This window comes from Streptomyces sp. NPDC046915, from assembly GCF_040644935.1.
Classification (GTDB): domain Bacteria; phylum Actinomycetota; class Actinomycetes; order Streptomycetales; family Streptomycetaceae; genus Streptomyces.
In genome coordinates, this window is the sequence record NZ_JBEYXB010000038.1 from 1 (window position 1) to 57,671 (window position 57,671).

At 70.9% G+C, this 57,671-nt stretch carries 49 protein-coding genes and 1 pseudogene (1 of these 50 running past the window's edge); 33 read left to right on the forward strand and 17 right to left on the reverse strand.

Features of this window, described 5'->3' with window-relative positions:
• The 10 genes and pseudogenes from ABZ915_RS46330 to ABZ915_RS46375 all read left to right on the forward strand — a co-directional run.
• Window positions 1–196: pseudogene (locus ABZ915_RS46330) on the forward strand (4-hydroxy-3-methylbut-2-en-1-yl diphosphate synthase); the annotation flags it as partial.
• Between the two features lie 378 nt (window positions 197–574).
• Window positions 575–1,423, forward strand: a complete 849-nt coding sequence (locus ABZ915_RS46335; protein WP_361816771.1) for a GNAT family N-acetyltransferase — start codon at window positions 575–577, stop codon at window positions 1,421–1,423.
• Between the two features lie 115 nt (window positions 1,424–1,538).
• Window positions 1,539–2,711, forward strand: a complete 1,173-nt coding sequence (locus tag ABZ915_RS46340; RefSeq protein WP_361816774.1) for a serine hydrolase domain-containing protein — start codon at window positions 1,539–1,541, stop codon at window positions 2,709–2,711.
• 37 nt (window positions 2,712–2,748) lie between these two features.
• Window positions 2,749–3,279 carry a GNAT family N-acetyltransferase gene (locus ABZ915_RS46345; RefSeq protein ID WP_361816777.1) on the forward strand — a complete coding sequence of 177 codons (531 nt, stop codon included), beginning with the start codon at window positions 2,749–2,751 and terminating at the stop codon, window positions 3,277–3,279.
• A 72-nt stretch (window positions 3,280–3,351) separates the two neighbouring features.
• Window positions 3,352–5,058 (forward strand): proline--tRNA ligase, encoded by a 1,707-nt coding sequence (locus ABZ915_RS46350; RefSeq protein WP_361816780.1) that lies wholly within the window; start codon window positions 3,352–3,354, stop codon window positions 5,056–5,058.
• 116 nt (window positions 5,059–5,174) lie between these two features.
• Window positions 5,175–5,507, forward strand: a complete 333-nt coding sequence (locus tag ABZ915_RS46355; RefSeq protein ID WP_361816783.1) for a hypothetical protein — start codon at window positions 5,175–5,177, stop codon at window positions 5,505–5,507.
• Entirely contained in the window at window positions 5,504–6,463 is a 960-nt protein-coding gene (locus ABZ915_RS46360; protein WP_361816786.1) for an FAD:protein FMN transferase, read from the forward strand. The genes ABZ915_RS46355 and ABZ915_RS46360 overlap by 4 nt, the downstream gene beginning before the upstream one ends.
• Entirely contained in the window at window positions 6,460–7,041 is a 582-nt protein-coding gene (locus tag ABZ915_RS46365; protein WP_361816789.1) for a ferric reductase-like transmembrane domain-containing protein, read from the forward strand. The genes ABZ915_RS46360 and ABZ915_RS46365 overlap by 4 nt, the downstream gene beginning before the upstream one ends.
• Entirely contained in the window at window positions 7,038–8,261 is a 1,224-nt protein-coding gene (locus ABZ915_RS46370; protein WP_361816792.1) for an NADH-ubiquinone oxidoreductase-F iron-sulfur binding region domain-containing protein, read from the forward strand. The genes ABZ915_RS46365 and ABZ915_RS46370 overlap by 4 nt, the downstream gene beginning before the upstream one ends.
• Before the next feature lies 1 nt (window position 8,262).
• On the forward strand, window positions 8,263–8,511 hold the full coding sequence (locus ABZ915_RS46375; RefSeq protein ID WP_361816795.1) for a ferredoxin: 249 nt from the start codon (window positions 8,263–8,265) through the stop codon (window positions 8,509–8,511).
• On the opposite strand, the gene ABZ915_RS46380 is transcribed toward ABZ915_RS46375, so the two are convergent.
• The 3 genes from ABZ915_RS46380 to ABZ915_RS46390 are packed head-to-tail and all read right to left on the reverse strand — an operon-like array spanning window position 8,508 to window position 10,492.
• Window positions 8,508–9,407, reverse strand: coding sequence for an aminoglycoside phosphotransferase family protein (locus tag ABZ915_RS46380; RefSeq protein WP_361816797.1), 900 nt, complete (start codon window positions 9,405–9,407; stop codon window positions 8,508–8,510). The two genes, ABZ915_RS46375 and ABZ915_RS46380, sit on opposite strands and share 4 nt — an antisense overlap.
• 45 nt (window positions 9,408–9,452) lie before the next feature.
• The gene (locus ABZ915_RS46385; RefSeq protein ID WP_361816800.1) at window positions 9,453–9,950 is read right to left on the reverse strand and encodes a ferritin-like domain-containing protein; all 498 of its coding nucleotides are present in this window, start codon (window positions 9,948–9,950) and stop codon (window positions 9,453–9,455) included.
• Complete coding sequence (locus tag ABZ915_RS46390; protein WP_361816803.1) at window positions 9,947–10,492, reverse strand: hypothetical protein; 546 nt, start codon at window positions 10,490–10,492, stop codon at window positions 9,947–9,949. Before ABZ915_RS46390 ends, ABZ915_RS46385 begins: the two co-directional genes overlap by 4 nt.
• A gap of 261 nt (window positions 10,493–10,753) precedes the next feature.
• On the opposite strand from ABZ915_RS46390, the gene rimP reads away from it, so the two are divergent.
• The 9 genes from rimP (at window position 10,754) to ABZ915_RS46435 (ending at window position 22,839) form a co-directional block, all read left to right on the forward strand.
• Window positions 10,754–11,251, forward strand: coding sequence for a ribosome maturation factor RimP (gene rimP / locus ABZ915_RS46395; protein ID WP_361816805.1), 498 nt, complete (start codon window positions 10,754–10,756; stop codon window positions 11,249–11,251).
• A 2-nt stretch (window positions 11,252–11,253) separates the two neighbouring features.
• Window positions 11,254–12,240: a transcription termination factor NusA gene (gene nusA, locus ABZ915_RS46400; RefSeq protein WP_030958814.1), complete on the forward strand. Its 987-nt coding sequence runs from the start codon at window positions 11,254–11,256 to the stop codon at window positions 12,238–12,240.
• A gap of 102 nt (window positions 12,241–12,342) precedes the next feature.
• Window positions 12,343–12,639 carry a YlxR family protein gene (locus ABZ915_RS46405; protein ID WP_361816808.1) on the forward strand — a complete coding sequence of 99 codons (297 nt, stop codon included), beginning with the start codon at window positions 12,343–12,345 and terminating at the stop codon, window positions 12,637–12,639.
• A gap of 147 nt (window positions 12,640–12,786) precedes the next feature.
• Window positions 12,787–15,897, forward strand: coding sequence for a translation initiation factor IF-2 (infB, locus tag ABZ915_RS46410; RefSeq protein WP_361816811.1), 3,111 nt, complete (start codon window positions 12,787–12,789; stop codon window positions 15,895–15,897).
• A 154-nt stretch (window positions 15,898–16,051) separates the two neighbouring features.
• The gene (locus ABZ915_RS46415) at window positions 16,052–16,345 is read left to right on the forward strand and encodes a DUF503 domain-containing protein (RefSeq protein ID WP_361816814.1); all 294 of its coding nucleotides are present in this window, start codon (window positions 16,052–16,054) and stop codon (window positions 16,343–16,345) included.
• A gap of 36 nt (window positions 16,346–16,381) precedes the next feature.
• Window positions 16,382–16,834 carry a 30S ribosome-binding factor RbfA gene (rbfA, locus tag ABZ915_RS46420; RefSeq protein WP_361816817.1) on the forward strand — a complete coding sequence of 151 codons (453 nt, stop codon included), beginning with the start codon at window positions 16,382–16,384 and terminating at the stop codon, window positions 16,832–16,834.
• Complete coding sequence (truB, locus tag ABZ915_RS46425; RefSeq protein ID WP_361816820.1) at window positions 16,831–17,736, forward strand: tRNA pseudouridine(55) synthase TruB; 906 nt, start codon at window positions 16,831–16,833, stop codon at window positions 17,734–17,736. Before rbfA ends, truB begins: the two co-directional genes overlap by 4 nt.
• 255 nt (window positions 17,737–17,991) lie before the next feature.
• Complete coding sequence (locus tag ABZ915_RS46430; protein WP_361816823.1) at window positions 17,992–21,771, forward strand: trypsin-like peptidase domain-containing protein; 3,780 nt, start codon at window positions 17,992–17,994, stop codon at window positions 21,769–21,771.
• Window positions 21,772–21,891: 120 nt separating this feature from the next.
• Window positions 21,892–22,839: a bifunctional riboflavin kinase/FAD synthetase gene (locus tag ABZ915_RS46435; RefSeq protein WP_361816826.1), complete on the forward strand. Its 948-nt coding sequence runs from the start codon at window positions 21,892–21,894 to the stop codon at window positions 22,837–22,839.
• A 95-nt stretch (window positions 22,840–22,934) separates the two neighbouring features.
• Here the strand turns inward: ABZ915_RS46435 and ABZ915_RS46440 are convergent, their stop codons facing one another.
• From ABZ915_RS46440 to eccE, 3 genes are all read right to left on the reverse strand, one after another.
• Window positions 22,935–26,333 (reverse strand): SCO5717 family growth-regulating ATPase, encoded by a 3,399-nt coding sequence (locus ABZ915_RS46440; RefSeq protein ID WP_361816829.1) that lies wholly within the window; start codon window positions 26,331–26,333, stop codon window positions 22,935–22,937.
• Window positions 26,334–26,649: 316 nt separating this feature from the next.
• Window positions 26,650–27,438, reverse strand: a complete 789-nt coding sequence (locus ABZ915_RS46445) for a hypothetical protein (protein ID WP_361816832.1) — start codon at window positions 27,436–27,438, stop codon at window positions 26,650–26,652.
• Window positions 27,435–28,772: a type VII secretion protein EccE gene (eccE, locus tag ABZ915_RS46450; RefSeq protein ID WP_361816835.1), complete on the reverse strand. Its 1,338-nt coding sequence runs from the start codon at window positions 28,770–28,772 to the stop codon at window positions 27,435–27,437. The genes ABZ915_RS46445 and eccE overlap by 4 nt, the downstream gene beginning before the upstream one ends.
• A 185-nt stretch (window positions 28,773–28,957) precedes the next feature.
• On the opposite strand from eccE, the gene eccB reads away from it, so the two are divergent.
• Genes eccB through ABZ915_RS46465 form a run of 3 tightly spaced genes read left to right on the forward strand, consistent with a single transcriptional unit; the run spans window position 28,958 to window position 33,238 of the window.
• A complete protein-coding gene (eccB, locus tag ABZ915_RS46455; RefSeq protein WP_361816838.1) occupies window positions 28,958–30,481 on the forward strand; it encodes a type VII secretion protein EccB in 1,524 nt (507 codons plus the stop codon).
• A gap of 43 nt (window positions 30,482–30,524) precedes the next feature.
• Window positions 30,525–31,736, forward strand: a complete 1,212-nt coding sequence (mycP, locus tag ABZ915_RS46460) for a type VII secretion-associated serine protease mycosin (protein ID WP_361816841.1) — start codon at window positions 30,525–30,527, stop codon at window positions 31,734–31,736.
• On the forward strand, window positions 31,733–33,238 hold the full coding sequence (locus tag ABZ915_RS46465) for a PQQ-binding-like beta-propeller repeat protein (protein WP_361816844.1): 1,506 nt from the start codon (window positions 31,733–31,735) through the stop codon (window positions 33,236–33,238). The genes mycP (ABZ915_RS46460) and ABZ915_RS46465 overlap by 4 nt, the downstream gene beginning before the upstream one ends.
• An 81-nt stretch (window positions 33,239–33,319) precedes the next feature.
• On the opposite strand, the gene ABZ915_RS46470 is transcribed toward ABZ915_RS46465, so the two are convergent.
• The gene (locus tag ABZ915_RS46470; protein ID WP_361816846.1) at window positions 33,320–33,613 is read right to left on the reverse strand and encodes a DUF397 domain-containing protein; all 294 of its coding nucleotides are present in this window, start codon (window positions 33,611–33,613) and stop codon (window positions 33,320–33,322) included.
• 285 nt (window positions 33,614–33,898) lie between these two features.
• Between ABZ915_RS46470 and ABZ915_RS46475 the strand changes: the two genes are divergently transcribed.
• Together ABZ915_RS46475 and ABZ915_RS46480 are read left to right on the forward strand one after the other, a co-directional pair.
• Window positions 33,899–34,237, forward strand: coding sequence for a WXG100 family type VII secretion target (locus ABZ915_RS46475; RefSeq protein WP_361816849.1), 339 nt, complete (start codon window positions 33,899–33,901; stop codon window positions 34,235–34,237).
• Window positions 34,238–34,271: 34 nt separating this feature from the next.
• Window positions 34,272–34,583, forward strand: coding sequence for a WXG100 family type VII secretion target (locus ABZ915_RS46480; RefSeq protein WP_361816852.1), 312 nt, complete (start codon window positions 34,272–34,274; stop codon window positions 34,581–34,583).
• Between the two features lie 233 nt (window positions 34,584–34,816).
• Here ABZ915_RS46480 and ABZ915_RS46485 read toward each other — a convergent pair whose 3' ends face one another.
• The 8 genes from ABZ915_RS46485 to eccCa form a co-directional block, all read right to left on the reverse strand.
• Window positions 34,817–35,035 (reverse strand): hypothetical protein, encoded by a 219-nt coding sequence (locus ABZ915_RS46485; RefSeq protein WP_361816855.1) that lies wholly within the window; start codon window positions 35,033–35,035, stop codon window positions 34,817–34,819.
• A 525-nt stretch (window positions 35,036–35,560) separates the two neighbouring features.
• Window positions 35,561–36,223, reverse strand: coding sequence for a hypothetical protein (locus tag ABZ915_RS46490; protein ID WP_361816857.1), 663 nt, complete (start codon window positions 36,221–36,223; stop codon window positions 35,561–35,563).
• 14 nt (window positions 36,224–36,237) lie between these two features.
• Window positions 36,238–38,499: a hypothetical protein gene (locus ABZ915_RS46495; protein WP_361816860.1), complete on the reverse strand. Its 2,262-nt coding sequence runs from the start codon at window positions 38,497–38,499 to the stop codon at window positions 36,238–36,240.
• A gap of 10 nt (window positions 38,500–38,509) precedes the next feature.
• Window positions 38,510–38,938 carry a hypothetical protein gene (locus ABZ915_RS46500; RefSeq protein WP_361816863.1) on the reverse strand — a complete coding sequence of 143 codons (429 nt, stop codon included), beginning with the start codon at window positions 38,936–38,938 and terminating at the stop codon, window positions 38,510–38,512.
• A 51-nt stretch (window positions 38,939–38,989) separates the two neighbouring features.
• Window positions 38,990–40,396: a type VII secretion-associated serine protease mycosin gene (gene mycP / locus ABZ915_RS46505; protein ID WP_361816866.1), complete on the reverse strand. Its 1,407-nt coding sequence runs from the start codon at window positions 40,394–40,396 to the stop codon at window positions 38,990–38,992.
• Between the two features lie 28 nt (window positions 40,397–40,424).
• The gene (locus ABZ915_RS46510; protein ID WP_361816869.1) at window positions 40,425–41,918 is read right to left on the reverse strand and encodes a hypothetical protein; all 1,494 of its coding nucleotides are present in this window, start codon (window positions 41,916–41,918) and stop codon (window positions 40,425–40,427) included.
• Between the two features lie 56 nt (window positions 41,919–41,974).
• Window positions 41,975–42,490 carry a hypothetical protein gene (locus ABZ915_RS46515; RefSeq protein WP_361816871.1) on the reverse strand — a complete coding sequence of 172 codons (516 nt, stop codon included), beginning with the start codon at window positions 42,488–42,490 and terminating at the stop codon, window positions 41,975–41,977.
• A 77-nt stretch (window positions 42,491–42,567) separates the two neighbouring features.
• Window positions 42,568–46,524, reverse strand: a complete 3,957-nt coding sequence (eccCa, locus tag ABZ915_RS46520; RefSeq protein ID WP_361816873.1) for a type VII secretion protein EccCa — start codon at window positions 46,522–46,524, stop codon at window positions 42,568–42,570.
• Window positions 46,525–46,685: 161 nt separating this feature from the next.
• Between eccCa and eccD the strand changes: the two genes are divergently transcribed.
• From eccD to ABZ915_RS46550, 6 genes are all read left to right on the forward strand, one after another.
• Complete coding sequence (gene eccD / locus ABZ915_RS46525) at window positions 46,686–48,155, forward strand: type VII secretion integral membrane protein EccD (RefSeq protein ID WP_361816876.1); 1,470 nt, start codon at window positions 46,686–46,688, stop codon at window positions 48,153–48,155.
• A gap of 195 nt (window positions 48,156–48,350) precedes the next feature.
• Window positions 48,351–48,638, forward strand: a complete 288-nt coding sequence (gene rpsO, locus ABZ915_RS46530) for a 30S ribosomal protein S15 (RefSeq protein WP_067301615.1) — start codon at window positions 48,351–48,353, stop codon at window positions 48,636–48,638.
• Between the two features lie 319 nt (window positions 48,639–48,957).
• Entirely contained in the window at window positions 48,958–51,180 is a 2,223-nt protein-coding gene (locus ABZ915_RS46535; protein WP_361816879.1) for a polyribonucleotide nucleotidyltransferase, read from the forward strand.
• Entirely contained in the window at window positions 51,177–52,556 is a 1,380-nt protein-coding gene (locus tag ABZ915_RS46540) for a pitrilysin family protein (RefSeq protein ID WP_361816882.1), read from the forward strand. Before ABZ915_RS46535 ends, ABZ915_RS46540 begins: the two co-directional genes overlap by 4 nt.
• A 27-nt stretch (window positions 52,557–52,583) precedes the next feature.
• On the forward strand, window positions 52,584–53,336 hold the full coding sequence (gene dapB, locus ABZ915_RS46545; RefSeq protein ID WP_361816884.1) for a 4-hydroxy-tetrahydrodipicolinate reductase: 753 nt from the start codon (window positions 52,584–52,586) through the stop codon (window positions 53,334–53,336).
• A gap of 16 nt (window positions 53,337–53,352) precedes the next feature.
• On the forward strand, window positions 53,353–53,805 hold the full coding sequence (locus ABZ915_RS46550) for a tetratricopeptide repeat protein (RefSeq protein WP_361816886.1): 453 nt from the start codon (window positions 53,353–53,355) through the stop codon (window positions 53,803–53,805).
• A gap of 82 nt (window positions 53,806–53,887) precedes the next feature.
• Here ABZ915_RS46550 and ABZ915_RS46555 read toward each other — a convergent pair whose 3' ends face one another.
• Both ABZ915_RS46555 and ABZ915_RS46560 read right to left on the reverse strand, forming a co-directional pair.
• Window positions 53,888–54,442: a hypothetical protein gene (locus tag ABZ915_RS46555; protein ID WP_361816888.1), complete on the reverse strand. Its 555-nt coding sequence runs from the start codon at window positions 54,440–54,442 to the stop codon at window positions 53,888–53,890.
• A 90-nt stretch (window positions 54,443–54,532) separates the two neighbouring features.
• The gene (locus ABZ915_RS46560) at window positions 54,533–54,769 is read right to left on the reverse strand and encodes a hypothetical protein (RefSeq protein WP_361816891.1); all 237 of its coding nucleotides are present in this window, start codon (window positions 54,767–54,769) and stop codon (window positions 54,533–54,535) included.
• A 200-nt stretch (window positions 54,770–54,969) separates the two neighbouring features.
• Here ABZ915_RS46560 and thyX point away from each other — a divergent pair, with 200 nt between their 5' ends.
• From thyX to ABZ915_RS46575, 3 genes are all read left to right on the forward strand, one after another.
• The gene (gene thyX / locus ABZ915_RS46565) at window positions 54,970–55,710 is read left to right on the forward strand and encodes an FAD-dependent thymidylate synthase (RefSeq protein WP_361816894.1); all 741 of its coding nucleotides are present in this window, start codon (window positions 54,970–54,972) and stop codon (window positions 55,708–55,710) included.
• Window positions 55,711–55,902: 192 nt separating this feature from the next.
• The gene (gene dapA / locus ABZ915_RS46570; protein WP_361816896.1) at window positions 55,903–56,802 is read left to right on the forward strand and encodes a 4-hydroxy-tetrahydrodipicolinate synthase; all 900 of its coding nucleotides are present in this window, start codon (window positions 55,903–55,905) and stop codon (window positions 56,800–56,802) included.
• A gap of 166 nt (window positions 56,803–56,968) precedes the next feature.
• Window positions 56,969–57,671, forward strand: the 5' portion of a protein-coding gene (locus tag ABZ915_RS46575; protein WP_361816899.1) for a ribonuclease J. It continues 983 nt past the right edge of the window; the window shows 703 of its 1,686 coding nt (coding positions 1–703); its start codon is at window positions 56,969–56,971; its stop codon lies off the right edge, out of view.

Below are 57,671 nucleotides of genomic sequence, written 5' to 3' on the forward strand. Positions count from 1 at the left end.
CGAGGCCCGCGAGGCCGACCTCGGCGTCGCCTCCGGCAACGGCAAGGGCCAGATCTTCGTCAAGGGCGAGGTCATCAAGACCGTCCCCGAGTCCAAGATCGTGGAAACCCTCATCGAGGAAGCCATGAAGCTCGCCGAGCAGATGGAGGCCGCCGGCGTGACCTCCGGCGAGCCGTCGGTGTCGGTGGCGGAGTGACGGAACGTCCCTGTACGGAGTGACGGAACGTCCCTGTACGGGACTGACTCCAGCGCCGGCCGGGCAAACTCAGCCTGTCCGGCGTTTGGGGACGAGGCCCGTTCGGGGCCGTGGCGGGGGCTTGGGGCGGCTGCCCCGAGGGGCGGGGGGCGGATTGGCGGGACTTGCAGCGTCGATCGGGCAGATCCAGCCTGTCCGGCGTTTGGGGACGAGGCCCGTTCGGGGCCGAAGCGGGGGTCCGGGGGCGGCAGCCCCCAGCGACGGGACGCAAACGGACGGCCACTTCCGAACGAGCGCCAATCGAACACCGGTCGGCACGGCAAAGCTTCCGCAGGTACAGTGCGGAGATCAGCAGACCCTCAGCGTGAGGCCCCGCACGTGTTGACCCAGACCACCTCTCGGGTGCTCGAACCGAGCGACCTGGACGCCGCGCTCGCCGTCCTCGACCGCGAGCCCGTCACCAACGCCTTCGTGACCTCCCGCGTCCAGATCGCGGGCCTCGACCCATGGCGGCTCGGCGGCGAGATGTGGGGCTGGTACGAGGACGGCATGCTGACCTCCCTGTGCTACGCGGGCGCCAACCTCGTCCCGATCTGCGCCACCCCGCGCGCCGTACGCGCCTTCGCCGACCGCGCCCGCAGGGCCGGGCGCCGCTGCTCCTCCATCGTCGGCCCCGCCGAATCCACCGCCGAGCTGTGGCGCCTGCTCGAACCGCACTGGGGCCCCGCCCGCGAGATCCGCACCCGTCAGCCCCTCATGGTCACCGACCGCATGCCCGCCGACATCGCCCCCGACGGCTACGTCCGCCGCATCCGCAAGGACGAGATCGACACGATCATGCCGGCGTGCGTGGCGATGTTCACCGAAGAGGTCGGCGTCTCCCCGCTGGCCGGCGACGGCGGCCTCCTCTACCAGGCCCGCGTCGCCGAACTCGTCGGCTCCGGCCGCTCGTTCGCCCGCGTCGACGAACACGGCAAGGTCGTCTTCAAGGCGGAGATCGGCGCGGCGACCTCCCAGGCCTGCCAGATCCAGGGCGTATGGGTGGCCCCCGAGTACCGGGGCAGGGGACTGGCCGCCCCCGGCATGGCGGCGGTCCTGCGGTACGCGCTCGCCGACGTGGCCCCGGTGGTGAGCCTGTACGTCAACGACTTCAACACCCCGGCGCGGCGGGCCTACCAGCGGGTGGGCTTTCAGGAGGTCGGCGCGTTCATGAGCGTGCTGTTCTGAGACGGCCCCCGAGATCCGGGCCGACCGGCCCCCGGGCGAGATGAGGGACCGCCTCAGGGGCAGCTGAGGGGCATCCCGGATGGCCGGGCCGCACGACGACGGCAGCATGATCCTCATGACCTCTCAGTGGATCTCCCGACGCTCCTTACTCGGTGGCTCGCTGGCCGGCGCGGCCCTGGTCGCGGCGGGCGGCACGGCGTCCCGGGCGGCGACGGTCGCGGACGTCGCGGACCGCGCGGATCGCCCGCCGGCGCTGGACACCCAGGCCCTGCACGACGCGGTTTCCGACCTCTCCCACCCGCCGGCCACCTCCGCACAACTGCGCGTCTCCCGCGGGTCGGACCACTGGTACGGAACCGCGGGAGCGACCGACCCGACCGACGGCCGCTCCCCGCGCCCGGACGACCGGTTCCGCGCCGGCAGTGTCACCAAGGTGCTCGTGGCGACCGTCGTCCTACAGCTGTGGGCCGAACGACGCCTCGAACTCGACGCCCCGATCGGCCGCTACCTGCCCCGGCTGCTGCCGCCCGACTCCGCCCGGATCACCGTCGCCCAACTGCTCGACCACACCAGCGGGCTCCCCGACCACCGGGGCGTGCCCGACCTCAGCACCCCGGAGGCCGTGCTGCGGCACCGGTTCGACCGGTGGACACCGCAGAAGTGGGTCGACACGGTCACGCAAGACCCGCTCAAGTTCCGGCCGGGCACCGCGCAGGAGTACCGGGGCATCAACTACGTCCTGCTCGCCCTGCTCGTCGAGGAGCTCACCGGGCGGCCCTACGGCGAGGCCATAGCCTCCCGCGTCCTGCGCCCGCTGGGACTGCGACACTCGCTGATACCCGGTGACGACCCACGGCTGCACGGCCCGCACGTGCACGGCTTTCTGCGGATGACCGACGGTTCCCTGAGCGACGTCACCGTCTACGACCAGTCCGGCTCCTGGGGCGAGGGCGAACTGGTCTCCAGCCTCGACGACCTCTTCCGCATCCAACAGGCACTCTTCTCCGGCGAGTTGCTGCCCCCGCGGGCAATGGAGCAGCTCTTCACCATGCCCCCGGACACCGTGCGCATGCTGGACGGCGGCCCCGCCCGGTACAGCATGGGGCTCCAGAAGGCGACCGTGAACGGAGTGACGTTCTGGGGGAAGACCGGCGAGACGTACGGCTACCGCACCCGCGTGTTCGCCACCCGGGACCGGCGTTCCAGCTTCGTGCTCTCCTACACACCGACACCGCTCACCACGGACGAGGACATGACCCAGCGGGTGGCCGCGGTGCTCACCTCCTGAGCCACACGGCGGCGGCACCCCCCTGTAGTCTCCCCGCATGGACGTCGTGATCGGCCCCCTGGACCTCTCAGCCCATGTCGACGAGGCCTTGGCCGTCCAGGCCGTCGCCTTCGGGCTGGGACCCGACGAGGTGGCCGTGCGCCGCCAGATCGTCCTGCGCCACATGCAGTACCCGGGAGCGAGGGCCCTCGGCGCCACGGTCGGCGGGCGGCTCGTCGGATTCGTCTACGGCATGCCCAACGACCGCGCCCACTGGTGGTCCACCGTCGTCGAACCGTATCTGCGGGCCCGCGGCCACGGCGACTGGCTGGACGGCTCCTTCGTGATCACCGAGCTGCACGTCCACCCCGGCCACCAGAACCTCGGTATCGGCCGCGCCCTGATCACCACGATCACCGACGGTGCCACCGAAACCCGCTCGATCCTGTCCGCGATCGACACCGACAGCCCGGCCCGCGGCCTCTACCACTCGCTCGGCTACCAGGACCTGGCCCGGCAGGTGCTCTTCCCCAGCGCCCCCAAGCCGTACGCCGTCATGGGCGCCCCGCTGCCCCTGCGCCGGAAGTAAGGATTTCCCGGCACGGCGGCCCCCCGGCTAACCTCCTAGCCATCACTGTTACCCGGCAGGAGTACGAGAACCATGGCGAACGCACCCGTCCAGCGCATGTCCCAGCTGATGGCGAAAACGCTGCGCGACGACCCGGCCGACGCCGAGGTGCTCAGCCACAAGCTCCTCGTCCGCGCCGGCTACGTCCGCCGTACCGCCGCCGGCATCTGGAGCTGGCTGCCGCTCGGCAAGAAGGTCCTCGCCAACGTCGAGCGGATCGTCCGTGAGGAGATGGACGCGATCGGCGCTCAGGAAGTGCTGCTCCCGGCCCTCCTGCCGCGTGAGCCGTACGACGCGACGGGCCGCTGGGACGAGTACGGAGCCGAACTGTTCCGGCTGAAGGACCGCAAGGGCGGCGACTACCTGCTCGGCCCCACCCACGAGGAGATCTTCACCCTGCTGGTGAAGGACCAGGCGTCCTCGTACAAGGACCTGCCGGTCATCCTGTACCAGATCCAGCACAAGTACCGTGACGAGGCCCGCCCGCGGGCCGGCATCCTGCGCGGCCGCGAGTTCCTCATGAAGGACTCGTACTCCTTCGACACGGAGGACGAGGGCCTCGCCCAGTCCTACGCCCTGCACCGTGAGGCCTACCAGAAGGTGTTCGCGCGCCTCGGCCTCGACTACCGCATCTGCGCCGCCACCGCCGGCGCGATGGGCGGCTCGAAGTCGGAGGAGTTCCTCGCCCCGGCCGGCGCCGGCGAGGACACCTTCGCGGACTGCCCCAACTGCGACTTCGCGGCCAACACCGAGGCGATCTCGTACGAGCTGAAGCAGGTGGACGCCGACGGCGTGGCCGCGCTCGAGGAGATCCCGACCCCCGACACCCCGACCATCGAGACCCTCGCCGCCCACCTCGGCGTCCCGGCCTCCGCCACGCTGAAGAACCTCCTCGTCAAGGTCGACGGCGAGATCGTCGCGGTGGGCGTCCCGGGCGACCGCGAGGTCGACATGGACAAGGTCGAGGCGCACTTCGCCCCGGCCGCCGTCGAACTGGTGACGGCCGAGGACTTCGTGGGCCGCCCGGACCTGGTCCGCGGCTACGTCGGTCCGCAGGGCCTGGGGGAGAAGGTCACGTACATCGCCGATCCGCGCGTGGCCCCCGGCACCGCCTGGATCACCGGCGCCAACAAGGAGGGCACGCACGCCAAGAACGTCGTCGCGGGCCGCGACTTCGAGGTCGACGCGTACGTCGACGTCGTGGTCGTCCAGGAGGGCGACCCCTGCCCGAAGTGCGGCACCGGCCTCAAGCTGGACCGGGCCATCGAGATCGGCCACATCTTCCAGCTCGGCCGCAAATACGCCGACGCCCTCAAGCTCGACGTCCTCGGCCAGAACGGCAAGCCGGTCCGCGTCACCATGGGCTCCTACGGCATCGGCGTCTCCCGTGCGGTCGCGGCCCTCGCCGAGCAGACCGCCGACGACAAGGGCCTGTGCTGGCCGGCCGAGGTCGCCCCGGCCGACGTGCACGTGGTCGCCGCCGGCAAGGCGCTCCAGACCGAGCTGGCGCTGGAGGTCTCCGAGAAGCTGCGGGCGGCCGGGCTGCGCGTCCTGGTCGACGACCGGGCCGGGGTGTCCCCGGGCGTGAAGTTCACCGACTCCGAGCTGATGGGCGTACCGAAGATCCTGGTCGCGGGCCGCCGCTCGGCCGAGGGTGTCCTCGAGCTGAAGGACCGGAAGACCGGTGAGCGCGAGGAGCTCACGGTGGACGAGGCGATCGCGCGCCTGACCGCGCAGTAAAGGAACATCTCAGAAAGCTCTCCGGAGGTGTACAGAAGCCTCACAGCTTTCTCTCAGACCGTTCCCCGACCGTAGTGCGTGACACAGCGTCACTGTCACTCGGGAGGGGAACGGTCATGACAAGCAGGGAACGAGGCGCCGCCGCGGCGGTCCGCAGGGGTGCACGACGTACGGCGGCCCTCGCCGCGGCCGTCACGCTGGCCGGGGCGGCGGGGGTGTTCGCCCTCATCGGCACGATGCAGGCGGACACCACCACGACGACGAGCAGCGGCACCAGCTCCAGCACGAGCAGCGACAGCGGCAGCACGGACACGTCGTCGAGCAGCTCCGGCAACTCCTCGTCCACGTCGTCCTCCTCGTCCACGTCGTCCTCCTCCGGCCTCCAGTCGTCCGCCGACGGCCTCACCTCCGGCAACGGCGCCGCCGACGCCACCTCGGGGGCGTCGTGACCACCACGGGCCTGCGTACGACGGCGGCGGCCGAGTGGCGAGCGCTGGGCACCCGGGTCCGCCTGGTCGTCACCGACCCGGCCCTGCTGGACTCCTGCAACCTGCTGCTCGCCCGCCACCTGGCCGAGGTCGACGCGGCCTGCAGCCGCTTCCGCACCGACTCGGAACTGTCCGCCCTCGCCGGCGCGGCCGGCCGCCCCGTGCGGGTCAGCCCGCTGCTCGCCGAGGCCCTGGCCGTGGCGCTGCGCGCCGCCGAGGCGACCGACGGGGCCGTGGACCCCACCGTCGGCTCGGCGATGGCCGCCCTCGGCTACGACCGTGACTTCACCCTCGTCCGCGAGGACGACCGCCCGGTGTCGTTGCGGCTGCGGCGCGCCGCCGGCTGGCGCCGGGTGGAGCTCGACCGTACGACCGGTACGGTCACCGTCCCGGACGGCGTCCGCCTGGACCTGGGCGCCACGGCCAAGGCCTGGGCCGCCGACCGGGCCGCGGCGATGCTGGCGCGTGCGGCGGGCTGCGGGGTGCTGGTGAGCCTCGGCGGCGACACCGCGGTGGCGGGCGAGCCACCGGCCGGGGGCTGGCAGATCAGGGTCCAGGACGTCACGGGCGCGGTCGAGGAGACGCCCCCGCCGGGTTCGTACGAGACGGTCGGACTGCGCGGTGGCGGGCTGGCCACCTCCGGAACCAGCGCCCGGCGCTGGCGGCGCGGCGGCTACGAGCTGCACCACATCGTCGACCCGCGCACCGGCCTGCCCGTGCGCACCCCTTGGCGCACGGTGTCGGTCGTCGCCGCGACCTGCGCCGACGCCAACGCGGCCGGCACCGCGGCCCTGGTCGAGGGCGTGGGAGCGGAACAGCGGCTGACGCGCCTCGGGCTGCCCGCCCGGCTCGTGGCACAGAACGGTCTGGTCGTGACGACGCCCGGCTGGCCCGCTCCCCGGGAGGCCGCCGCATGAACTCCGCCACCCTCTGGTACGCGGGCCGCGCCACCGGGGCGGTCTGCCTCGTCCTCTTCACGGTCGTCGTCCTGCTCGGCATCGCCGTACGGCTGCGCGGACGGATCCCCGGCCTGCCCCGGTTCGGCACGTTGGGCCTGCACCGGACCCTGTCCCTGTCCGCCACCGCCTTCCTGGCCCTGCACATCGCCCTGGCGGCCGTGGACAGTTACGTGAACATCACCCTCCTCGACGTCCTCGTGCCGTTCGTCTCCGACTACCGGCCCTTGTGGCTCGGCCTCGGCACGGTCGCCCTCGACCTGCTCCTCGCGGTCCTGGTGACGAGCCTGCTGCGGGCCCGGCTGGGACATGGCGCCTGGCGTGCCGTGCACCGGCTGGCGTACGCCTGCTGGCCCGTCGCCCTGGCCCACGGCATCGGCATCGGCACGGACACCGGCGCCGACTGGATGACCTGGCTGACCGTCTGCTGCGTGGCCGCCGTGACCACCGCCACCGGCCTCCGCCTGGCCCACTCCCTGCGCGCCGCCCGCCGCACCCCCACCGCCCTGCTCCGCACCGCCGAAGGAGCCCGCCCGTGACCGCGACCTTCCCCGACCTGTACATGTCCCCGCGCCTGCTCGCCCCCGGCGGTACCCCCGCCGGCCTGACCACGCACGAACAGCGCTACGGCCCCCTCGCGTACGAGTCGTACGACGACCCCGACGCCCTGATCGGAACCGTCGCCGAAGCCGGCCTCACCGGACGCGGTGGAGCCGCCTTCCCCACCTGCCGCAAGCTCGTGTCGGTCACCGAGGCCGCCCGGCGCTCCGGCCGCACCCCCGTCGTGGTGGCGAACGGGTGCGAGGGCGAACCCGCGAGCCGCAAGGACCGGACGCTGCTTCAGATGTCACCCCATCTCGTCCTGGACGGGCTCCAGTTGGCCGCGCGGGCGGTCGGCGCTGGGGAGGCGTACCTGGCGGTCGAGGACGGCGCCTCCTACCTGGAGTCCGCCCTGGCCCGGCGCGCCGACCCGCTGCCCGTCCGGGTGGCGCGCGTACCGGCGCGCTTCCTGTCCGGGCAGGCCTCGGCGCTCGCGCGGTACCTCTCCGGCGGCGCCGCGCTGCCCGCGTACCAGAACCCGCCCGTCCGCGAGCGCGGGGTGCGCCGGGCCCCGACCCTGGTGCAGAACGTGGAGACGCTCGCCCACCTCGCGCTGATCGCCCGCTACGGCGCCGACTGGTTCCGTACGGCGGGCACGCCGGCGGATCCGGGCAGCGCCCTGTGCACGGTGCACGAGCCGGGACGCCCGGTCCGGGTCGTGGAGGCGCCCTTCGGCCTGCCGCTGGGCCGGCTGCTGTCCCTCACGGGAATCTCCGCGGTCCTCGTCGGCGGCTACCACGGCACCTGGGTCCCGGCCTCCGAGGCGGCCCGACTGCCCCTCGCCGGCGGCACCTTGGGCGCGGGCGTACTCGCGGCGCTCCCCGCCGACCGCTGCGGACTCGCCGAGACCGCCCGCGTGCTGCGCCACCTGGCGCTGGAGTCGGCGGGCCAGTGCGGACCCTGCCTGAACGGCCTGCCCCGGATCGCCTCCGCCTTCCGGACCCTGGCCGCCCCCGGCCCCCAGGGCACCACCCGCGCCGACGTCGCCCGCTGGGCCGGCCTGGTCGAGGGCCGCGGCGCCTGTCACCACCCCGACGGCACGGTCCGCCTGGTGCGCGGCGCACTGACCGCCTTCGCCGGCGAACTCGACGCCCACGCGCGCGGCGTGTGCACCGCGACCGACCGCACACCCCTGCTGCCCGTACCGGAGGGAGACTGACATGGACCCGCGCACCGACACGGTCGTCGACATCGACCGGACCGCCTGCCGGGGCCACGGCCTGTGCGCCGAACTGCTCCCCGAGCACATCACCCTCGACGAATGGGGCTACCCCCTGGTCGACGACACCCCGATCCCGGCCCGTACGGCAACACGCGCCCGCCGCGCCGCCACCGACTGCCCGGCCCTGGCCCTGAAACTCAGCTCACGCCAGACAGAAGCGCAGGCCCGCCAGGCCGGGCACACCTAGAGCCAGCCCGCGAACTCCAGCAGCAGTTCCGCGTCCTGCTCCCGGCCCACCCGGCGGGCCCGTACCCCGGACTCCACCGCGCGGAACAGGGTCCAGCCGCGCAGCCGCTCCTGGTCCACGTCCAGCGACTCCGCGAGCCGCTTCACCCGCCGCCGGGTCGTCGCCGCCCCCGAGGGCGTGGCGATCAGGTCCTCCACCCGGTCCCGGACCAGCCGGGCCAGGTCGAAGGCGCACTCGCCGACCAGCGGGTCCGGCCCCACCGCCAGCCATGGCATCCGCTCCCCGGCGAGCACCTTGCTCTGCCGGAAGGTGCCGTGCAGCAGCCGGTGCTCCGGCGGCGCGGCCAGCAACTCCGCACGGGCCGCGAGCGCCGCCTCGACCAGCGGGGCGACCTCGGGGTCGGTGGCCGCGCTCGCCCGCATGGCCTCGGCCTGCCGCCCGGTCCGCCCGTCGACGGTCTCGAAGGAGAACGCCGCCGGAGGTTCCACCCACAGCCGCCGCAGCGTCCCCGCCGCCTCCAGCAGCGCCTTCGCCTCGGGCAGCGACCGCACGGACACGTCCGGATGCAGCCGCTCGAGCAGCAGCACCCCCGCGGTCCCGTCCGCCTCCAGCAGTTGTACGGCGCCAAGGCCGCCCCAGTGCGCCAGCGCCGCGCGTTCGGCCTCCGGCCGGGCCCGGGGCGGGGCCAGCTTCAGCACGGCCGGGGTCCCGTCCGCCCGGCGTACCAGCACGACCAGACTGCTGCGGCCACCCGGCACCTGCACCCGCTCGACGGTCAACTCGCGTAGCGCGACGGCCTGCCGCACGGCCTCCGGCAACTCGTCCAGCCAGCCGTCACCGTCCGGTGCCGTCTCACCGAGCGCCCTGACGAGACGCTGCGGCGGTTCGAAAGCCATGCGCGAATCGTTCCTTCCTGGGTGCCGGCCCCTCCTGGTGCCGGGTCATGCCGTCGGCGTCGCCGAGGCCGAGGTCGGTGCCGGGGTCGCGGACGTCCCGGCCGCGGCACCGTCCCGCTCGGCGAGACCAGGGAAGGCTACGCTCTCCCCGCGCCAGCGCACCGCCCGCACCGCGGCCTCCCGCAGCGCCCCGGCGGCCTCGGCGCGCCGCCCGCCCGTGGTCGCCCGTACCACGTCGGAATACACCCCGGCCACGCGTTCCTCCAACTCGGCGGCGAGCCGCACCGCCGCCGGAGAGTCCGGCACCGGGAACGGCAGGGCGTACGCCGGCTCCGCGGCCACCGGGGAGCCGCCCAGGTCGCGTACCTTGCGGACCAGCGCATCCCTGCGCGCCCGATGCGCGTCGTACGCCGTCCGTGCTTCAGTGCGCCGTCCCGCGCTGATCCGCCCGCCGACGACCCCGTACCCGTACACGGCCGCGTGCTCGGCGGCCAGCGCCTTCTCCAGGGCCTTGAGTTCGCCGTCCCGCGCCCCGTCGCTCACTTGTCACCCTTCGTCAGCAGATACGCGTGCGCCGCCCCGGCCGCCGCCACCGAGGCCAGCAGGCGGGCCAGTTCCCCCTCCACATGCAGCAGCGCCGTCGCCCGCCGGTCGGCGAGGGCGCGCTCGGCGGCGGCGAGCGCGGCGAGGGCGTCCTTCGCGTCGGCCGGCACGGCCGGCGCCGCCGACGCCTCCGCGGACCGCGACGGAGCCGAGGAGGCAGAGGAAGCCGAAGAAGACCGCGAGGGGCTCGCCGAACCGTCCTCGAACGCCTCCGCGTGGGCCGCGGCCTCGGCCCGCAGCGGCCCCAGCCGGTCCGCCAGCGCCGGATGCACGGTGATCACCGCGTCGTACCGGTCCACCAGCCGCCGGCTGTCCCGGGCCGCACGCGCGCGTGCCCGCTCGGAGACCGAGAGGCCACCCCTGTCACCGGAGTCCCCGCTCCCGTCGGAGCAGCCCGCGAGCAGCACCGCTCCGGCGGCCGAGGCGAGCAGGGTTCTTCTGCGCGGCCAGGGGAGGGCACGCGCGGGTGGGGGGAGGGGCACGGCAGACGTCCTCGGGCACTCGTACGAACACACCGGCGGGGGTCCGCCGGTGATCACGGTACCCGCGAACCCGGCCGACCCATGTCACCGGCTCGTGGACCCGTCCGAGGGGCGTGGGGCCGTATCGGTGTGCGACTTCGCCGCGACCGGCCGGACCGCCGGAGGCATACGTGGACGGCAACACCCCCTGCGACCCGATACCCTTTGACCAGACAGCGCGACCCATCCCACAACAGCACACGCGGCCGAGGAGTCACCCGGATGAGCACCACCCAGAGCGAGAGGCTGCGAGAACTGCTGGAACCGCTCGTCACCTCCCAGGGCCTGGATCTCGAGGAGATCGCCGTGGACTCCGTCGGACGCAAGCGGGTGCTGCGTGTCGTCGTCGACTCCGACACCGGAGCGGACCTGGACCAGATCGCCGATGTGAGCCGCGCGCTCTCGGCGAAGCTCGACGAGACGGACGCGATGGGCGAGGGCGCGTACGACCTGGAGGTCGGAACCCCGGGCGCGGAGCGCCTCCTGCAGGAACCCCGGCACTACGCGCGCGCGGTCGGCCGGCTGGTGAAGTTCCAACTGGCCGAGGACGGCGAGCTGGTCGCCAGGATCCTGACGGTCGACGACGAAGGTCTCGACCTCGAAGTGCCCGGAGTGAAGGGCCGTAAGGCCACCACCCGCAGACTCGGCTTCCCGGACATCGTCAAGGCGCGCGTGCAGGTCGAGTTCAGCCGCAAGGACAAGAAGGAAGAGGAGGCGTAGCCGTGGACATCGACATGAGTGCCCTGCGGGGCTTGGTTCGGGAGAAGGAGATCTCCTTCGACCTGCTGGTCGAGGCGATCGAATCGGCCCTCCTCATCGCCTATCACCGCACCGAGGGAAGCCGCCGACACGCGCGCGTGGAGCTCAACCGGGAGACCGGGCATGTGACCGTGTGGGCGAAGGAGGACCCCGAGGACCTCGAGGAGGGCCAGGAGGCCCGCGAGTTCGACGACACCCCGTCCGGCTTCGGCCGCATCGCCGCCACCACCGCCAAGCAGGTCATCCTGCAGCGGCTGCGCGACGCCGAGGACGACGCGACGCTCGGCGAGTACGCCGGCCGCGAGGGCGACATCGTCACCGGAGTGGTGCAGCAGGGCCGCGACCCGAAGAACGTGCTCGTCGACATCGGCAAGCTGGAGGCCATCCTGCCGGTGCAGGAGCAGGTGCCGGGGGAGACGTACCCGCACGGCATGCGGTTGCGCAGTTACGTCGTACGGGTGGCGAAGGGCGTCCGCGGACCCTCGGTCACGCTTTCGCGCACCCACCCCAACCTGGTGAAGAAGCTCTTCGCGCTCGAGGTGCCGGAGATCGCCGACGGCTCGGTGGAGATCGCCGCGATCGCCCGTGAGGCCGGTCACCGTACGAAGATCGCCGTCCGCTCCACTCGTTCGGGCCTGAACGCCAAGGGCGCCTGCATCGGCCCCATGGGCGGCCGGGTGCGCAACGTGATGGGCGAGCTGAACGGCGAGAAGATCGACATCGTGGACTGGTCGGACGACCCGGCGGAGATGGTCGCGAACGCGCTGTCACCCGCCCGGGTGTCCAAGGTCGAGGTGGTCGACATGGCGGCCCGGTCCGCCCGGGTGACCGTGCCGGACTACCAGCTGTCGCTGGCGATCGGCAAGGAAGGGCAGAACGCCCGGCTGGCCGCCCGGCTCACCGGCTGGCGGATCGACATCCGCCCGGACACCGAGCAGGCCGGGGAATAGATCCAGGCCGCAAGTCGCTCAGATCACGACAGTTATATGCACGACAACTGTTCGATCTTTGCCCCAAAGGGGTGAGGTCGGTACGGGGAGGTAGACTTAACGGTGTCTGGCCGGACGCACGCCGGAGCATGCCCTGAACGCACCTGTGTGGGGTGCCGGGAGCGAGCGGCCAAGACGGAACTGCTGCGCATCGTGGCGATCAAGGACGCATGCGTCCCCGATCCTCGCGGTACGCTGCCCGGCCGGGGTGCGTACGTGCACCCCGCCCAGGTCTGTCTCGACCAGGCGGTACGCCGCCGGGCGTTCACGCGGGCGTTGCGCGCCCCGGGAGTGCTCGACACAAAGGTGTTGCGCCGGTACGTCGAGCAGATGACAGTTGCCGAACAGGCAACACCGTAAGAAGCGTCGCGCGGAACCCCCGTGCGGCCCTGGTACCCCGCGAGTTGGAAGTAGGTCGAGATTGCGATGAGCACTCGATGAGCACGCGATGAGTACGCCCATGAAGTAGCGACGGTCCGGACGCAACCCGGACCTAAAAGGAGCGAAGTGGCTAAGGTCCGGGTATACGAACTCGCCAAGGAGTTCGGTGTGGAGAGCAAGGTCGTCATGGCCAAGCTCCAGGAACTCGGTGAATTCGTCCGTTCGGCGTCTTCGACGATCGAAGCGCCCGTAGTACGCAAGCTGACCGACGCGTTCCAGGGCGGTGGCAACGGCAAGTCCGCCCCGCGTAAGGCCGCCCCCAGGCCCGCCGCGCCCTCTCCGGCGCAGGCGGCACGTCCGGCTGCACCGAAGCCGGGCGCCCCCAAGCCGCCGTCGGCCCCGCAGCCGGCCGCCCCGCAGCCCACGGCCCAGCAGCCGTCGGCTCCGTCGGCGCCCGCGCCGGCCCCCGGCCCGCGTCCGGTTCCGGGTCCCAAGCCCGCGCCGCGTCCGGCTCCGGCCGCCCCGGAGTTCACCGCTCCGCCGGCCGCTCCGGCCGCGCAGGCTCCGGCCCCGCAGGCTCCGGCCGCCCAGGGTCCGCGCCCCGGCGCGCGTCCCGGCGCCCCGAAGCCCGGCGGCCGTCCGGGCGGTCCCGGTCAGGGTCAGCGGGGCGAGCGGGGCGAGCGGGGCGAGCGTCCCGCTGCCGCTCAGGGCGGCGGTCGTCCCGGCGGTCAGGGCCCGCGTCCCGGCGGCCGTCCGGCCGGTCCGCGTCCGGGTAACAACCCCTTCACGTCCGGTGGCTCCACCGGCATGGCTCGCCCGCAGGCCCCGCGCCCGCAGGGCGGTTCCCGTCCCGGCGGCCCCGGTGCCCCCGGCGGCGGTCCCCGTCCCCAGGCGCCCGGCGCCCAGGGCGGCGGTCCGCGTCCCCAGGCTCCGGGCGGTCCGCGCCCGACCCCGGGCTCGATGCCGCGTCCGCAGGGCGGTCCCCGTCCTGGCGGCGGTCCCGGCGGCCCGCGTCCGAACCCGGGCATGATGCCGCAGCGTCCCGCTGCGGGTCCGCGTCCCGGCGGCGGTGGCCCCGGCGGCCGTGGTCCCGGTGGCGGCGGCGGTCGTCCCGGTGGCGGCGGCGGTCGTCCGGGCGGCGGCGGCTTCGCCGGTCGTCCGGGTGGCGGTGGCGGCGGCTTCGCCGGTCGTCCTGCCGGTCCCGGTGGCGGTGGCGGCGGTTTCGCCGGCCGTCCCGGTGGTCCCGGTGGTGGCGGCGGTGGCCGTCCCGGCTTCGGCGGTCGTCCCGGTGGTCCGGGTGGCCGTGGTGGCACGCAGGGCGCCTTCGGCCGTCCCGGCGGTCCCGCGCGTCGTGGCCGCAAGTCGAAGCGGCAGAGGCGCCAGGAGTACGAGGCCATGCAGGCCCCGTCGGTCGGCGGCGTGATGCTGCCTCGCGGCAACGGCGAAGCCATTCGCCTGTCGCGCGGTGCGTCGCTCACCGACTTCGCCGAGAAGATCAACGCCAACCCGGCGTCGCTCGTCGCGGTGATGATGAACCTGGGCGAGATGGTCACGGCCACGCAGTCCGTCTCCGACGAGACCCTGCAGCTCCTCGCCGACGAGATGAACTACACGGTTCAGATCGTCAGCCCCGAGGAGGAGGACCGCGAGCTGCTCGAGTCCTTCGACATCGAGTTCGGCGAGGACGAGGGCTCCGAGGAGGACCTGGTCGTCCGCCCGCCGGTCGTCACCGTCATGGGTCACGTCGACCACGGTAAGACCCGACTGCTCGACGCCATCCGCAAGACGAACGTCATCGCGGGCGAGGCCGGCGGCATCACCCAGCACATCGGTGCCTACCAGGTCGCGACCGAGGTCAACGACGAAGAGCGCAAGATCACCTTCATCGACACCCCGGGTCACGAGGCGTTCACCGCCATGCGTGCCCGTGGTGCGAAGTCGACCGACATCGCGATCCTGGTCGTCGCGGCCAACGACGGCGTCATGCCGCAGACGGTCGAGGCGCTCAACCACGCCAAGGCGGCCGACGTCCCGATCGTCGTCGCGGTCAACAAGATCGACGTCGAGGGTGCCGACCCGACCAAGGTGCGCGGTCAGCTGACCGAGTACGGCCTGGTGGCCGAGGAGTACGGCGGCGACACCATGTTCGTCGACATCTCCGCCAAGCAGGGTCTGCACATCGACTCGCTGCTGGAGGCCGTGGTCCTCACGGCCGACGCCTCGCTCGACCTGCGGGCCAACCCGGCCCAGGACGCGCAGGGCATCTCCATCGAGTCCCGTCTCGACCGCGGCCGTGGTGCCGTGGCGACGGTCCTCGTCCAGCGAGGCACGCTGCGGGTCGGCGACACGATGGTGGTGGGCGACGCCTACGGCCGCGTGCGCGCCATGCTCGACGACAACGGCAACAACGTCGCCGAGGCCGGCCCGTCGACGCCGGTCCAGGTCCTGGGCCTGACCAACGTCCCGGGTGCGGGCGACAACTTCCTGGTGGTCGACGAGGACCGTACGGCCCGTCAGATCGCCGAGAAGCGCGCCGCCCGTGAGCGGAACGCGGCGTTCGCCAAGCGCACGCGCCGTGTCTCGCTCGAGGACCTGGACAAGGTGCTCAAGGCCGGCGAGGTCCAGCAGCTGAACCTGATCATCAAGGGTGACGCTTCTGGTTCCGTCGAGGCGCTCGAGTCGTCGCTGCTCCAGCTGGACGTCGGCGAAGAGGTCGACATCCGCGTACTGCACCGCGGCGTCGGTGCGGTCACGGAGTCCGACATCGACCTGGCGATGGGCTCCGACGCCATCGTGATCGGCTTCAACGTCCGCGCGGCCGGCCGCGCGGCGCAGATGGCCGAGCGCGAGGGCGTGGACGTCCGGTACTACTCGGTCATCTACCAGGCGATCGAGGAGATCGAGGCGGCCCTCAAGGGCATGCTCAAGCCGGAGTACGAAGAGGTCGAGCTCGGTACGGCGGAGATCCGCGAGGTCTTCAAGTCGTCCAAGCTGGGCAACATCGCGGGTGTTCTCATCCGCTCCGGCGAGGTCAAGCGCAACACCAAGGCGCGCCTCGTCCGCGATGGCAAGGTCATCGCGGAGAACCTCAACATCGAGGGTCTGCGGCGCTTCAAGGACGACGTCACCGAGATCCGCGAAGGCTACGAGGGTGGTATCAACCTCGGAAACTTCAACGACATCAAGATCGACGACGTCATCGCGACGTACGAGATGCGGGAGAAGCCGCGCGTGTAAGCGCTCGGGCTTCCGAGACGGTCCGGTCCGGGGCCGGTCGACGGAGAATATTTCCGTCGATCGGCCCCGGCCGTTCGTTGTACGGTTCTGATGTTCCCGCCGATCTGCCGGCGGGCCCGTCAATCCCGTACCGGCGGGTCATCCGGACACACATATGTATGTGGGGACTCTGTCCTTCGACCTCCTGCTCGGCGACGTGCGGTCGCTGAAGGAGAAGCGCTCCGTCGTCCGCCCGATCGTGGCCGAGCTACAGCGGAAGTACACGGTGAGCGCGGCGGAGGTGGATCACATGGACCTCCATCGCAGGGCCGTCGTCGGCCTGGCGGTGGTCTCCGGCGACGCGGGGCATCTGACCGACGTACTGGACCGGTGCGAGCGGCTGGTCGCCGGGCGTCCCGAGGTGGAGCTGCTGTCGGTGAGACGCCGCATCCACGGGGACGACGACTGATTTCGAACGTAGAACAGGAAGAACGGGAGACGACCAGTGGCCGACAACGCGCGTGCCAAGAGGCTGGCGGACCTCATCCGAGAGGTGGTGGCCCAGAAGCTGCAGCGCGGGATCAAGGACCCGCGGCTCGGCTCGCACGTCACCATCACGGACACCCGGGTCACCGGGGACCTGCGGGAGGCGACCGTCTTCTACACGGTCTACGGCGACGAGGAGGAGCGGCAGGCCGCCGCGGCGGGCCTGGAGAGCGCCAAGGGCATCCTGCGCTCCGAGGTCGGCCGTGCGGCCGGCGTGAAGTTCACGCCGACCCTCGCCTTCGTCGCGGACGCCCTCCCGGACACCGCCCGCACCATCGAGGACCTCCTCGACAAGGCGCGTCTGTCCGACGAGAAGGTACGCGAGGCGTCCGCGGGCGCCGCGTACGCCGGTGACGCGGACCCGTACCGCAAGCCGGACGCCGAGGACGAGACGGACGACACCGCCGAATGACCCAGAAGCGCACCACGCCCGACGGCCTTGTCATCGTCGACAAGCCGTCGGGCTTCACTTCGCACGACGTGGTCGCCAAGATGCGCGGCATCGCCAGGACCCGCCGCGTCGGCCACGCCGGCACCCTCGACCCCATGGCGACGGGCGTCCTCGTCCTCGGCGTCGAGAAGGCGACGAAGCTCCTCGGGCACCTCGCCCTCACCGAGAAGGAGTACGTCGGCACCATCCGCCTCGGCCAGACCACGGTCACCGACGACGCCGAGGGCGAGATCACCGCCTCGGCCGACGCCTCCAAGGTCACCCGGGACGCCGTCGACGCCGGCGTCGCCAAGCTGACCGGCGACATCATGCAGGTGCCGTCCAAGGTCAGCGCCATCAAGATCGACGGCGTGCGGTCCTACAAGCGGGCCCGTGAGGGCGAGGACTTCGAGATCCCCGCCCGGCCCGTCACCGTCTCCTCCTTCGCCGTGTACGACGTCCGGGACGCGGTCGCCGAGAACGGCACGCCGGTCCTCGACCTGGTGGTGTCGGTGGTCTGCTCCTCCGGCACCTACATCCGCGCCCTCGCCCGCGACCTGGGCGCCGACCTCGGCGTCGGCGGACACCTCACCGCCCTGCGCCGCACGCGCGTCGGGCCGTACAAGCTGGACGCCGCGAAGACGCTGGAACAGCTCCAGGAGGAGCTGACCGTGATGCCGGTCGCGGAGGCGGCCACGGCCGCGTTCCCGCGCTGGAACGTCGACGCCAGGCGCGCCCGGCTGCTCATCAACGGCGTGCGGCTGGAGATGCCCGACGAGTACGCGGGCGCCGGCCCCGTCGCCGTCTTCGACGCCGAGGGACGCTTCCTCGCGCTGGTCGAGGAGCACAAGGGCAAGGCCAAGAGCCTGGCCGTCTTCGGCTGAGCCGTGCCCGGGGGCCCAAGGGCTCTGCCCGTGGAGCGGCGGCCACGGGATGTCGCCGCCGCTCCACGGTCCCCCCTCGGTTCCCCCACCCCTAGGGTGTATCCAGCCGCCCCCGCCTATTCACCCGACCGTGCGGGCGCTCGGAGTGAACGGGGGGAGCGGAAGGGGGCGCTTTCGTCGCACGATCTGTCCCGCTGATCATTACCGGCCTACCGTCGTGAACAGAGCACGGGTGCACGGTCGGGAGGTTCGATCATGGCGGGACGGGGCCCGCGGACCGGAGGCGGCACCGGACGGGACCGCGAGGACGCGATCCACCGGGAGCGGCGGCGGGACACTCCCGGGGAGGACCGGTACCGCGCCCTCGACGCGCGTCTGGTCCGGATCCGCGACCTGGCCGGCCGCCCGCGCGGCACCGGCTTCCTCGCCGACCACCACGGCACCCTCGTCACCAGCCACGAGGCCGTCGACGGCCTGACCCGGCTGGTGCTGTGCACCGCGGACGAGCGGACCCGCGTCGTGACCGCCGACGCCGTCACCCCGCTGCCCGCCCTGGCCCTCGCCCTGGTCCGCACCGAGGGCCTCGGCGTGGAGCCGCTCCCGGTGAGCGTGCGGGACCGGATCACGAGCGGCGCGTATGTACGCATCGCCGCCGGCGGCTGGCGTGAGGCACGGGTGCTCGGCGCCACCCAGGTGACCTACACGGCCACGGACCGCTTCCATCTCCTCGACGACGCGCTGGAGTTGGCGATGGGCACGGCGGGCCGGGACGCGCTGCGGCTCGGCGGCGGAGCGGCCGGCGGGCCGGTGCTCGACCCGGAGACCGGCGCCGTGCTCGGCGTCCTCGGCACGGCCCTGCGGTCCGGTGGCCGGGAGGCCGGCTTCGCCGTGCCGCTGCGCGCGGCGGCCGACGGCCGGCTCGCCGAACTCCTGGACCGCAACGCCGCTACCGTGCCCGCCTACGGAGCCGACCTCAATCTGGCCGGCGTCCTGGAGCTGACCGCCACCTCGGTGGGGCAGGACGGCCCGCCCGGAGCCCTCGCCGGGCACGTCGGCCGCCTCGGCGCCACCCGCCCCGGCCCGGTCGAACCCGTCGAACGGGCGGAAGTCGTCCGGCAGTTGACGTTCACCGAAACCGGCCGCGCTGCCGTCCTCGGCCTCGTCGGCGCCCCGGGCAGTGGCCGTACGACGGAACTCGCGGCCCTCGCCGCCCGCCGGGGCCGCGGACCGGAACCGGCACCCACGCTGTGGCTGCGCGGAGCCGACCTCGAGGACGCCGACGGCTCGGTGGCCGACGCGGCACACCGCGCCCTGGAGCGGGCGGCCCGCATCATCGCCGCCTCCCGGACGCCGCTTTCCGGTGACGACGCCGGTGTCTCGGGTGGCGCCGGTGACTTCTGTGGCTCCAGTGACTCGCGTTGCTCCGGTGGCTTCCGGGACTGCGGTGGCGCCGGTGACTCGGCCGACGCCGGTGATCCCGGTGGCCGGTGCGGTCCGGCCGGCCCGGGGGACGTCACCCCGGAGTGCCTCGCCCGTGTCGCCCGGCGGGTCGGCCGCCCTCTGCTGCTCCTGCTCGACGGCCCGGAGGAGATGCCGCCCGTCCTCGCCCACCGGCTCCCCGAGTGGACCGCGGGAACGGCGCAGTGGCTGCGCGCGACCGGGGCACGACTGGTCGTGGCATGCCGGGAGGAGTACTGGGAGAGCGCCGGGGCCGAGTTCCCGCCGGAGCTGCTGTATCCCCCCGCGCCCGCGGCCGTTGCCGCCCTCGCCCCCACCTCCGCCTCCACCCCGGCTCACTCGCCCCGCCCGCTCCCGCCCTGCGTGCGCCTGCCCGATCTCACCCCGGACGAGGCCCGCCGCGCCCGCGCCCGCTACGCCCTCCCCGACGGGGCCCTCACCGACCGCGACGCCCGCCACCCCCTCACCCTCAGCCTGCTCTCGGAGGTCCGCGCCGCCCTGCCGCCGGACGCCCCGGCGACCCCCGCCGACCGGCACGAGGTGTTCTCCGCCTACCTGGACCTGATGTGCCTGCGCGTCGCGGTCCGCCTCGCCGCCGGGAACGGCCTGCGCGGCACCGCCGTACGGCGTCTCGCCGCCCGGGTCTCCGGCCAGGTCCACGAGGCCGCCCGGCGCAGCCTCGGACCGGGGCAGGGCGAGCTGGACCGGGCGACCTTCGAGTCGGTCTTTCCCTGGGGCCCCGCCCCCGCCTGGCTGGGCCGCGGCACCGGCTGGGCGTCCGCCGTCCTCACCGAGGGCCTGCTGGTGCCCGCCGGGAACGGCTACCGCTTCGCCCACGAGGAGCTCGCCGACTGGATCCAGGGCATGCACCTCGACCTGGACGAGGCCCTGCACGCCCTGGTCCACCGCCGCCGCGCCCCGCAGGAGAGCCACCCCCTGCCCGTCCCGCACCACCGCGTGGGCCCCGTCGTCCAGTCCCTGCTCTTCCTCGCCCGCCAGCACGGCGCGGCCGAACTCGCGCGGCGCCTGGAGGAGTTGGTCCACGCCCTGGACACGGACCCCGCCTCGTGGTGGGCCGCGCGCCTGCTCTCCCAGACGTTGTCGCAGGTCCCCGACGCGACCCCGTACACCGGTGTGCTCCGCCTGCTGGCCGACCGCATCGTCGCCCGGCGGCGCCGGCGCCACCCCGTCTCCGCGGACTTCGGCCCCGCCTTCTGGACCGCTCTGCCGATCCCGGACCAGGAGCGCTTCGACCTGCTGCGCCGCCTGGTCCAGGCGGACGCGGCCCCGCAGGAGCCCGCCGGGGCGGGGACCCCGCCCGGCCCGCTGCCGTGGCCGGGGCGGCGCGACGACGACGCTCCCGCCCCGCCGCCCACCAGCACCCGCTACCTCGACGCCGTGGCCCGGCTCCTCGCCGCCGGCCCCACCGCCGTACAACCGCACCTGACCCGCTGGTTCGACGACGAACGGCCCCTGCCCGCCACCCCGCACGCCACCGTGGCCACGGCCGCGCAGGCGTTGCTGCACACCTACCGGCACGGCGCACTGGACGACCTCACGGAGGTGCTCGTGGACAGCGCGCACCGGCGCGGCGACCAACTGCTCACGGTGCTCGCCGAGGACGAGGCGTCCGCCGTCTGCCGCGCCGTCGACCGGTGGGCGCACGACGAGCGGCCGGCGCGGCGGGTCGCCGCCGTGGCGTACGGACTGCGCGCCGCACCCCATGTACGGACCGAGGCCGACCGCGAGCTGCTGCGCTACGCGGCCCTCGCCCTGCTCGCCCGCCCCGCCGACGCCGGCCTGCACGGCGGCGCGCTCGCCCTCCTCGTCCGGGACCCGCACACCCGCGCCCGCCACCTCCCGCTGGCCCTGCGGCAGTTCGCCACCGGCGACCCGCAGTTCCCGCCGAGCGCCCTCGTCCCGGCCCTGGCCACGGACCCCGACCAGGTACTGGAAGCCTTCCGCGTCCGGCTGCGCGCCGGGGTGGGACCGGGGTCGGCGTTGCGCACCCTCGCCGACGTCACCACGCCCGCGCTGGCCGGCCGGGTCGCCGCGCTGGTGCGGGAGGTGGTCGCGCTGCGGCCGGAGACCGCCGAGCCCGTCGCGGCCTACGTCGACCGCCGCCTCGACCAGGGCCCGGCCGCCCGCGCCGTGCTGCTGCCCCTGGTCACCGGCCTGCTGGTCACCGGCCCGACGCCCGTACGGACGGCGCTCGCGGCCGTACTGGCCACCCCGGGCACTCCGGCCTCCCGCCCCCTGCGCCAGGAGCTGCTGGAATTCCTGCTCACCCACGAGCACGACCCCACCGTCCTGGACGCCCTGCTGCACGCCGCCGCACAGGCCCGCGACGAGGACGTCCGCGACCTCGTCCACCGCACGGGCCTGCTCCTCGTCCGCACCCCCGACGGCGCGACCCGCCTCGACCGCGGCCTGGTCGACCTGGGACGGCACGTCCCCGGTTTCGCCGCGCTGATGGCCCGCTGGCTCACCGACACTCCGGAGGACTGGGCCGCGGTGGTGGGCCCCAGCACCCGGCGCATGATCGGCAACCTGGCGGGCGTACGCGTACCGGCGTGACGACGTGCGCCCGGTCACAGCCTCCATGCCGATGCGGGCCCGGAACGCGCGGCATGGCACCCTTAGACCTGCGTAAGCGGTAAACGGTAGATACGGACACGGGTTCGAGGAGCGGTCACAGTGCAGCGCTGGCGTGGCTTGGAGGACATCCCCCAGGACTGGGGGCGCAGCGTCGTCACCATCGGCTCCTACGACGGGGTGCACCGCGGCCACCAGCTGATCATCAAGCATGCCGTGGACCGGGCCCGCGAGCTGGGCGTCCCCTCCGTGGTCGTCACCTTCGACCCGCACCCCAGCGAGGTCGTCCGCCCCGGCAGCCACCCGCCGCTGCTCGCCCCGCACCACCGGCGCGCCGAACTGATGGCCGAGCTGGGCGTGGACGCGGTGCTGATCCTTCCCTTCACCACCGAGTTCTCGAAGCTGTCCCCGGCCGACTTCGTCGTCAAGGTCCTGGTGGACAAGCTGCACGCCAAGGCGGTCGTCGAGGGCCCGAACTTCCGGTTCGGCCACAAGGCGGCCGGCAACGTCGAGTTCCTCACCGGCCAGGGCAAGATCTACGACTTCGAGGTCGAGGTCGTCGACCTGTACGTGACCGGCGCGGCGGGCGGCGGCGAGCCGTTCTCCTCGACCCTCACCCGGCGCCTGGTCGCCGAGGGCGACGTCGGGGGCGCCCGCGAGATCCTGGGCCGCCCGCACCGCGTGGAGGGCGTGGTCGTCCGCGGCGCCCAGCGCGGCCGCGAGCTGGGCTTCCCCACGGCCAACGTGGAGACGATCGCGCACACCGCGATCCCGGCGGACGGTGTGTACGCCGGTTATCTGCACGCCCAGGGCGAGGTGATGCCGGCCGCGATCTCCGTCGGCACGAACCCGCAGTTCGACGGCACCGAGCGCACGGTGGAGGCGTACGCCATCGACCGCGTCGGCCTCGACCTGTACGGGCTGCACGTCGCCGTCGACTTCCTGGCGTACGTGCGCGGGCAGGCGAAGTTCGAGTCGCTCGAGGCCCTGCTGGAGCAGATGGCCGAGGACGTGAAGCGCTGCCGGGAGCTGGTCGAGGCGGATCGGTAGGCCTGCCGGTAGGACCAGACCTCCAGGAACAGATCTCCAGGAACAGAAAGGGCGGCCGGTGCGTGAACGCACCGGCCGCCCTTCTTCGTGCCGTCCTACTGCTGGGGCGGAGCCTGCGGGGGCTGGCCCTGCGGAGGCTGGGCCTGGGGCTGGCCGGGCTGCGGATAACCGGGCTGCGGCGGGTACGGCTGGGCGGGCTGGCCCTGGGCCGGCGGGTAGGGCTGGCCGGGGGCCTGGGGGTACGGCTGCCCCGGGGCCGGCGGGTACGGCTGGGCGGGCGGCTGGCCCGGCTGGGGATAGGGCTGACCCGGGGCGTACGGCTGCTGCCCGGGCGCCGGGTACTGCTGGCCCGGCATGGGCTGACCGGGCATGGGCTGACCTGGCATCGGCGGGGCGGCCACCGGCGGCGGGCTGCCGTCGTTCGTCCACAGGCCGTGCGACTGCTGGTGCCGTACGAAGTCCTCGGCGACCATGGCCGCGAGGTTGAAGTACGCCTCCCGTACCTTCGGCCGCATCATGTCGAGGTCCACCTCGGCACCGGCGGCGAGATGCTCGTCGAACGGCACGACCACAACGCCCCGGCACCGCGTCTCGAAGTGGCTGACGATGTCGTCCACCTTGATCATCTTTCCGGTCTCGCGTACCCCCGAGATGACGGTGATGGAGCGCGAGACGAGGTCGGCGTACCCGTGCGCGGACAGCCAGTCCAGCGTCGTGCTGGCGCTGCTCGCACCGTCCACCGACGGCGTGGAGATGATGATCAGCTGGTCGGCGAGGTCGAGCACGCCGCGCATCGCGCTGTACAGCAGGCCCGTGCCCGAGTCGGTGAGGATGACCGGGTACTGCCTGCCGAGGACGTCGATCGCGCGCCGGTAGTCCTCGTCGTTGAAGGTCGTGGACACGGCCGGGTCGACGTCGTTGGCGATGATCTCCAGGCCGGACGGCGCCTGGGACGTGAACCGCCGGATGTCCATGTACGAGTTGAGGTACGGGATCGCCTGGACGAGGTCCCGGATGGTCGCCCCCGTCTCGCGGCGCACACGGCGGCCGAGCGTACCGGCGTCCGGGTTCGCGTCGATGGCGAGGATCTTGTCCTGCCGCTCGGAGGCCAGGGTGGAGCCCAGCGCGGTCGTCGTGGTCGTCTTGCCCACACCGCCCTTGAGGCTGATGACGGCGATCCGGTAGCAGGACAGCACCGGCGTCCGGATCAGCTCCAGCTTCCGCTGCCGCTCCGCCTCCTCCTTCTTCCCGCCCAGCTTGAACCGCGACGAGGCCGCCGCGGGCCGCCCGCTCTTCGCCTTCTGCTTCTTGTTGCTGAGCAGCCGGTCCGACGACAGCTCCACGGCCGCGGTGTAACCCAGCGGCGCCGCACCGGGGTTGGTCATCTGCCGCTGATCGTGCTGTATGGGCTGCGGCCACGCGGCACCGGCCCGAGGATCGACGGGGGCCTGCGGAGGCTGCGGCTGCTCCTGACCCTGCTGGTTGGGCTGCTGGGGGAAGCCGTAGCCGCCTTGGTCGGCGGGGGAGTTGGGAGTGCCCGTGGGTCCTGCGGGCCCACCGGGGTGGGGGAAGCCGTAGCTGGGGGCGGGGGGTTGGGCGTCCGGTGCCGGTGCCGGTGCGGGTGCGGGTGCCGGGGGCTGTGGGGCTTGGGGCGCTTGTGGGGGCTGCGGCTGGTTCTGGGCCTGCTGGTTGGGGGGCTGGGGGAAGCCGTAGCCGGCGGGCTGGTGGGGGCCCGGAGGGACGGGCGCGCCGCCCGGCTGCTGCACCGGGGCGGCCGGAGCCGCTGCACCGGGTTGCGGGAAGCCGTAGCCCGCCTGCGGGTTGGGAGCGGGGGCCGCGGGGTGGGGCGGCTGCGGTGCCGCCGGGGCCGGTGCGCCGGGTTGCGGGAAGCCGTAGCCCTGGCCCGGCTGGGCGGGCGGTGCGCCGGCGGGACCGGTGGGCTGCGGGAAGCCGTACCCGGCCTGCGGGTTGGGGGCGGGGGCGTGGGGCGGCTGCGGGGCCGGTGCGCCGGGTTGCGGGAAGCCGTACCCGGCCTGCGGGTTGGGAGCGGGGGCGGGGGCATACGGCTGGCCCGGCTGGGGTGCGGCCGGCGGGGCCGGGGGCTGGTTCCAGGCGGCGGGCGCGGGCTGGGGCGCCTGGGGCTGGAACGGGGGCTGCTGCGGCGGCACGGCCGCCGGACCCTGCGCGGCGGCCGGCTGCGGCTCCGGCACGGCGCCGGGCTGTGGCTGGGCAGGCCACTGGGCCGCCGGGGTGGGGGCGGCGGGCTGGTACGACGGCGGCAGCGGCGGCACCCCGGCCTGCGGCGCCGGCGGGGGAGCCCAGGCGGGCGGGGCGTCCTGCGGCGCGGGCGGTACGGCGTCCTTGGGCGCGCTGTCCTGCGGAACGGCGTCAGCGACAACGGGCTCCGCGTCGGGGGCGTCGTCCTGAGCCGGCGGAGCCTCGGCGGGCTCGGCGTCGGCGGGAACGGCGTCCCGAACCTCGACCTCCGCTTCCACGGCGTCCTCGGCCTCGGCCTCGGCTTCGGTCTCCACGTCGACCTCGGCCTCAGAGGACTCCGCGTCTGCGGCGGGGGCATCCTCGGCAGAGGCGTCCGCGGACTCCTCCTCCGCCGGCTCGGCGTCCTCGTCGGAGTCGGCGGCAGCTTCGTCGGCATCCGCGGACGCGCTCCGGAGCTCGACCACGTCGGCCCCGACCGTGCCCTCCGCCTCCGCCTCCGCCTCGGCCACGTCCTTCGCCGCGTCCGGCTCACTCGGCTCACCCGGCCCGCCCGAGTCGTCATCGCCGGACTCGTCGGCGCGCTCCGCGATCGCGGCCATCTCGCGCTTCAGCGCGACGGCCGAGAAGCGCATGGTGGCGCCACTCTCCAGATCGCCGCTACCGGCCTCGGGCGCATGCTCGGGTGCGGCCGCGGCAGGAGCAGCCGCGGGCGGAGCGGGCGGCGCAGGCGGAGCGGGTGGCGTCCACGGCTGAGCCTGCCCCTCCGGCTGCGGAGGCTGCTGTGCCTGCTGCGAGGCCTGCGGCTCGAACCCGCTCCCCATCGGCAGCCTCGGCACCGCACCGGGCCCTCGGGCCGGCGGCGCGGGCGGTGTGAACGGGGCACCTGGAGCGGGCGCGGGCGGCGTGAAAGGCGCCCCCGGCGCAGGAGCCGGGGGAGGCGGCGTGAAGGGCGCGCCAGGAGTCACGGCACCGGCCGCCCGAGTCGCGTGCGGGGGAGGGGCCAGCCCCGGAATCGGAGCGCCCCCGGCATCCGCGTACGGCGAAGCGGGCGGCCCACCGGCCGCACCGGGCGCGGGACCGCCGGTCCCACCGGCGCCCGAACCCTGCCCGGAGCCCTCCGCCGCCCCGCCCGACTGCGACGCGTTCTGCGTGTACCAGGCAGGCGGCGCGTAGTCGATGGTGAACTCGCCCGTCGTCTCGACGGCGGACTCCGCGTCGGGCTGGTCATCGCCGGGTGTGGCCCAGCCCCCGCGGATCCCGTCCCGATCGCTGCTCACAGTTCCTCCTGGTGTGGTCGAGCACCCTCATGCCGTGCCGGGGCGACCATGTCGTGTCGTTCTCAATCGTCCGGGGTAGTCCGATCCACCGGCTCTCCCCCTGGGCCGTCGATGCCCGGTCCACGGGTTCTGGCATCGCACCCGGTACCAGCCTAATCACCACGTCCCGCACCCGGGCAGGCCCGTCCACCCCTCAGCACCGGCCCACCAGGTCACACCCCGCCCGGAAGTGGCCCACCGCGCTGCCGTATTGGCGCACCATCAACGAATAATACGGGCAAGAACTATCAAGTCGGGTCAGCGTGCGCCCCGTTGGTCAGTCCATCCGCCGTGCCGTACCCAACAATCCGATCTCGGCATCGGTCGGCTGCGTCATCACATACTGCCGATCACGGTCGGCACACCAGAGGGTGACGCCGTCGGCGAGCGTCGGCAGGGCCTCCACCTCGACCCGGTTCAGCCCCATGGCGCGGCCCAGTTCCCCAGCCTCGTCCGGCGAGACCCGCTGAATGCCCGCCAGTCGCGCCTGCCGAAGAAGCCGGGGCGCGACCGGACTGAGATACGGCAGCAGCGTCAGCACCGACTGCCAGGGACCGGAAGTCACCCGTCCGCGAGGTGGCCGCATGCCGCAGTCCCGCACCACCAGCACCGGCGTACCGGCCGACGCGCCCTGCGGCGGCACGCGGCCCACGTCGTACACCGCAAGGCCGTTCTGGCCGCCACCCATGGCATGCACCATCTGTGTCCAGGCCTGCGGCCGACCGGTCTCGACGGCGACCCGCGCGCCCGTCGCCGCGGCCCGCAGCGCGAGGACCTGCGCGGTCCACAGCCCGCCGATCAGCACGACGTCGTACGCCGTGGGCCGGTTGAGCCCCAGCACGGCCGGCTGCCCTTCTGAGTCCACCCCGGCCACGACCCCGTCGTCCCCGATGGGCAGGGCGAGCGAGTCCAGCAGTTGCGCGGGCAGCGCATGCCGCCCGTGCCGGGGGCCGAGCAGGCCGAAGCCGTTGCGTACCCGGGCGGTCGCCCGCTGGGCGGCGGAGGGTGCGGCGGCCTCTGGTGCGGCCACCGGACCGGCGGTCCGCTGTGGCGTCGGGGTCGTCAACGCACACCTCCGAGGGGCAGTGTGGCGAGCATCCCGGGCAACTGCTCCCTGTCGAGCCGGGCGAGGCCCGCGCCGGCCTGCCGGGCAGTGCCCTCCAAAGCGCGCCGGGCGGCGACCAGTTCGTCGTCGCTGCGGCCGGTCACCCGCAGATGCCCGCACAAGGACACCTCCTGCCGCTCCCCGCGCGCGAGGGTGAGGCTGAAGGTGGTGGCCAGCGCGGGTACGGCGGTGATCTCGGCGATCAGCTGCGGCAGTGACGCCGCGCCGCCGCCGCTCAGTTGGGGCCAGCGTCGGATCCAGTACGTGGTGTGTCGGCGGTTGTCGCAGCGCCAGCTCCGGCCGGACTCGCGCGTGCGCCGCTCGCGCGCCTCGGTCCGCCCGGCCTCGGCCGTCACCAACGGGTTGGCGCAGGCCGACGTGGCAAGAGCGGCGACGAGTTCTTCCTCGTCGAGCACGGTCGCGCGGAACCCGGCCCCGGTCAGCCGGCTGGCGAGATGATCCGCCGTACGGACCACGCACTTCTGCGCACCGAAGAGACCGCCCCCGCGCGCGGCAACGGCCTCCGCGCACATCTCGGGATCCAGCTTCAGCGCGATCCAGGTGATGCGGACGGCCGGAGCGCCGGTCTGCTCCTGCAGGGGCAGGTAGTTGGCGACGGCCACGGACTGCTGGGGCAGGTGCAGCGCGGGCGCCGGCTGCGTGTGCAGCACGATCTGCGCCGACTCCAGCCGTATGCCGTCCACTTCGAGGGCGTCCCGCACCAGCCCGAGCGGCAACGGCTGACGGCTCCGCTCGGCCCGTACCGCGGTCGCGTCGGCCTCCACCTGAAGGACCGCGGTGACGAAGGTGCCGTCGCCGACGATTCCGACGGGACGCCGGTCGCGGGAACCGTAGGAGTAGGTACGCAGGGCGGGCTCGCACTCCACCGCGGGCACCAACGCGGGTTCGGTGCCCGGCGGAACCGCGGTGTTCGCCGCACGGCGCTGACGGGCCCGCAACGCCCTTGCTGTCAACAGCCATTCGGGCAGTGAACGGCCCCGACGACTGACGACCGCGAGCAGCACGAGCGCGACGGCGACCAGAGCCGCCGGCACGAGCGCCGCGGGGCCCGTCGCCCAGCCGGTGACCAGCACGGCCACCGCGAGCTCCAGCAGCACGAGCCGTTGCAGCCGGAACGAGCCGCTCTGTCCCGGGCGTGCCCTGAGGTGCAGCGTGCCCGATGCCTGCTGCCGCGGCTGATCGGCCGACGGCCGCGGAGCGGTCTCGGGACCGGGCGCTGCGGCACCCCGGCCCCGCGACCGCTCGCGCGACCGCGTCCGAGTACCGGAAGCCATCACTCCATCCCCCCGTACTTTTCACAACTCGCTGGTGCCGGCCCCCTACTTGGGCGCCGGAAGGCCCAGGTACCCTACCCGCCCCTCCGGCCACTGCCGACACCAGGCATAGTAGGGGGCCGGTCTGACATCGGAGGGCGGCCAGTCACGCCTCCGGATGTGACAACGGGGAGAAACAGTCACTGATGGCATCACGGCGGGACGAACTCAACGCCTACACGTTCGCGAAGAGGCGCACCCTCGCGGCCTTCCTCCAGCCGTCACCGTCCGGATCGGAGGAAGGCGCGCCCAAGCCGCTGCGCGCGGTCGTGCCCAGCCTCGTCGCGGGCGCGCTGACGCTGGCGGTGTTCGGCGCCTGGGGGATGTTCCAGCCCACCGCGCCCGCCGGCTGGGACAAGCCCGGCACCCGGGTCATCGTGGGCAAGCAGTCCACGACCCGCTACGTCGTCCTCAAGACCGGCAAGGTCACCCGCTTGCACCCGGTGCTCAACCTCGCCTCCGCGCGCCTGCTGATGAACGACGCCGACTACCAGGTCATCCAGGTCAGCGACGACATCCTCGATTCGGGCAAGCTGCCGCGCGGTCCGATCCTGGGCATCCCGTACGCGCCGGACCGCCTCCCGTCCGCCGAGGAGGCCGGGAAGGCCAAGCGCTGGGCCGTCTGCGAGCAGCCCGGCGGCAAGGGCGAGACCGTCCAGGAGGCGACCTTCGTCCTCGCCCAGCGGGACGCGGCAAAAGCCGACGGTTCGCGCCGCCTCGCCGGCGGCGACGTGCTGTACGTGAAGACCCGTACCGGCCGGCGTTACCTGGTCGACTCGCGCGGCACGTCGTACGCCGTCACCGGTGTCGAGTCCGACGCGCTGACCACCGCGCTCGTCGGCTCCCGCAAGCCGCAACTCGTCACCAAGGAGTGGCTCGGCACCCTGCACCAGGGCGCGCCCATACGCTTCCCCCAACTGCCCTCCGGTGTCGGCTCGCCCGCGAACGTCCCGGGCCAGCTCTCCGCTGAGGAGAACAAGGTCGGCATGGTCCTCCGGACCGAGACCGGGGAGGGAACCAAGTACTACGTCGTCCTGCCGGGCAAGGTGCAGCCGATCAGCGACTTCACCGCCTGGTTGCTGATCTCCTCGCCGCAGACGGCACCGCTGAACATGAACGGAGAAGCCCGCACCGTAGGTCTGCAGGACTTCACCGCCGACAGCGAGCCCTTCGCCGGACAACCCGCCGACTGGCCCCGTGAGCGGGCCCGCCAGGTCAACTCCGTCTCGCCCGCCGCGGGCCGCGACACCGTGTGCAGCGTGCTGCGCGATGTCGACGACGACAACTCGGCGACCCTGAGTACCTGGGCGGGCACCGACTACCCGGCCGAGATCACCGCAGACGGCACCAGTACCTACGTCACCCCCGGCACGGGCCTGCTCTACACCCAGTTCCAGGGCACCGAGACGGGCGCCGGCGCGCTCTTCCTCGTCACAGACACCGGTCTGCGGTACGCCGTGCAGGCCAACGGGGACAGCGACAGCCAGAAGTCGGACATCGGGGCTGACGGCAAGAAGACCTCTGACGGCACCCCCGAGCCCAGCGAGGCCCAGGTCAAGCTCGGTTATCAGAACGTCAGGCCCGCCAAGGTGCCCACGGTCTGGTCGGAGTTCCTGGCGAAGGGTCCGCGCCTGGCCACCAACGGCGCCCGTCAGCCGCAGGGTTCGTAGCCCGCCTCTGTTTACGGACACGATCAATAGGAGCGCCGTACGAGTGCTGCCGACGAAGGCAACCCTGCTGACCGCCGCCGTACTGCTGACCACCCTGGGCGCGGCCCCGCCCGCACCCTCCCTCCTTCTGGACGGCAGCGGAGAGTGCACGTTCCCCGCCAAGCCGATCAAGGGAACACCCTGGTCCTTGCAGCGCGTCCTGCTCGACGAGCTCTGGCAGGGCACGAACAAGGGCAAGGGCGTACGCGTGGCCGTCATCGACACCGGCGTCGACGACAAGAATCCGCAGCTCAGCGCAGTGGTGGACAAGGCGGACGGCCGTGACTTCCTGGCCAAGGGCAAGGGCGGCGACCCGACCGACGACCAGGTCGGACACGGCACCAAAGTCGCGGGCATCATCGCGGCCCGTCCCCGCTCGGGCACGGGCTTCGTCGGCCTCGCCCCGAACGCCACCATCATCCCCATCCGCCAGAACGACGCCGACCAGAGCGGCGACTCGGACACGATGGCCGCCGCCATCAACTACGCCGTGACGCAAGGCGCCGACGTCATCAACATCTCCCAGGACACGACCAAGCCCCTGTCGGCCACCTCCGCCCTGGCGCAGGCGGTCCGCAAGGCGATTGGCGTGGGGGTCGTCGTGGTCGCCTCCGCGGGCAACGACGGCCTGGACGGCAAGGTCAAGAACACCTACCCGGCGGCCTTCGACGGCGTCCTGGCCGTGGCCTCCTCCGACCGCAACAACGAACGTGCCACCTTCTCCCAGGCCGGCACCTTCGTGGGCGTTGCGGCCCCCGGCGTGGACATCGTCTCCACCGTTCCCGGGGGCGGCCAGTGCACCGACAACGGCACCAGCTTCTCGGCCCCCTTCGTCGCGGGCGTGGCGGCCCTGCTCAAGGAGAAGTACCCGCACTGGACCCCCGCCCAGATCATCACCCGGATCGAGCAGACGGCGGAACGCTCCGTCAACGGCCACGACAACTACGTCGGCTGGGGCGTCGTCGACCCGGTCCGGGCCATCCAGGAATCCGACACCGACGACCCGCCGTCCTCGCCCACCCCCGACCGGGGCCTCAGCAAGGCCCCGGCCCCCGACGTGGCACCGTTCTCCCTCGCGGAGACCGCTGAGGAGCGCAACCAGCGGTACGCCACCTACGCCCTCGGCATCACCGTCGTGCTGGTGGCGGTCATCGTCGGCGCGGCCGTCGCCACGCGCGACCTGCGCCACCGTCACCGAAAGGAACCCTCAGCGTGAGCTTCGGCCCACCCCCGTCGATGTACACGGAGTCCGCACTGGCAGCGGACAAGACACGCCAAAAGCGCCGTAGACGGGTTCTGAGGACGGCCGCGGCGTCGACGGCCGCCGCCCTCTGCCTCGGCGCGGGCCTGCTGTGGTACCAGGCCGGTGACAACGGGACCGGCAAAGCGACACCGGCCGCGGCGCACCAGGCGCTCGACGAGGTCCGGGAAACCGTCGAGAAAGCCCCCGTCTCGCCCGAGGGCCAGATCGTGACCCAGCACAACGAGGAGAAGCTCTCCAAGAACACCGATATCAACCCACGCTACGCCCCCGGCACCTGGGCCACGGGGAAGATCGTCGCGAGGGGCGTGGCCAACCGGATCGAGGGCTACAAGATCGAGCCCACGTACGACGAGAAGGCCTGGACCCTCAAGCTGGCCGGCCACATCTGCGCCACCAGCAGGGACGTCACCGCCGACGGCCGTACCGCGGTCGTCATCCAGCCGCCCAAGGCCAAGGGTGCCAAGACCGGGGGCATCTGCGACCAGGTGGTCTTCCTCGACCTCGACACGGGCAAGGAGCTGTGGCAGAAGAAGATGCCCGCGGCCGACTTCGCCTACGTCACCAACACCAACCTCACCCTCACCAAGGGGGTCGTCGCCGTGGCGTGGGGCCACGGCTCGGTGGCGTACGACATGAAGACGGGCAAGCGGCTCTGGAACACCACCACGGTCTCCCAGTGCCACGACACGGGCTTCGCCGGCGGCAGCGCCCTCCTGGCGCTGGTCACCTGCGGTGACGAGCCCGACGCCACCTACCGTGTGGAGAAACTGAACCCGCGCACCGGCAGGACCCGGTGGACGTACAAACTCGCCGACGGCGTCCAGGACGCTTTCTTGCCCTCCTCCGACCCGCCCGTCCTGGCCGTGGCGGCGGGCGACAGCGAGGTCACCGACCTGATCACACTCGACGCCGGCCACGGCAAACGCCTGGCCACCATCTCGATGGGCGGCTACGAGCCCAAGTGCGGCAAGCGGTACTCCTTCTCGCCGTACTTCGGCACGGTGGACAACTGTGACGGCCTGGTAGTGGGCCGCAGCAGGCTCTACGTCATGAGCAAGGAGCAGACCGACATCAAGCAGCCCTCCGACTGGATCGTGGCCTTCGACGTCGACAAGGGCACCTCCGTCGGTAAGTTCGAGGGCCGTCCCTTCCAGATGGTCGTCCCCCTCCGCATGAGCGGTGACGACCTGCTCATCTACCGAAGGAGCATCGACGACGTCCAGCCCGCGGCCGTGGTCAGCTGGAACCCTCGCACCGACAAGGAGACCCCGTACCTCCTCTTCCAGCTCCCGGAGGACGACGAGTACGAACTCAGCGACCCGGAGAAGACGGAGATCACCTACGAGCAGGGCCACGTCTTCTTCGCACCGCGTGAACTGGCCCGGGACGACGACCACCCGACGTACCCGGTGCTGTCGGTCCTCGGGGTCGGCACGGCGGGCCTCAAGCACTGAGGTGACACGGGCCGCCGGAGGGCGGCACACGCGCGTGCGTCGCCCTCCGCACCTGCCTCCGGCGGTGTTTCGCTCTCTGCGCTACTCGGTCGGCAGCCCGCCGTTGTGCGGCGTCGGCTCCAGGTCGAACTCTCCGTCACGCGCACCGAGTACAAAGGCCCGCCACTCCGCCTCCGTGTACCGCAGCACGGTCTCAGGGTCGAGTGAGGACCGCATGGCCACGGCCCCGCCGGGAAGATCGGCGATCTCGACCCGCTCCTCGTGCTCCTCCGTACCGGGCGCGCATTGCCACTCGACGCCTGAGATGTCGAGGGCGTACAGCTCGTCCCGCTCGCGCTCCTTGCGCGCCTTGATCTCCTCAGCCGTCTCGGTCATCCCGCAGCGACCCCTTTCCCCGACGTACGAACGCTGTGCCGGTCACACTACTGGCCCTCGGAACTTCCCTGTGTTCCCTTTGCAGTTGGAAGCACCACGTCAAGTGACTAGAGTGGCTGCGGGTGCCACACATGTGGTACCGCACGGGGGCGGTGCGACGCTGCGACCGCGCGTCGCGCGAGAGCGCAGCAGGTCTTGCCCGCCAGGAGGACCCGGACAGCCGTCCGGGTGGACCCGTCGCGGTGGTGAAGGTCGCCGCCGCTTCAACAGGAGGGCAAGAAACGTATGGCTTCGAGCGTTGACCTCAGCGCACACGCGCTCACAGGTCTGGCGAACGACATCCGCGACTTCCACCACCAGGTGAGTGAGCGGGTCACCTCGCTCAACCGAGTCGTGGACATGATCCAGGCCGGCTGGAAGGGCGCGGCGGGCAAGGAGTTCGACACCGTTCAGCAGGGCGTGAACAAGAACCTCAAGAAGCTCCAGGACGATCTCGTCGACCTCGAAGAGGCGATGAGGGCGAGCATCGGCGGCTTCAACGACCAGGAGCAGGAGCGCATCTCCGACATTCGGAAGGTGGACAACTCCTACGAGGTCAAGAGCCGCATCACGGACCTCGCCTGAGCCCGCCGCAGCATCCACGAGGGAGACACGTTTCATGAGCTACGACGCCGACCGTACCGCCGTAAACTACGACACCGTCACGCAAGCCGCCAGCGACGTCCGCAACACCGCCAAGAACCTCGCGGAGCAACTCGAGACCCTCATGCGCAGGGTCAAGGCCGTGGCCGAGACCTGGGAGGGTGAGGCCAAGACGGCCTACACCGAGATCCAGCGGGACAGCAGCGACCAGATGGACCAGATGACCCAGAAGCTGGCCCGCATCGCCCAGCTCCTGGACGACTCGGTCGTCGGCTACCAGGACACGGACAAGGGCAACGCGGCGCGCTTCCGCATGCTGATGGGCTGACCCGGCCCAACCGAGAGGGGAGGCGGCGCCAAGCCGCCTCCCCTTGCCGTTTCCCACCGCACGCTCAACCACCACGACGATTCGGGCTAATTGGATGTCTCTGACACCGCTCACGACAACCGCAGGCCGGTACCACCACCACTACGGCACTCATTCGGGCGGGGGCGGTCCCGTGGCGTGGTGGGAGTGGCTCATCCTGATCGCCGCCGTGATCCTGCTTATCTGGCTGCTGGTCAGGTACCGGACCCGGGAGTAGCGGCAGCGGGCGGCAGGACGGGCGGCGAGCAGTGGTGACGTGCGGCGGAACGCTCGGCGAACTGCCGCAGGTCCTGCCACTCCCGCGGCGTGAGCGGCTGGGAGTCGAAGCGGCGGTCGGAGCCCTCCGGCGGAGACACCGTGTAGAGCCCCATGCCCTGCGCTCCCGCCCCGCCTGTCATGCATCGTCCGGTCATGGATGCCTTCCTCGCCGAATGAAGTACCACGCGGCGGGACACGTGCTGTGAATCTCGCTGTCCGGCATAGACGCCCGAGACAGCCTTGGGCGCTCTGTCTGACAACTCGGCGTCCGCACACTTCAGCTCATCAGCAATTTTATGGGCGGCAGCATTCATGACGGTCATCTGCTTGCTGGCTGCTCCTCTACCCGATAGATCGACGCAAGTCGATCTGTTCCCATGGCGGAGGCGCCGGTATCGTAGAAAGTGACGCCAGCGTTTCCTTCGGCTTTGAAGTGGAGTCGGTGAAATGATCTGCGCCGCCGATCCGGGACAGAGCTGCTGCGTCAGAGGGCTTCTCGGCGAAGTGATCGCAGACTTCCGCACTGCTCGTTCTCGAGGCTGTTCTTCTCGCTCCGGCCCGGAGTTTACGCGTAGGCCTAGGCCTCGCGGAAGCAGATTTTGAGAAGTTGATCCGATATCGCGTTCTGTTCCGTTCTCCTGCCCTGCGAAGGGCGCTCAAACATCGCCCTCGGAGGTCCATCAAGCTTTGGTCGGCATCCTGAAGTCGTTTGGCAAGTCCGCATCGTTTTTGCAAGCCAACGCTTTGGCTAGAGCAAGACCACCGGAGTGCATGACAATCAGATTGTTCCTTCGCACCTGAGCAGGGCTGCCGTCCGGTTCGTAGCGATTGTTTGTCTCGCCACGAATCACGAATGTCTCCCTGCTGCCGTCAGAATCGAACTTCGTACTGGAGCATTTCAGGTAAATGACAGCGCGCTGGTTACTGGCCAGTGCCAGCGCACCCATGTGATATGGGGTAAAGACCGAAGCCACTTTGTCGCTCTGGGGAACGTCATTGGAGAAGGAAAACGAGATGGTCAGATCGCTGACGTTCTTCTTGGGTCCGTAGATCCAGCAGAGTCCGATCTCACCTCCTCCTTCGACGCCATTGGTTCGATATTCTGAAACAATCTTCTTCGCTGCTCCGGCAGCTCCACCATCCGGAGACGAGGTACGAAAAGACTTCGACCTGACGAGCTGTTGTACAGCGCTCGCAGCGGAGCCGTTCAAGGCGCCATTGCAGTTGCGCTCGCCTGTTTTGGCGGATCCGGCTTGAGCCCCGCTGTTGTCGGAGCATGCTGAGGCTCCGGCCACAACTAGCATGGCCAAGGCAAGGGGAGCCATGCCGTTACGGACAGACATCACCGCGACTCCCATCAATCCCCCGTTTGAGGGCGAACGCCCTGCTGATTCTCGCGGTCGGTTCCCTTGCCGTAGCCAGCGGTCAAGTCGGTCTCCAATGTCTGTGCAAAGTTATTGTCGTCAGAGCTGATGTGGTGCCGACTCAGGAATTCCTTCATTGGATAGCCGGCATTGAATTCGCCAGTCCGGTAGATTTGGTCGCGCTGTTTCTGGATGTCATCTCCGCTGTCCTTCTGGTTGGACTCGGCCCAGTCTCCGATCCCATCACCAAGGACCTGTTCCACGAGTGCCTGACCATGCTCCATGCCGAGAGGGATCAGTGTGCCGGCCACGCCTGCGGCGGCCACCGGCGGCAGGAACGCCGCTCCTGTGGCAACACCGACTCCTGCGCCGAACTCGATCCAGGAGGCGCGCTTCTCCAGCGCATCGTTGTATTCCTTGTCCTTCTTCAGGCCTTCGGCTTCCACCTGGTCGGCCCGGGACTGATCGAGCATGCCTTGGACTTCGGCACCGGTCCGCAGCGCCTCGCGAACGCGTGGCTCGTGGATGTGACCGTTGGAATCGACCTGTGCCTCCATGGCAGTCGACGTGTAGACGCGTTCAGCGGTGGCGACTTCCGAGTAGGCGTCAGGGTGCTGGCCTAGCGCGCTGAGGAACTTGCGGGCACCGTCCATGCCGAACTCGGCATGCCCATGTGCCCCCTTGTCGGGGGCGAACATGCTGTCCGTCCTGTTCTCGTTCAGGGCCCAGTTGACGTCGTCGATGTAGCCCGCGGTCATACGGCCGATGCTTCCGGACAGCGCCTCTTCCTTCTTCAGGAGCGCGGGATCGCCGTATGCCTCCACCACCTTTTCCATCACCTTGGCTCCGTCGTCGGTACGAACGAGTTTGGGTGTGGGGTCGTCGTAGGCGTGGCCCAACGTCGCGGATTCCAACGCATGGCCCAGACTCTCGTGGCCGTATTTGTTGGTCAGACCGTCGTTGGTGTTGTCGTTGGGCCAGTCGCGGTCCTGGGCGAAGTACTTGAATGCGTCGACGCTCTTGTGATCATGCGTGTCGTCGGGAGTGAGGTCCAGCTTGCTGTTGAAAAAGTCCGCAGAAGCCTTGGGATTGTGTCCGAGCGCCTCCATGAAGCCGGTCATCGGATCCTGCCCGACGCCCTTCCCATCCCAATTCAACTTCGGCATCATGCCCATGGAAGGCGAGTGCCAGGCCTGGCCAGGCTTAATCCGTCCCTCATGAGTCAGTCGGCGTTCCGTAGCGAAAGCAGCGTTTCCGTAATCGTGCAGGAACTTCGAGTCGTACGAGCCGTCGCGCATGAGGTTGCTCATGATCTGGAACCCGTAGGCAGACGACCCGCGTGTGCGCACGATGTCGTCGCCGGACTTGATCATGTCCGCCTTCCACTTGGCCATGTCCGGGCTGTCGGAATGCGACGCGCTGGCCAGCGTGAAGCTCCAGTTCTTCTGGAGTTCTGCGAGCTGTTTGGGGTGGTCCACCCCGAGTCGGGAGCCATCACTGGGGTCGCCTATGTCGGCCCAGTAGTCGAGTGTGCCCTTGGCCCCGACTTCGACCGCGAATCGTTCCGCGAAGTATTGATCACCCTTGTTGTCCTTGAGGTACTTGTTCAGGCGGCTGATCTCCGCGGCAGTGGCGTCGTCGCCCTTCTCGACGATCTTCGCCGCGGCCTTCGCGTCCTCGGCGTCCTGCACCTTGCCCGCCTGCTTGAGCGAGTCGTAGTCGGTGCCGGAGAAGTTGTTGTCGTCCTTGCCCACCAGCGTCCGAAGAGCACGGGAGGCAACGTCGTCCGCATCACTGGCCTTGTCGACGGCGGCCTTGATCTCGGAGCGGGCCCGGTCGAAGTCCTTCTGATCCGGGTCGGGGCCGTCGTAGTCCTTGGGCCGGCGATCCGGGTGGATCAGGTAACTGACGGTTCCGTCGGGATCGATGCGTATTCCTTGGTCGGGAGCCGCCTTGACGATGGCCTGAAGCTTCTCCTTCGCCGCCTTGAACTCCGTATGAGCGTCGCGAAGAATGTTCCGGATGCTCTCGGCCTCCTTGGCCGCGTCCCCGAACTCCTTGGCGGTCTTCTTCACGAAGGGTTTGGTGACGCCCGCGTTCTCACCTTTCCAGTCGGCCTTCTCGGCCTTCCTCTGCATGCCGTTTTCGGCCGTCTCCTGAAGGGTCTGGAGCTTCTTGACCGTTTCCGACCAGTCATCGACGGCATCCTGAAGGCTGCCCAGACGAACATTGAGGGCGTCGTCAAAAGTCACCATGATGAATGCCTCACTTGAAGTGCTTGTCGATCTCTTCGACGGAGAGGTTGGTCACGAGAATCTCTTCGTGCTTCGCGTGCGTGATGACGGTGTCCTCGAGGTGGTTGTGGATATGTGCGCACGCGCTGAGCAGCGCCTCAGACTGGGAACGCCACTTGTCCCAGGCCGTCCACAGGGCCGCGCCGGTCTCGAAGCCGTCAGTGTTCAGATCGTTGGCAGCCTTGTCCGTCTGAGCACCCGCGTGAAACGCGTCGGTCTCGAGGTGGTGGTAGAGCGTCTGCGCGTCGTTGCCCACGGCCTTGAGGTCCGGCGACGTCACGGTGTAGTCGGAGTCGCCGCCTCCACCTCCGCTCGCGGCAAGCTGGTTGAGCTCCATGCTGCTCTGCTGGCGGGTTGCGGCCTTGCTGCGGGCCTGTCCCCACATCTCATCGAACGACACGGTGGTCCCTTCGGACGTCACTGGCGACTGATCGGTTGCGTGCTCGCTCGTTCACGGGTGCTGTCCCGGGCGGGGCGGCGCTCCCTCGGTTGGGGTGCCAGTGATGTGGCCTTGGGGTGGACCGAAGGACGGGTACTGCTGCTGTTGTTGGTGTGGTGCGTACGGTTGGTACGCGGGCGGCGGCGCGGCCGGAGCCGGAGTCGACCGGCGGCGGCGTGCGCGGAGTACCGGGACGGTGACACCGGCCCCCAGGAGTGCGGCGACTGCGACGCCCAGGCCGATCCACAGGGAGGTGTTTCCGTCGTCACCCGACTTGGATGCCGTGGCTTCTGGCTTGGCATCGTCTTTTCCGGCGCCTGCCGAGCCGGCGGACTTGGAGGCCCTGGGAGAGGGGGACTTGGAGGCTGCGGCGGCCAGGTCGGGGAGCGGGTACTGGTCCGCCGGCCCCGGGTCACCTGGGTTCTGCAGGGCGGAACGCGGGCGGACGATGCCGTAGCCGAAGTCGTCGTTCCGGGTCCAGCTCTTCTCGTTGCCCTTCATCGTGTTGATGAGGACACGCAGCACCTGGTTGTTCGTCCAGCCGCGGTGCTTGGACCAGATGAGGGCGGCGGAGGCGGAGGCGATGGCCGTGGCGTCGCTGGTGCCCTGGCTCTTACAGATCTGGCTTCCGCCGAGGCAGGCGTGGAACATGTCGACACCGGGAGCGGTGACATCGACCTCCGAGCCGTGCTGGGAGAACGCGGCTCGCTTGATCTTCTGAGTGATCGCGCCTACTCCCACGACGCCTGCGGTGGAAGCCGGGTACTCTGGGAGGTTGGAGGTGTCGCCGCTGTTGCCCGCGGCAGCGAAGACCAGCTTCCCCTTGGCGATGGCGTACTTGACGGCGGCTGCCAACTCCGGCGTACTGACGTTCTTTCGACCAGGTGAGTTACCGGCGCCCATGGAGATGTTGATGATCTGGGCCGTCGAGTCCGCCGCGTAGCGGATGGCCCTGGACAACGTCGCGGCGTACTCGGATCCCTCGTCGACCTGACCGAACTGCTCGGTCGAGTAGCGCATGCGGATGGGAAGGATCTTGGCTCCTGGAGCGAGCCCGTACGACCCGTCCCGTGAACCCCGCGCGCCTGTGGCCGCGATGAGCGCGGCCATGTCCGTGCCGTGGCCGGCGATGTCGGTGTGCTCGTCGCCGCGCTGGGTCGAGTAGTCCTTGCCGTTCAACACCTGACCCTTGAGGTCCGCCAATGAGTCGTCGACTCCCGAGTCGATGACGGCCACCGTGATGCCACGGCCGGTGCTTGTCTGCCACATCTCGTCGGCGTGCATGGCGTCGAGATGCCACTGGCGTGCCCGGACCGACTCCGCATGGGCGGGGGTGGCGGCAACCCCGACTAGCAGCAGGCCGAGAACAGCCGACGCCGTCGGCAAGGGCCGCAGTGTCCGCTTGTCTCTGGTACGCATAAGCCTTCCTGGGGGGATCGTCTCGGACTCAATCGATCACTGGAGGAAGAGTCCGGCGATTGTCCCGGGTCCAGGTCTCTTCGTCCTCGGCGAGGTAATCCGGGCGTTCCCCCTCACGCTGTTGGTCCTTGCGCGAGTTGGAGGGACGACCCGTCGCTCCCGTGCGACCGGCCGCCGAACCGTGCCCTGCTTCAGCGGCATTGGACGACGGTCGGACGAGTCCCGAACCGCCGGCGGTGAAAGGACGTCCGCTGGTGCGCCCAGGCTGTCCCGGACGGTTACCGACGACGCCGCCCGTCTCCGAGGCCAGGCGACGGCCGCCGACCAGGCCACCGCTGGAGCGGGTTCCCCCACCGGCGGGGGAACCCGCGGACATGCCCCGCCCCATGGGCGTGCGACCTTGCGTGTTTTCCTTGCCGATGACAGTTCCACGCGGGATGCCGTTCGCCGCGCGTCCGGGATTCGTGACTGGGCGCCCCCCGACGATGCCCGTCTCACGCGGCATGCGGGGCATGCTTCCGGTTGGTTTTCCCAATCCGGGCACCTGGGGAAGACGCCCGGAGGCGGGCACACGCCCGGCGGATGGCAGGCCGGTTTCACGCCCCCCGCCGCCGAATGTAGGCGGCACAGCGGTTGGCTGGTCAGGCAGCGGCGCCCCTGGGTGCGGCACACGGGTTTCGGTGGGAGCCGGGGAAGCAGGTGGCGTAGTCCGCGGCAGCGTGTCTGCGCCGTCGATGTCCAGCGAGACCGGTTGTGATTGCTGCGCGTGGTGACCGCCCAGGCCCGGGGAGGCTTGGCCGGTGGCGACGGGCGTGACCAGATGCGTGGTGGTGTGGGGCAGGTTGCCGCCCTCGTGCGCGGCAACGTAGCCGCTCCCCGAGCTGCTGCTGCCGCTGCTCACGTAAGTGCTGTCGCCGGACACATGGCTCTTGTCGTCGCCGCGCCACCAGTCATTGGAGCCCGTGTTCCCCGCCGGCGGCGAAAACGTAGGCGGCGGCACACTGTTCACCTGCTGCGCCGAGTACTCGTACGACTGCGCCAGCTTTCGCATCTGCTGGGCCGCCTCGGCGCGAGCCCCGTCGATGCGGGACTGGGCCGCTGTCGCGTCGGACTGGGCGGTCGTCGCAAGTTTCCGCGCGTCGGGGTCGTTCCGGGCGCCGGGCTGCTTGGCAGCGGCGATCGTCTTGTGGGCGTCGGCGAGGTCCGCCTTGGCCTGGGTCGTCTCCGAGGTGTCAGGCATGGCGGCCTTCGCCTCGGTGATGGCCTGAGACACCGTTCCCATCCAGCTCGAGGCCACCTTGGCGTACTGCCCGAGCCGGAGGGTCGCGCTCGCTGTCTGGCCGCCCCAGTCCCGGAAGGAGTCGCCCGCCTGGCCCTGCCACTCCAGAGCCTTGACGTGCGTCATGAGGTCGTCGCCGATCTTGGTGATCGTCGAGGCGGCCTTGGCGAGCTTTCCGGCGAGGTGGGAGGCGCCGGCCGAGCTGGCTTCGTCCAACATCGCCGCCAGCTGCTCGTGGGTCATGGACTCGAAGTCCGTACGAGCGAGTTCCGGTTCTCGCCGCGCGGGCTGCCCACCCATTACAGGCCCTCCTCGCTCTCCGCCGCAGGCGTCGACGTCGGCGACGCGGTCCGCTGATCGGCGTACGGATCCCGGTCAGCCACGTAGTACCTCTCGGTCTGCGCGTTGACCTGCTTCATCCGCGTCCGAATGTCCTCGTCGAGGTTCGCGTAGCCCACCCGCGAGGCGTGCACCGCCAGTCCCATCCCCTCGATCTGCGCGCTGAGCGCCTTGGAGAGGTTCTCCAACTCGTCGTGGACGAGGGTGTACGAGTCGTAGAGGAACTGTGCTTCCTTGAAGTCGGAGGATCCCAGTTGGGCGCGGGACAGTCGGTCCTGTCCGACCTTGCCCGGGGCTGCCTCCGACTTGTCGAGCTCGATCAGAAGCTCGTCGACGCGCTTCTTGAAGTTCTTCATGGCGGTGTGCTGGATGTCCAGCGCCATCTGCGGGTTCACCCCGGCCAGGCTGTCGAACGACTTGCCCGTGTCCGGTGCGTCGTGGGCACCGCCCGATCCGCCGCCCCCGTTCGAACTCACCTCAGCTGCCTCCCCGTTCTCCCCGTTCGCTTCGTTCGCTTGTTCATCCGAACGAAGTAAAGACTCGATCAATCACTCTAATGGCGTTGCGGAAGCAACCCCACCTGAATCAGCGACGCACCGCGCTTGCGTGACACGAACACGCCACGGCCGGGCGGCATCGGGCGGGCCCGGACATTGCCCAGGATGTCGCCCTCGCTCGGGTCGCCGGAGAGGACCAGGCCCTGTGCACCGAGCTCCTTCACGCGCTGCATGAAGGACTCGTACATCGCGCGCGAGGCACCGGCCTGGCTACGGGCGATGATGAACTTGACGCCGACATCGCGCGCGAAGGGCAGGTGCTCCACCAACGAGGCGAGTGGATTACCCGAGTTGGTGGCGACCAGTTCGTAGTCGTCGACGATGACGAACAGCTGCGGGCCGTTCCACCAGCTGCGGTCGCGAAGCTGCTGCGGCGTGATGTCCGGCTTCGGCGCACGCATCTCCATGAACTGGCGGATCGCGTCCATGTGGACCTGCATCGCCGACGCCATCGGGGCGTACTCCAGCAGATGTTCCTCCGACACGGCCTCCAGCATCGTGCGCCGGTAGTCTCCGACGACGATCCGGGCCTCGGCGGGTGTGTAGCGTTCCGCGATCTGCTTGGCGATCAGGCGCAGCAGGTTCGTCTTGCCGGACTCGCTCTCGCCGAAGACGAGGAAGAACGGGTCGGTGTCGAGGTTGACGAACACCGGCTCCAGGTTCGCCTCGTCGATACCGATCGCGATGCCGTGTTGCGGGAACTCGAAACCCTTCGGGAGCTGGTCGGCAGGCAGTTTGCGCGGCAGAAGGCGGACCGTGGGGGCCGCCGGGCCCTGCCAGTTGGCCTTCGCCGCCTGGACGAGCTGGGTCGTCGCCTCGGCCAGATCGTGCGCCGAGGGCGAGGAGTCGATGCGCGGCAGAGCCGTCATGTAGTGCAGCTTCTCAGGCACCTGGCCACGGCCGGGGACGCCCGACGGCACGTTCACCGCCACCTTGCGGTCGAACTCGGAGTCCATCGGGTCACCCAGCCGCAGTTCCAGTCGGCCCAGGATCTGGTCCTTGAGGGCCGCTCGGACCTCCATGTACCGGGAGGCGGAGACGACGACGTGGATGCCGTAGCCGAGACCGCGGCCCGCGATGTCGTTGACGACACCCTCCAGGCCCTCGAAGTCCGTCTTGAAGTTGCCCCAACCGTCAATGACCAGGAAGACGTCACCCCAGGCCTCGCCGGGCAGCTCACCCGCCACGCGGCGCCTGCGGTACGTCGCGACGGAGTCGATGCCGTTGGCACGAAAGAACTGCTCGCGGCGGTTGAGGATGCCCGCCACCTCCGCGACCGTACGGCGAACACGCTCGGGGTCCAGCCGGGACGCGGCCCCGCCCACGTGCGGCAGGTCCGCCAGGGATGCCAGACCGCCACCACCGAAGTCCAGGCAGTAGAACTGCACCTCGTGCGGTGTGTGCGTGAGAGCGAAGGACGCGATCAATGTGCGCAGCAGCGTCGACTTTCCGGACTGCGGTCCGCCCACGACCATCATGTGGCCCGCCGCGCCGGAGAAGTCCCGGTACAGCACCTCACGCTTCTGCTCGAACGGCTTGTCGATCAGACCGATCGGCACCGTCAGGCCGCCCAGGCGTGTGTACTCGGGCGCCTGAAGGCCGCGTTCCGGGGACACGGAGAGCGTCGGCAGCAGCTGGTCCAGCGTGGGCGCCTGGTCCAGCGGGGGAAGCCACACCTGGTGTGCGGGCACCCCCTGGCCTTCCAGCCGCTGCACGATGACGTCCAGCACCGTGTCCGCCAGCGCGTCGTCCTCCGGCTGGGCGGCCGGTGCCTGCGCCGGGTCGGGAACCGCGTAGGCCACCGGCACGGGAGGCGCGGTGAAGAGCGCCGGCCGGCGCTCGATGGGCAGGCTGCCCTGCGCGACGTCGGGACCACCCGCGCGGTAAGTCCCCGACACATACGCCGCCTTGAAGCGCACCATCTCGTCCGTGCCGAACTTCAGATACCCGGAGCCGGGGACGGAGGGAAGGTGGTAAGCATCGGGCACGCCCAGGGCCGCCCGGGACTCGGCCGCGGAGAAGGTCCGCAGACCGATCCGGTACGACAGGTAGGTGTCCAGCCCCCGAAGACGGCCCTCCTCCAGACGCTGCGAGGCGAGCAGCAGGTGCACACCCAGGGAGCGGCCGATGCGGCCGATCTGGATGAACATGTCGATGAAGTCCGGCTTGGCCGTGAGGAGTTCGCTGAACTCGTCGATGACGAGGACGAGGGACGCCAGCGGCTCCAGGGGCGCACCGGCGGCGCGGGCCTTTTCGTAGTCGTGGATGTTGGCGTAGTTCCCGGCCGAGCGCAGCAGCTCCTGGCGCCGCTGCAACTCACCCCGGATCGCGTCGCCCATGCGGTCGACCAGCGTCAGATCGTCGGCCAGGTTGGTGATCACAGCTGCGACGTGTGGCATCTGTGACATGCCGGCGAAGGTCGCGCCGCCCTTGAAGTCGGCGAGGACGAAGTTCAGCGTCTCGGAGGAATGGGTGACCGCCAGGCCCAGCACGAGGGTGCGCAGCAGCTCCGACTTGCCGGAGCCCGTGGCGCCCACGCACAGGCCGTGCGGGCCCATGCCGTCCTGGGCCGCCTCCTTGAGGTCCAGCATCACGGGCTGGCCGTCTTCGCCGACGCCGATGGGCACGCGCAGCCGCTCCGGGACGGAACGCGGCCGCCATGTGCGGGTGATGTCCACGGAGGCGGCGTCGCCCAGACCCAGAAGGTCGGTGAAGTCCAGGTTGGCGAGCAGCGGTTCGTCGTCGTCCCCGCCGCCCATGCACAGCGGCGCGAGCTGCCGGGCCAGCGCCTCGGCGGCAGGCAGGGACAACCCGTCGGGCACGCCCTCGAAGGCGACACCGCCGCCGGAGTCCAGCCACAGCCGGTCCGGGCGAACGACGATCGACAGGTCGCCGCGAGGCTGGTCGAGTTCCCCGGGGACGACCTCCACGATCGTCACCCCCTGAAGACCCTCCGCCGCGGCGAACGCCGACGTGGGGGGCACCATGCCGCCGTCCAGGACCACCAGGATGTGCGGCTGGTCCAGCACGGGCTGGCCGTCGCGGCTGAACCGGGGGCGGCCGTCCAGGCGGCCCGCGAGCAGCTGCTCCAGTTCGCCCATGTCGTCACCGAAGAGACGGCGCGTGCCCGCCCCGTCGAACTGGCCCGCCGACTGGCAGTGCGGCAGCCACTTCGTCCAGTCCCAGCGGGCCACGGAGCCCGGCGAGGTCACCACGGCCACGACCAGGTCGTCGGGGGAGTGCAGGGTGGTCGCCTGTGCCACCAGCGCACGTGCCGCCGACTGGCTGCACTCCGAGTCGCCGGACAGCGTCACGTGGTAGAAGGCACGCAGCGAGACCGCCACCGGCAGGCCGTCCAACTGGCCGTGCACCGAAAGGAACCGCTGCATGGCGCCGGCGCACAGCGGCTCCAGCTCGTCCACCGGCGCGGTGTGCGGTGCCACCAGAGGAGTGGACAGCTGCTGCGGTCCCAGACCTATGCGCACCTGCCCGAAGTCGAGGTCCCCGACGCGCCGTTCCCACACCCGGCTGCCCTCGGCGACCACCGACCAGAGCTGCTCCGGTGACGGATGCAGGTACAGCTGCGCGTCACGCTGCCGCAGCGCGGTCTTGCGGACCGAACGCCGGGTCTGCGCGAGGTAGCGGAGGTAGTCGCGGCGCACATCGGCCATTTGCCCCTGCGTACCCCGGCGATAGCGGACGATCTGAGAGACCACCATCGCGGCCGTCGACATCAGCATCACCACGCCCATGATCCGCATGAACGGGTGGGCGTTCGGCGAAGCGAAGTAGAACACCACCGACGAGCCCATGCCGAGAGTCGGCAGGACCTGCATCAGCATGCCCTCCTGCTGCCCGCGCGGCAGCTCGGGAGGAGCCTCCAATTGCAGTTCATCCACGGGCACTTCGGGCGGTAGGGTGCGCGGCGGGCGCTTGATGACGATCTGGCTCACCGGAGCATCAATCCCCTGTACGGACGATCGGTTGATCACCGGCACCCCCGTGGCGACGGTCGTCCTCCGTGTGCGGGCGATCCTACTTGTCGGCACTGACACCACCTGCCGGTAGGGTGACGCCCGCAGCGTACGCATCCGCGAACAGGGGGCCAGTGAAGGTGAGTACGACCGCGACGACGGGATTCTGCAGGGTCACGGTGGTGGCGCCCGACAGCCGGATCGACGTGGCGCTGCCGGTGGACATCGCCGTCGCCGATGTCTACCCGGAGATCCTCCGCCTCACGGGCCAGACCCAGCCGGCCGGGACCCCGACCGGCTACCACCTGGTCCGCCGCGACGGCAGTGTCCTCGACGGCGCCCGAACCCTCACGGACGAACGAGTGCTCGACGGCGAGGTGCTCAGCCTGCGTCCCTTCGCCGAGTCGCTTCCGCCCGCGGTCTACGACGACGTCTCGGACGCCGTCGCCTCCGCCGTAGTACGCGACCGGCACCTGTGGAGCGACGACCTGCTGCGCGTGGCGGGACTGACCGGCGGCGCTCTGTTGCTGCTGCTGTGCGGCTTCGTGCTCTGGTACGCCGATCCCGTGCGCCACGACATGCACGGACTGCCCGGCATCATCGCCGGAGGTCTCGGCCTGTTGCTGACCGCTTTCGCGGGCGTACGCGCGCGTGTGTACGCCGACCGGGCCGCGGCCGTCGCCGTGGGCCTGGGCGCGCTGCCCCTGCTGATGATCGCGGGCGCCGGTGTCGTCGCGCCGCCCCACGGGCAGGGTCCGGGCAAGCTGCAGTTCATGCTGGGCTGCGTGACCGTCCTGGTGGTCTCGGTCGCGCTGGTGGCACTCACCCCCGGAGGCGACGCGCCCTTCGTGGCCGCCTCCTTCCTGGCGACGGTGGGCACTCTGGCCACTTTCGCGGCCATCCTCACCAAGGCGTCCGCCACTGCCACCGCCTCGGTGTGCGCGCCCGCCGCCGTCGGACTGGTGGCCTTCCTCCCGGGCCTGTCGGCCCGCTTCGCGCGACTCCCCATCGGTTACGCCTCGCCGCGCTCCGCAACGCACGACGACTTCGACCCCGACTCCGCCCAGGCCCCGGACGCCGACCCGCTCGACGCCGAGCACATCGCCGCCCAGGCCCGCCGCGGCCACGAGATGCTGCTCGGCCTGGTGGGCGGCACGTCGGCCGTGGTGGTGGCCGCCGCGGCCGTCCTCGGCTTCTCGGACAACGTCTGGGGCCGGCTGCTCGCCCTGACCACGGGGCTGGCGATGCTGATCCGTGCCCGGCTCTTCCGGTACACCACCCAGGTGGCCTGCGTCCTGGTCGCCGGCCTGGCCGCAGTCGCGCTCCTGCTGCTCGGCCTCGCCCTGCACCCGCCGGCCGACGCCGTCGCGGACCTCGTCCTGCACGGCGACAGCGGAGCGCTCGACCTGCGCACCGCCTGGCTGACGGCGGCCGTTGCGGTCGGTGCCGCACTGATCACCGCGATCGGCCTCGTCATCCCGCGCAAGGGACTCTCACCCTTCTGGGGCCGATTCCTCGATCTCGCCGAGGGGGCCGTCCTGCTCACCCTGGCCCCGCTCTGTCTTGCTGTGCTGGGTGTCCTCACCGAGGTGCGTTCCCTGGTGGGATAGGGCGGCGCAGTACCGCCCGCGGGCACTGGTACCCTGTGTGACGGCCGTTTGTGTACGCACCCCCGGAGCCCCGCAGGCATCCCCTGCAGGCCCCGGAGGCCGCGCTCAGCGGATCCCGCCACCCGAGTAACGGAAGTTTCCCCGAGATGAAGACCGGGGCGCTCGGTGGCCACTCACAGACCATGAGGAGTACGCGTGTCGCTCGACGCCGCTACGAAGAAGCAGATCATCACCGAGTTCGGTCAGAAGGAGGGCGACACCGGCTCCCCCGAGGTCCAGGTCGCCATGCTCTCGCGCCGGATCTCCGACCTGACCGAGCACCTCAAGACCCACAAGCACGACCACCACTCCCGCCGTGGTCTGCTGATCCTGGTCGGTCAGCGCCGCCGGCTGCTGCAGTACCTGGCGAAGAAGGACATCCAGCGCTTCCGTACGCTGGTCGACCGCCTCGGCATCCGTCGTGGTGCGGCGGGCGCCAAGTAAGACGCTGTGAAGGGAGCGGTTCCCGGAGGTTCGGGAGCCGCTCCCTTTGCCGTACGTGCTTGCCGTACGCCGGAAACGTGCGGAGTGTCACTCACGCTTTGTAGTGTGGTAGCACAACGCAATACGCGACACAGCACGACAAGAAGAGGAGAAGCGCGCCTCGCCGCCGCCGGTCCTCGGTAGTGGCCCCCGGGGGAAGTGAGCCCCGGGTGCTTCGATCGAAGACCGGCCCGCACCAGACGGAGCGCTTCTCCGCCACCGTCCCCCCGCCACACGGGTGAGGAGGGACGAAAGACGACAAGTAACGGAGAAAACGCTAGTGGAGAACGAGACCCACTACGCCGAGGCCGTCATCGACAACGGCGCCTTCGGTACCCGCACCATCCGCTTCGAGACGGGCCGCCTGGCCAAGCAGGCCGCCGGTTCCGCCGTGGCGTACCTGGACGACGACACCATGGTGCTGTCGGCCACCACCGCCTCCAAGAACCCCAAGGACCAGCTCGACTTCTTCCCGCTGACGGTGGACGTCGAGGAGCGCATGTACGCGGCCGGGAAGATCCCCGGTTCCTTCTTCCGCCGTGAGGGCCGGCCGAGCGAGGACGCGATCCTCACCTGCCGTCTGATCGACCGCCCGCTGCGCCCGTCCTTCAAGAAGGGCCTGCGCAACGAGATCCAGGTCGTCGCCACGATCATGGCGCTCAACCCCGACCACCTGTACGACGTCGTCGCGATCAACGCCGCGTCCGCGTCCACGCAGCTGGCCGGTCTGCCCTTCTCCGGCCCGATCGGCGGCGTCCGCGTCGCGCTGATCCGCGGCCAGTGGGTCGCCTTCCCGACGCACACCGAGCTCGAGGACGCCGTCTTCGACATGGTGGTCGCCGGTCGCGTCCTGGAGGACGGCGACGTCGCGATCATGATGGTCGAGGCGGAGGCCACCGACAAGACCATCAAGCTGGTCGAGGGCGGCGTCGAGGCGCCCACCGAGGAGGTCGTCGCCGCAGGTCTGGACGCCGCGAAGCCCTTCATCAAGGTGCTCTGCCGGGCCCAGGCCGACCTCGCGTCGAAGGCCGCCAAGCCGACCGCCGAGTTCCCGATCTTCCTGGACTACCAGGACGACGTCCTCGAGGCCCTGACGGCCGCGGTCCGCCCCGAGCTCGCCCAGGCGCTCACCATCGCCGGCAAGCAGGAGCGCGAGGCCGAGCTGGACCGCGTCAAGCAGCTCGCCGCCGAGAAGCTCCTGCCGGAGTTCGAGGGCCGCGAGAAGGAGATCTCCGCCGCGTACCGCTCGCTGACCAAGACCCTGGTCCGTGAGCGCGTCATCAAGGAGAAGAAGCGCATCGACGGCCGTGGCGTGACGGACATCCGTACGCTCGCCGCCGAGGTCGAGGCCATCCCGCGGGTGCACGGTTCGGCCGTGTTCGAGCGTGGCGAGACCCAGATCCTGGGCGTCACCACCCTCAACATGCTCCGCATGGAGCAGCAGCTGGACACCCTCTCCCCGGTGACCCGCAAGCGCTACATGCACAACTACAACTTCCCGCCCTACTCCACCGGTGAGACCGGCCGCGTCGGCTCCCCGAAGCGCCGCGAGATCGGCCACGGCGCCCTCGCCGAGCGCGCCCTCGTGCCGGTGCTGCCCACGCGCGAGGAGTTCCCCTACGCGATCCGCCAGGTGTCCGAGGCCCTCAGCTCCAACGGCTCGACGTCCATGGGCTCGGTCTGCGCCTCCACCATGTCGCTGCTGAACGCCGGTGTGCCGCTGAAGGCCCCGGTCGCCGGTATCGCCATGGGCCTGATCTCCCAGGAGGTCGAGGGCGAGACGCACTACGTCACGCTCACCGACATCCTCGGTGCCGAGGACGCCTTCGGCGACATGGACTTCAAGGTCGCCGGCACGAAGGAGTTCGTGACCGCCCTCCAGCTCGACACCAAGCTGGACGGCATCCCGGCCTCCGTCCTCGCCGCGGCCCTCAAGCAGGCCCGCGACGCCCGCCTGCACATCCTCGACGTGATGATGGAGGCCATCGACCGGCCCGACGAGATGAGCCCGCACGCCCCGCGGATCATCACCGTCAAGATCCCGGTCGACAAGATCGGTGAGGTCATCGGCCCCAAGGGCAAGATGATCAACCAGATCCAGGAGGACACGGGCGCCGAGATCACCATCGAGGACGACGGCACGATCTACATCGGTGCCGCCGACGGCCCCTCCGCCGAGGCCGCCCGCGCCACGATCAACGGCATCGCCAACCCGACGATGCCCGAGGTCGGCGAGCGCTACCTCGGTACGGTCGTGAAGACGACCACCTTCGGTGCGTTCGTCTCCCTGCTGCCCGGCAAGGACGGTCTGCTGCACATCTCGCAGATCCGCAAGCTCGCCGGCGGCAAGCGCGTGGAGAACGTCGAGGACGTCCTCGGCGTGGGCCAGAAGGTCCAGGTCGAGATCGCCGAGATCGACTCCCGCGGCAAGCTCTCCCTCATTCCGGTGGTCGAGGGCGAGGAAGGCTCCTCCGACGAGAAGAAGGACGACGCCGAGCAGTGACGTCCCGTAGCTCCAAGGCGACGGCCCGCACCTCTTCGGAGGCGCGGGCCGTCGCCCGTACCCAAACCCTCATCAAGGGCACGAACGGCATCGGCACGGTCCGCAGGACCACCCTCCCGGGCGGCCTGCGCATCGTCACCGAGACCCTGCCCTCCGTGCGCTCCGCGACCTTCGGCATCTGGGCGCACGTCGGCTCCCGCGACGAGACGCCGGCCCTGAACGGCGCCACGCACTACCTGGAGCACCTGCTCTTCAAGGGCACGCAGCGCCGCTCCGCCCTGGACATCTCCGCGGCCATCGACGCCGTCGGCGGCGAGATGAACGCGTTCACGGCCAAGGAGTACACGTGCTACTACGCGCGCGTGCTCGACACCGACCTGCCGCTCGCCATAGACGTGGTCTGCGACATGCTGACCGGCTCCCTCATCCTCGAGGAGGACGTCAACGTCGAGCGCGGCGCGATCCTCGAAGAGATCGCCATGACCGAGGACGACCCGGGCGACTGCGTGCACGACCTGTTCGCGCACACGATGTTCGGCGACAACCCGCTCGGCCGCCCGGTCCTCGGCACGGTCGACACGGTCAACGCCCTCACCGCCGACCGCATCCGCCGCTTCTACAAGAAGCACTACGACCCCACCCATCTGGTGGTGGCCTGCGCCGGCAACGTCGACCACAACAAGGTCGTACGACAGGTCCGCGCCGCCTTCGAGAAGGCGGGCGCCTTCAAGAGCGACGACTCGGCGCCGGTCGCCGCGCGGGGCGGCCGGCGCGGCATCCGCACCGCCGGCCGCGTCGAGCTGCTGGGCCGCAAGACCGAGCAGGCGCACGTCGTGCTCGGCATGCCCGGCCTGGCCCGCACGGACGACCGCCGGTGGGCCATGGGCGTGCTCAACACGGCCCTCGGCGGCGGCATGTCGTCCCGCCTGTTCCAGGAGGTCCGGGAGAAGCGCGGCCTGGCCTACAGCGTGTACTCGTACACCTCGGGCTTCGCCGACTGCGGCCTGTTCGGCGTGTACGCGGGCTGCCGCCCGAGCCAGGTGCACGACGTGCTCAAGATCTGCCGCGACGAACTCGACCACGTGGCCGAGCACGGCCTGTCCGACGACGAGATCGGCCGCGCCATCGGCCAGCTCCAGGGCTCCACCGTCCTGGGCCTCGAGGACACCGGCGCGCTGATGAACCGTATCGGCAAGAGCGAGCTGTGCTGGGGCGAGCAGATGTCCGTGGACGACATGCTGGCTCACATAGCGGCCGTCACGCCGGACGAGGTGCGCGCGGTGGCGCGCGACATCCTGGGACAGCGCCCGTCGCTGTCGGTCATCGGCCCGCTGAAGGACAAGCAGGCCGCACGGCTGCACGACGCCGTGGCCTAAATTCCCCTCGCTAAGGAAGCAACAGACATGAGCAAGCTGCGCGTGGCGGTCCTCGGGGCCAAGGGACGTATCGGTGCCGAGGCGGTACGGGCCGTCGAGGCCGCCGAGGACATGGAGCTGGTCGCCGCCCTGAGCCGGGGCGACAAGCTGGAGACCCTGGCCGAGACCGGTGCCCAGGTCGCGGTCGAGCTGACCACCCCCGCCTCGGTCATGGGCAACCTCGACTTCTGCGTGCGCCACGGCATCCACGCCGTCGTCGGGACGACAGGCTGGACCGACGACCGCCTCGCACAGCTCACGGGCTGGCTGGCACAGTCCCCGCAGACCGGTGTGCTCATCGCCCCGAACTTCTCCATCGGGGCCGTACTGACCATGAAGTTCGCGCAGATCGCCGCGCCGTACTTCGAGTCCGTCGAGGTCGTCGAACTGCACCACCCGAACAAGGTCGACGCCCCCAGCGGCACCGCCACGCGTACCGCCCAGCTCATCGCCGAGGCCCGGCGGCAGGCGGGCGCGGCCCCGGCTCCGGACGCCACGGTCACCGCTCTGGACGGCGCGCGGGGCGCCAGCGTCGACGGCGTCCCCGTGCACGCCGTCCGGCTGCGCGGCCTGCTGGCCCACCAGGAGGTGCTGCTGGGCGGCGAGGGCGAGACCCTCACCATCCGCCACGACTCCCTCCACCACAGCAGCTTCATGCCGGGCATCCTGCTCGGCGCGCGCCGCGTCGTGACCACTCCGGGCCTGACTTTCGGCCTGGAGCACTTCCTGGACCTGGGCTGATCCGAGGCCTCCTGACATGCGCGCGAAGATCTCCTATGCCGTCACGGCCGCCGTCCTCGTCTTCTACTTCGTCCTGGTCGGCAGCCGTGGCGTCATGCTCATCCAGTCCGGCACGGTCCTCACCGTCACCTTCGGGGTCGCGGTCCTGATCCTGCCGGTGATCGGCCTGTGGTTCCTGTGGAAGAACACCCAGTTCGTCCGCAAGGCCAACCAGCTCGCCGCGGAACTCGACGCCGAGGGCGGCCTGCCCGTGGACGAGCTGAAACGCACCCCCGGCGGCCGCATCGACCGCGACTCGGCCGACGAGGTCTTCGCCAAGCGCAAGGCCGAGACGGAGGCGTCCCCCGACGACTGGCGCAGCTGGTTCCGCCTCGCCGTCGCCTACCACGACGCCCGCGACACCCCGCGCGCCCGCAAGGCGATGCAGCGCGCGATCGCCCTGCACGACGGCAGACCCGTCCAGGTCTGAGCCCCGCACCGACGGCCGACGTGCAAGGGGCCGGTCCGCACCCGCGGACCGGCCCCTTGCACGTTGTTCCCCGGCCAGGCGGTCAGCCCCGCCGGTGCTCCGCCGCCCACGCCTCCACCGCGTCGGCCGCCCGGTCGAAGGCGGCGGCCCGGCCCAGGAAGTCCATGTTGTGCGTGGTCAGCAGCGGCGGCAGGTCCTGCGCGCCGCGATCCCGGCGTACGAGGGTCAGCGCCTGGCCCTGCACCGTGCGGGGCAGCCCCAGCCAGCGCACCGGCTGTTGCAGCGTGCGCAGCGCGACGACCCGCTCCCAGGCAGAGGTGCGGGTGAGGAGGAAGCCCACCTGACGCACTCCGCGCCCGCTCACCCAGACGCCCATGCGCAGCAGCCGCAGCGAACCGAGGATGATCACCAACGCGACGGCCAGGACCGCCCCGGCCGAGGACGGCGAGCCGGTCAGAGCGATGAGAACCGCGGCGAACAGCACGAACGAGGCGAGCATCAGGCACAGCGCCGCCACGGCCACGCGCCAGGGGCCGGGCCGGTAGGGCCGGCGCCAGCGGTCGCGGTCGTCGTACGGCAGCGCGCTGTCGGGTGTCGCCTCGAAGGTGCGGTCGGCCGCCAGGAAGGGCAGGGGCACGGCGGGTCCTCACTCGATCCATGCGTGGGCTGTGCCCGGTGAGGCTATCCGCCTGTGTTCCTGCCCACCACCCGAGGGGGTCCGGAAGAGTCAGTGGCCCTGTGAGGCCTGTGATTGCTGTGTCTGTGTGGCGGTCGGGGTCGACATCGCCGGCATGCCGATGACCAGGGAGCCCACCAGCCCGGCGACGATGGTCAGCCCGAGCAGCCAGCGCCCCGCCATCTGGCCGACGGAGGCCCGCTCACGGGCCGGGGGAGTGACATTGCTGCGGAACTTGTCGGCTTCGGCGACGAAGGCGAAGGGTACGGGCTCGCGCCGACGGAACATCGGTAACGCGTCTCCTCTCGGGGTCGAACTGCTGTGTCTCACCAACACAGACGCACGAGTCCCCCAAAAGGTGCCCGCTTGCCCCGAATTCACAGAACTTCACCGAAGATGTCGCGTCCCGGCACCGAACGGCCCATGTCGGAGCCGGGCCGTAGAGTGGGCGCCGCCCGAGAGAAGTAGTGGGAAGGACCCTCCGAGCCGTGACCGACACACCCGCCGGCGACCTCAAGCCCGGTTTCCGCAGCGATGTCACCGTCGAGCTGGTCAAGCACACCGCGTCCGACGCGGACGTGCTGTTCGCCGCCCGCGTCTCCACCGTCGGCGAGCAGTCCCTGGACGAGCTGAACAAGGACCCGGAGCGCTCCAAGGGCCTGATCAACTACCTCATGCGCGACCGGCACGGCAGCCCCTTCGAGCACAACTCGATGACGTTCTTCATCAGCGCCCCGATCTTCGTCTTCCGCGAGTTCATGCGGCACCGCGTGGGCTGGTCGTACAACGAGGAGAGCGGCCGCTACCGGGAGCTCCAGCCCGTCTTCTACGTCCCCGACGAGGCCCGCAAGCTCGTCCAGGAAGGCCGTCCCGGCAAGTACGTCTTCGTCGAGGGCACCCAGGCGCAGCAGGAGCTGGTCGGCCGCGTCATGGAGGACTCCTACCGGCAGGCGTACGAGTCCTACCAGGAGATGCTCGCCGCCGGCGTCGCCCGCGAGGTGGCCCGCTCGGTCCTCCCCGTCGGCCTGTTCTCCTCGATGTACGCGACCTGCAACGCCCGCTCGCTGATGCACTTCCTCGGCCTGCGCACCCAGCACGAACTGGCCAAGGTGCCGTCGTTCCCGCAGCGGGAGATCGAGATGGTCGGCGAGAAGATGGAGGCGGAGTGGGCCAGGCTCATGCCGCTCACGTACGCCGCCTTCAACGCCAACGGCCGTGTCGCGCCGTAGCTCGGCACACATGTACGCTCAGCCTCCCGAAGTGTCCGTATTGCGGCATTTGGAGAAGTTCATCTAGCCTGATCGAACGGACCCGGCACTGCTTGAACCCCCGAGCAGGCAGTGCCGGGTTCCATATTTGTCCAGACTTTCCCGGCACCCCGCGGGCAGACCACTCATGGCGCAGCGAGTAGCGTGTTACCCATGGCTCCGACCTCGACTCCGCAGACCCCCTTCGGGCGGGTCCTCACCGCCATGGTCACGCCCTTCACGGCGGACGGCGCACTCGACCTCGACGGCGCGCAGCGACTCGCCACGCACCTGGTGGACGCAGGCAACGACGGCCTGATCATCAACGGCACCACCGGCGAGTCCCCCACCACCAGCGACGCGGAGAAAACGGACCTCGTACGAGCCGTGCTGGAGGCGGTCGGTGACCGCGCCCACGTCGTGGCCGGAGTCGGCACCAACGACACCCACCACAGCATCGAGCTGGCCCGCGCCGCCGAGCAGGTGGGCGCACACGGGCTGCTGGTCGTCACCCCGTACTACAACAAGCCCCCCCAGGAGGGCCTGTACCGGCACTTCACGGCCGTCGCCGACGCCGCCGAGCTCCCGGTCATGCTCTACGACATCCCCGGCCGCAGCGGCGTCCCGATCAACACCGAGACACTCGTCCGCCTCGCGGAGCACCCGAGAATCGTGGCCAACAAGGACGCCAAGGGCGACCTGGGCCGCGCGAGCTGGGCCATCGCCCAGTCCGGCCTCGCCTGGTACTCCGGCGACGACATGCTCAACCTGCCCCTGCTCTCCGTGGGCGCGGTCGGCTTCGTCTCGGTCGTCGGACACGTGGTCACCCCCGACCTGCGGGCCCTCGTGGAAGCCTTCACCTCCGGCGACGTCCAGAAGGCGACCGAGATCCACCAGAAGCTGCTCCCGGTCTACACCGGCATGTTCCGCACCCAGGGCGTCATGACCACCAAGGCCGCGCTCGCACTCCAGGGCCTGCCCGGCGGACCGCTGCGCCCGCCCATGGTCGAGCTCACGCCCGAGGAGATTGCCCAGCTCAAGATCGATCTTGCTGCCGGCGGGGTACAGCTCTAACACCAGACTTCGCGCGGGCCTCCCGCGCGGCAAGGCTCAACAACTGAAAACCAACCGAATCAGCGGGCCACCGTGCCCGCGCCCCACAACGACAACTGCTTCTGCACGAACGTCACGCGCGCCACGTGCCCAACCGGTACGTGGCGTGTGTGGTGAGGAGAGTCTTTTGAGTCATCCGCATCCTGAACTGGGCTCGCCCCCGCCGCTCCCCGAAGGTGGCCTACGGGTCACCCCGCTGGGCGGCCTTGGCGAGATCGGCCGAAACATGACGGTCTTCGAGTACGGCGGCCGCCTCCTGATCGTCGACTGCGGAGTGCTCTTCCCCGAGGAGGAGCAGCCCGGAATCGACCTGATCCTGCCGGACTTCTCGTCCGTCAGAGACCGCCTCGACGACATCGAGGGCATCGTCCTCACCCACGGCCACGAGGACCACATCGGCGGCGTCCCCTTCCTCCTCCGCGAGAAGCCGGACATCCCCCTGATCGGCTCCAAGCTGACCCTCGCCCTCATCGAGGCCAAGCTCCAGGAGCACCGCATCCGCCCCTACACGCTCGAGGTCGCCGAGGGGAACCGGGAGCGCATCGGCCCCTTCGACTGCGAGTTCGTGGCGGTCAACCACTCCATCCCCGACGCCCTGGCCGTGGCCATCCGCACGCCCGCCGGCATGGCGGTCCACACGGGCGACTTCAAGATGGACCAGCTCCCGCTGGACAACCGTCTGACCGACCTGCACGCGTTCGCGCGGCTGAGCGAGGAGGGGATCGACCTTCTCCTCGCCGACTCGACGAACGCCGAGGTCCCGGGGTTCGTTCCGCCCGAGCGGGACATCTCCAACGTGCTGCGCCAGGTCTTCGCGGGTGCCCGCAAGC

Coding starts and splice junctions, on each gene's coding strand:
- ABZ915_RS46510 (WP_361816869.1), bottom strand. CDS start 41,918: ATGACCCACGAGCAGCTGGCGGCGATGTTGGACGAAGCCAGCTCGGCC.
- mycP (WP_361816866.1), bottom strand. CDS start 40,396: ATGCGTACCAGAGACAAGCGGACACTGCGGCCCTTGCCGACGGCGTCG.
- rimP (WP_361816805.1), top strand. CDS start 10,754: ATGAGCACCACCCAGAGCGAGAGGCTGCGAGAACTGCTGGAACCGCTC.
- truB (WP_361816820.1), top strand. CDS start 16,831: ATGACCCAGAAGCGCACCACGCCCGACGGCCTTGTCATCGTCGACAAG.
- ABZ915_RS46550 (WP_361816886.1), top strand. CDS start 53,353: ATGCGCGCGAAGATCTCCTATGCCGTCACGGCCGCCGTCCTCGTCTTC.
- eccE (WP_361816835.1), bottom strand. CDS start 28,772: ATGGCTTCCGGTACTCGGACGCGGTCGCGCGAGCGGTCGCGGGGCCGG.
- ABZ915_RS46495 (WP_361816860.1), bottom strand. CDS start 38,499: ATGGTGACTTTTGACGACGCCCTCAATGTTCGTCTGGGCAGCCTTCAG.
- ABZ915_RS46470 (WP_361816846.1), bottom strand. CDS start 33,613: ATGACCGAGACGGCTGAGGAGATCAAGGCGCGCAAGGAGCGCGAGCGG.
- ABZ915_RS46365 (WP_361816789.1), top strand. CDS start 6,460: ATGAACTCCGCCACCCTCTGGTACGCGGGCCGCGCCACCGGGGCGGTC.
- eccB (WP_361816838.1), top strand. CDS start 28,958: ATGGCATCACGGCGGGACGAACTCAACGCCTACACGTTCGCGAAGAGG.
- ABZ915_RS46355 (WP_361816783.1), top strand. CDS start 5,175: ATGACAAGCAGGGAACGAGGCGCCGCCGCGGCGGTCCGCAGGGGTGCA.
- dapB (WP_361816884.1), top strand. CDS start 52,584: ATGAGCAAGCTGCGCGTGGCGGTCCTCGGGGCCAAGGGACGTATCGGT.
- ABZ915_RS46560 (WP_361816891.1), bottom strand. CDS start 54,769: ATGTTCCGTCGGCGCGAGCCCGTACCCTTCGCCTTCGTCGCCGAAGCC.
- ABZ915_RS46475 (WP_361816849.1), top strand. CDS start 33,899: ATGGCTTCGAGCGTTGACCTCAGCGCACACGCGCTCACAGGTCTGGCG.
- ABZ915_RS46345 (WP_361816777.1), top strand. CDS start 2,749: ATGGACGTCGTGATCGGCCCCCTGGACCTCTCAGCCCATGTCGACGAG.
- ABZ915_RS46485 (WP_361816855.1), bottom strand. CDS start 35,035: ATGACCGGACGATGCATGACAGGCGGGGCGGGAGCGCAGGGCATGGGG.
- ABZ915_RS46430 (WP_361816823.1), top strand. CDS start 17,992: ATGGCGGGACGGGGCCCGCGGACCGGAGGCGGCACCGGACGGGACCGC.
- ABZ915_RS46490 (WP_361816857.1), bottom strand. CDS start 36,223: ATGTCTGTCCGTAACGGCATGGCTCCCCTTGCCTTGGCCATGCTAGTT.
- ABZ915_RS46480 (WP_361816852.1), top strand. CDS start 34,272: ATGAGCTACGACGCCGACCGTACCGCCGTAAACTACGACACCGTCACG.
- dapA (WP_361816896.1), top strand. CDS start 55,903: ATGGCTCCGACCTCGACTCCGCAGACCCCCTTCGGGCGGGTCCTCACC.
- ABZ915_RS46340 (WP_361816774.1), top strand. CDS start 1,539: ATGACCTCTCAGTGGATCTCCCGACGCTCCTTACTCGGTGGCTCGCTG.
- ABZ915_RS46350 (WP_361816780.1), top strand. CDS start 3,352: ATGGCGAACGCACCCGTCCAGCGCATGTCCCAGCTGATGGCGAAAACG.
- ABZ915_RS46375 (WP_361816795.1), top strand. CDS start 8,263: ATGGACCCGCGCACCGACACGGTCGTCGACATCGACCGGACCGCCTGC.
- ABZ915_RS46380 (WP_361816797.1), bottom strand. CDS start 9,407: ATGGCTTTCGAACCGCCGCAGCGTCTCGTCAGGGCGCTCGGTGAGACG.
- ABZ915_RS46415 (WP_361816814.1), top strand. CDS start 16,052: ATGTATGTGGGGACTCTGTCCTTCGACCTCCTGCTCGGCGACGTGCGG.